Origin of the sequence: Acinetobacter sp. ANC 4169 (assembly GCF_002135355.1) — a bacterium.
Taxonomy (GTDB): Bacteria; Pseudomonadota; Gammaproteobacteria; order Pseudomonadales; family Moraxellaceae; genus Acinetobacter.
Genome location: NZ_NEGE01000008.1, coordinates 115,343 through 159,983, shown reverse-complemented (window position 1 = coordinate 159,983; position 44,641 = coordinate 115,343). Strand labels below are relative to the sequence as shown.

At 40.7% G+C, this 44,641-nt stretch carries 38 protein-coding genes (1 of these 38 only partly in view); 26 read left to right on the top strand and 12 right to left on the bottom strand.

What is annotated here, in order from left to right; translation table 11 throughout:
- Positions 1 to 113: 113 nt before the first annotated feature.
- The 5 genes from B9T26_RS08090 to B9T26_RS08070 form a co-directional block, all read right to left on the bottom strand.
- The gene (locus B9T26_RS08090; RefSeq protein WP_086199200.1) at positions 114 to 1,628 is read right to left on the bottom strand and encodes a TniQ family protein; all 1,515 of its coding nucleotides are present in this window, start codon (positions 1,626 to 1,628) and stop codon (positions 114 to 116) included.
- An 8-nt stretch (positions 1,629 to 1,636) separates the two neighbouring features.
- Positions 1,637 to 2,581, bottom strand: a complete 945-nt coding sequence (locus B9T26_RS08085) for a TniB family NTP-binding protein (protein ID WP_086199199.1) — start codon at positions 2,579 to 2,581, stop codon at positions 1,637 to 1,639.
- Positions 2,568 to 4,448, bottom strand: coding sequence for a Mu transposase C-terminal domain-containing protein (locus tag B9T26_RS08080; RefSeq protein WP_086199198.1), 1,881 nt, complete (start codon positions 4,446 to 4,448; stop codon positions 2,568 to 2,570). The genes B9T26_RS08085 and B9T26_RS08080 overlap by 14 nt, the downstream gene beginning before the upstream one ends.
- Position 4,449: 1 nt before the next feature.
- Positions 4,450 to 5,154 carry a hypothetical protein gene (locus B9T26_RS08075; protein WP_086199197.1) on the bottom strand — a complete coding sequence of 235 codons (705 nt, stop codon included), beginning with the start codon at positions 5,152 to 5,154 and terminating at the stop codon, positions 4,450 to 4,452.
- 239 nt (positions 5,155 to 5,393) lie between these two features.
- On the bottom strand, positions 5,394 to 5,660 hold the full coding sequence (locus B9T26_RS08070; protein WP_054580152.1) for a hypothetical protein: 267 nt from the start codon (positions 5,658 to 5,660) through the stop codon (positions 5,394 to 5,396).
- A gap of 163 nt (positions 5,661 to 5,823) precedes the next feature.
- On the opposite strand from B9T26_RS08070, the gene B9T26_RS08065 reads away from it, so the two are divergent.
- On the top strand, positions 5,824 to 6,666 hold the full coding sequence (locus tag B9T26_RS08065; protein WP_086199196.1) for a hypothetical protein: 843 nt from the start codon (positions 5,824 to 5,826) through the stop codon (positions 6,664 to 6,666).
- A gap of 90 nt (positions 6,667 to 6,756) precedes the next feature.
- Here the strand turns inward: B9T26_RS08065 and B9T26_RS08060 are convergent, their stop codons facing one another.
- Entirely contained in the window at positions 6,757 to 6,999 is a 243-nt protein-coding gene (locus tag B9T26_RS08060) for a transposase (protein WP_086196048.1), read from the bottom strand.
- 117 nt (positions 7,000 to 7,116) lie between these two features.
- On the opposite strand from B9T26_RS08060, the gene B9T26_RS08055 reads away from it, so the two are divergent.
- Both B9T26_RS08055 and B9T26_RS08050 read left to right on the top strand, forming a co-directional pair.
- Complete coding sequence (locus B9T26_RS08055; protein WP_086199195.1) at positions 7,117 to 7,353, top strand: helix-turn-helix domain-containing protein; 237 nt, start codon at positions 7,117 to 7,119, stop codon at positions 7,351 to 7,353.
- A 103-nt stretch (positions 7,354 to 7,456) separates the two neighbouring features.
- Entirely contained in the window at positions 7,457 to 12,376 is a 4,920-nt protein-coding gene (locus B9T26_RS08050) for an NACHT domain-containing protein (protein WP_086199194.1), read from the top strand.
- 217 nt (positions 12,377 to 12,593) lie between these two features.
- On the opposite strand, the gene B9T26_RS08045 is transcribed toward B9T26_RS08050, so the two are convergent.
- Both B9T26_RS08045 and B9T26_RS08040 read right to left on the bottom strand, forming a co-directional pair.
- Complete coding sequence (locus B9T26_RS08045; protein WP_086199193.1) at positions 12,594 to 13,877, bottom strand: ribonucleotide-diphosphate reductase subunit beta; 1,284 nt, start codon at positions 13,875 to 13,877, stop codon at positions 12,594 to 12,596.
- 472 nt (positions 13,878 to 14,349) lie between these two features.
- Positions 14,350 to 17,178, bottom strand: coding sequence for a ribonucleoside-diphosphate reductase subunit alpha (locus B9T26_RS08040; protein WP_086199192.1), 2,829 nt, complete (start codon positions 17,176 to 17,178; stop codon positions 14,350 to 14,352).
- Positions 17,179 to 17,767: 589 nt separating this feature from the next.
- Here B9T26_RS08040 and bfmR point away from each other — a divergent pair.
- Positions 17,768 to 18,481, top strand: coding sequence for a response regulator transcription factor BfmR (gene bfmR, locus B9T26_RS08030; RefSeq protein WP_086174887.1), 714 nt, complete (start codon positions 17,768 to 17,770; stop codon positions 18,479 to 18,481).
- A 31-nt stretch (positions 18,482 to 18,512) separates the two neighbouring features.
- Positions 18,513 to 20,180 carry a sensor histidine kinase BfmS gene (bfmS, locus tag B9T26_RS08025; RefSeq protein ID WP_086199191.1) on the top strand — a complete coding sequence of 556 codons (1,668 nt, stop codon included), beginning with the start codon at positions 18,513 to 18,515 and terminating at the stop codon, positions 20,178 to 20,180.
- Positions 20,181 to 20,231: 51 nt separating this feature from the next.
- Here the strand turns inward: bfmS and B9T26_RS08020 are convergent, their stop codons facing one another.
- On the bottom strand, positions 20,232 to 20,588 hold the full coding sequence (locus B9T26_RS08020; protein ID WP_086199190.1) for a hypothetical protein: 357 nt from the start codon (positions 20,586 to 20,588) through the stop codon (positions 20,232 to 20,234).
- Between the two features lie 570 nt (positions 20,589 to 21,158).
- On the opposite strand from B9T26_RS08020, the gene ndhC reads away from it, so the two are divergent.
- The 16 genes from ndhC to B9T26_RS07940 all read left to right on the top strand — a co-directional run bounded on the left by ndhC (position 21,159) and on the right by B9T26_RS07940 (position 38,166).
- Complete coding sequence (ndhC, locus tag B9T26_RS08015) at positions 21,159 to 21,704, top strand: NADH-quinone oxidoreductase subunit A (protein WP_086199189.1); 546 nt, start codon at positions 21,159 to 21,161, stop codon at positions 21,702 to 21,704.
- Between the two features lie 6 nt (positions 21,705 to 21,710).
- Positions 21,711 to 22,388 (top strand): NuoB/complex I 20 kDa subunit family protein, encoded by a 678-nt coding sequence (locus B9T26_RS08010; protein ID WP_086199188.1) that lies wholly within the window; start codon positions 21,711 to 21,713, stop codon positions 22,386 to 22,388.
- A gap of 88 nt (positions 22,389 to 22,476) precedes the next feature.
- Complete coding sequence (gene nuoC, locus B9T26_RS08005; RefSeq protein ID WP_086199187.1) at positions 22,477 to 24,264, top strand: NADH-quinone oxidoreductase subunit C/D; 1,788 nt, start codon at positions 22,477 to 22,479, stop codon at positions 24,262 to 24,264.
- A gap of 14 nt (positions 24,265 to 24,278) precedes the next feature.
- The gene (gene nuoE, locus B9T26_RS08000) at positions 24,279 to 24,788 is read left to right on the top strand and encodes an NADH-quinone oxidoreductase subunit NuoE (RefSeq protein WP_086174881.1); all 510 of its coding nucleotides are present in this window, start codon (positions 24,279 to 24,281) and stop codon (positions 24,786 to 24,788) included.
- A complete protein-coding gene (nuoF, locus tag B9T26_RS07995; protein ID WP_086199186.1) occupies positions 24,785 to 26,113 on the top strand; it encodes an NADH-quinone oxidoreductase subunit NuoF in 1,329 nt (442 codons plus the stop codon). Before nuoE ends, nuoF begins: the two co-directional genes overlap by 4 nt.
- Positions 26,114 to 26,124: 11 nt before the next feature.
- Positions 26,125 to 28,803 carry an NADH-quinone oxidoreductase subunit NuoG gene (gene nuoG, locus B9T26_RS07990; RefSeq protein ID WP_086199185.1) on the top strand — a complete coding sequence of 893 codons (2,679 nt, stop codon included), beginning with the start codon at positions 26,125 to 26,127 and terminating at the stop codon, positions 28,801 to 28,803.
- Positions 28,804 to 28,806: 3 nt separating this feature from the next.
- Complete coding sequence (gene nuoH, locus B9T26_RS07985) at positions 28,807 to 29,823, top strand: NADH-quinone oxidoreductase subunit NuoH (RefSeq protein WP_086199184.1); 1,017 nt, start codon at positions 28,807 to 28,809, stop codon at positions 29,821 to 29,823.
- 18 nt (positions 29,824 to 29,841) lie between these two features.
- Complete coding sequence (gene nuoI / locus B9T26_RS07980; RefSeq protein ID WP_086174877.1) at positions 29,842 to 30,384, top strand: NADH-quinone oxidoreductase subunit NuoI; 543 nt, start codon at positions 29,842 to 29,844, stop codon at positions 30,382 to 30,384.
- Positions 30,384 to 30,902 (top strand): NADH-quinone oxidoreductase subunit J, encoded by a 519-nt coding sequence (gene nuoJ, locus B9T26_RS07975; protein WP_171262959.1) that lies wholly within the window; start codon positions 30,384 to 30,386, stop codon positions 30,900 to 30,902. Before nuoI ends, nuoJ begins: the two co-directional genes overlap by 1 nt.
- The gene (gene nuoK, locus B9T26_RS07970) at positions 30,902 to 31,210 is read left to right on the top strand and encodes an NADH-quinone oxidoreductase subunit NuoK (RefSeq protein ID WP_004651041.1); all 309 of its coding nucleotides are present in this window, start codon (positions 30,902 to 30,904) and stop codon (positions 31,208 to 31,210) included. Before nuoJ ends, nuoK begins: the two co-directional genes overlap by 1 nt.
- Positions 31,207 to 33,102 (top strand): NADH-quinone oxidoreductase subunit L, encoded by a 1,896-nt coding sequence (nuoL, locus tag B9T26_RS07965; RefSeq protein ID WP_086199182.1) that lies wholly within the window; start codon positions 31,207 to 31,209, stop codon positions 33,100 to 33,102. Before nuoK ends, nuoL begins: the two co-directional genes overlap by 4 nt.
- A gap of 7 nt (positions 33,103 to 33,109) precedes the next feature.
- Entirely contained in the window at positions 33,110 to 34,714 is a 1,605-nt protein-coding gene (gene nuoM, locus B9T26_RS07960; protein ID WP_171262958.1) for an NADH-quinone oxidoreductase subunit M, read from the top strand.
- 3 nt (positions 34,715 to 34,717) lie between these two features.
- Positions 34,718 to 36,211, top strand: coding sequence for an NADH-quinone oxidoreductase subunit NuoN (nuoN, locus tag B9T26_RS07955; protein ID WP_086199180.1), 1,494 nt, complete (start codon positions 34,718 to 34,720; stop codon positions 36,209 to 36,211).
- A gap of 121 nt (positions 36,212 to 36,332) precedes the next feature.
- Positions 36,333 to 36,968, top strand: a complete 636-nt coding sequence (gene upp / locus B9T26_RS07950; protein ID WP_086199179.1) for a uracil phosphoribosyltransferase — start codon at positions 36,333 to 36,335, stop codon at positions 36,966 to 36,968.
- An 85-nt stretch (positions 36,969 to 37,053) separates the two neighbouring features.
- Positions 37,054 to 37,347, top strand: a complete 294-nt coding sequence (locus B9T26_RS07945) for a cold shock domain-containing protein (RefSeq protein WP_086199178.1) — start codon at positions 37,054 to 37,056, stop codon at positions 37,345 to 37,347.
- Between the two features lie 87 nt (positions 37,348 to 37,434).
- A complete protein-coding gene (locus B9T26_RS07940; protein WP_086199177.1) occupies positions 37,435 to 38,166 on the top strand; it encodes a cold shock domain-containing protein in 732 nt (243 codons plus the stop codon).
- Between the two features lie 43 nt (positions 38,167 to 38,209).
- Here B9T26_RS07940 and gigC read toward each other — a convergent pair whose 3' ends face one another.
- Positions 38,210 to 39,097: a LysR family transcriptional regulator GigC gene (gene gigC / locus B9T26_RS07935; RefSeq protein WP_086199176.1), complete on the bottom strand. Its 888-nt coding sequence runs from the start codon at positions 39,095 to 39,097 to the stop codon at positions 38,210 to 38,212.
- 85 nt (positions 39,098 to 39,182) lie between these two features.
- On the opposite strand from gigC, the gene B9T26_RS07930 reads away from it, so the two are divergent.
- Positions 39,183 to 39,944: a ferredoxin--NADP reductase gene (locus tag B9T26_RS07930; protein ID WP_086199175.1), complete on the top strand. Its 762-nt coding sequence runs from the start codon at positions 39,183 to 39,185 to the stop codon at positions 39,942 to 39,944.
- 166 nt (positions 39,945 to 40,110) lie between these two features.
- Here the strand turns inward: B9T26_RS07930 and B9T26_RS07925 are convergent, their stop codons facing one another.
- Positions 40,111 to 40,533, bottom strand: a complete 423-nt coding sequence (locus B9T26_RS07925; protein ID WP_086199203.1) for a hypothetical protein — start codon at positions 40,531 to 40,533, stop codon at positions 40,111 to 40,113.
- Positions 40,534 to 40,998: 465 nt separating this feature from the next.
- On the opposite strand from B9T26_RS07925, the gene B9T26_RS07920 reads away from it, so the two are divergent.
- From B9T26_RS07920 to B9T26_RS15665, 4 genes are all read left to right on the top strand, one after another.
- Positions 40,999 to 41,346, top strand: coding sequence for a hypothetical protein (locus B9T26_RS07920; protein WP_086199174.1), 348 nt, complete (start codon positions 40,999 to 41,001; stop codon positions 41,344 to 41,346).
- 213 nt (positions 41,347 to 41,559) lie between these two features.
- Complete coding sequence (locus B9T26_RS07915) at positions 41,560 to 43,503, top strand: mechanosensitive ion channel (protein ID WP_086199173.1); 1,944 nt, start codon at positions 41,560 to 41,562, stop codon at positions 43,501 to 43,503.
- A gap of 215 nt (positions 43,504 to 43,718) precedes the next feature.
- Positions 43,719 to 43,889, top strand: a complete 171-nt coding sequence (locus B9T26_RS15670) for a hypothetical protein (RefSeq protein WP_086199172.1) — start codon at positions 43,719 to 43,721, stop codon at positions 43,887 to 43,889.
- A 139-nt stretch (positions 43,890 to 44,028) separates the two neighbouring features.
- Positions 44,029 to 44,181, top strand: a complete 153-nt coding sequence (locus B9T26_RS15665) for a hypothetical protein (protein WP_171262957.1) — start codon at positions 44,029 to 44,031, stop codon at positions 44,179 to 44,181.
- Positions 44,182 to 44,196: 15 nt separating this feature from the next.
- Here B9T26_RS15665 and B9T26_RS07905 read toward each other — a convergent pair whose 3' ends face one another.
- Positions 44,197 to 44,641 carry the 3' portion of an NAD(P)/FAD-dependent oxidoreductase gene (locus B9T26_RS07905; protein WP_086199171.1) on the bottom strand. The gene runs 755 nt beyond the window's last position, so 445 of the gene's 1,200 nt are visible here — the last part of the coding sequence; its start codon lies off the right edge, out of view — the gene reads right to left on this strand; it ends in the stop codon at positions 44,197 to 44,199.

Below are 44,641 nucleotides of genomic sequence, written 5' to 3'. Positions count from 1 at the left end.
TCTGGGCGATTGCAGCTACAGACTCGTGTGAGTTTGAAAGTGCATAATCAATTGCTTGCTGTTTAAATTCTGGACTAAAGCGTTTAGCCATTTTTACATCTCCAAAGTTAACGTTACGTTATCTTTAGAGGGACTACATGTCCATTATTTTGGCTAGGATCAGTCTGGGATACATCTTTTAAGGCATTTTTGTGCCTTCCAGAACGAGTTGGATAGCCCTTAATCATGCTTAAATTATCTGGCTTTATATCTTGGACATCAGTCTTTAAAAAAATATTGATTGCAGTTGAATCTATATGTGGGCCATTAGTAGGAGCAATACCTAAAGCCCCTAATTTTTCCACTAGATTAGTTGGAGATACCTCAAGCTGTGTTGCTAATTGACTAACGAGTATGTATTTATCTTTGAATCTATTAACCTTTTCTTTTGAATATTTTTTTAGCGTCTGAGGCTTTTCAGATGTATTCTCTAAGTTGAACCATCCAGTTTTTGCTAGTTTTCTAGCAGTTTCATAATTGATGTCTAAAACCTTAGCAACATCTTTTAATTGAATATTATCATTGTCTGCGGGTGCTTCGATGCTGGTGACTAATACAGATTTAGGCTGAGGATATGCACCAATTAGAAAGCGTTCCACGTCTATGCTAGCAATATTTCCTTTATAGAGTTCTTTCTCGCCAAGGTTTAAATAGTCATTATCTATCAATTTCTCAAGCTCAAAGCGAGAAATATTTAAGATTAGTTTTATTTCATAATTTCTAAGTTCTCTAGAAATACTATTTTGAGTAATTTTATACTCTGATGAATTTTTTTCAGTGATTTCAATATGTTTCTTGAAAAATCTTTCCTGCTTTAGAAAAGGTAATAATTGAATCCGCGGGTGAGAATACTCACTTTTACTATTGATAGTATCACTTAATTTTAATGCTGAAATTTCAGGGGCAGAAAAATATTCATATACTTTAGAAAAAATATTTTCATTTGTGTTGGATCTGTCAGATTTTAAAAAATCATTAAAAGCTTTCCAACATGATGCAAACTCTTTAAACAGCTCCTTTGAACTATGATTAAGAATATCAATAAACCAATAGATACTTTCCATTGATTTTGCTTCCTTTATGGGTGCTTTATCTAATTTAAAACCACAGCTCGAACAATTTCGAACTCCTGTTTTAGGAGTAAGAAGATTCTTACAGTTAGGACAAGAATAAATTAACAAGCAAGAGTGTATTGGGCATGCGTGTACTGGTTTGAGTGTCCATAATTTTCTAAGGTAAGCTTTTTCAGAAAGACAGATAGGGCAGTAGCGTAAAAGTTCAATTTCTACTAATTCATGAGGAACTTCAATTGTTCCAATAATTATTGGAGATCTATAGGTGGGCTTCGATCTTTCAAAAGCTAGAAATTTATAAGAACTATCAAGATTCAATGCTTTTAAGACTAAGGTGAAGCGAGTCATATCAGAAATATGATAATTTAAAGATTGACGGATGATGGATTTGTATTTTTCTTTACCGATCAAATTAAAAATTGAACTGTGTGCATTAAGCTCCGCTGTTCTTAATAAGAAACTTAACGCAGACTCATCCTCATAAGGGATAGCTTGTATTAAAAGAGTATTTTGCATAATTATGTCTAATTCATTAATGAAATGATTTGTGAAATGTTCATTTCGAATGGATTTTTATTTTGCTTGCTGATGTATAGCGTAATGCCTAACTTCCATGCATAACTGAAGTCATGGGGAGTTATGACTTGTCTGTTATCATTTAAAGCATGTGCGATACTTTCCCTGATGAGGCTCATTACATATGAGTGATAGCCTTTCGTAGCTAATTGAATTTGCATGCCTACGAGTTGGCTATCTAGTGCTGGTGAGAAAGTGATATTTTGCTTATTGAGCGTTCTTGAAACTTCAGCGAGAAATGCAAACATGCTCCCGCCATTTGAAGGATCAACAGTTAATGGATTTAGGTAGTAGATGAATGGGAATCTACGTGCAATCTGGCTATCAACTTGAAGTAGTGGGACAAACTCAGGTAAACCAACTAAACAAAAACTAATCCCTGTTCGGTTTACTAGGGTTTTAAGCCAATTTCCTGTAGTCCGATTCATTCTTGTAGATGTCGGTTTACGCTCAAATAAATGGTGGAATTCATCTAAGAATATAAGCTTTGTTTCGCATTGTGCGAGTAAATAAATAAGCCTGCTAGTTAAGTATTCAGTAGTGCCATATCCATTTTCATAAGTAGGATCACCAAGCTCTTTGAGCATCGTTATTGCTAATGATTTAACTGTGGCCGGCGATGGTACTTCTACATAGCATACAGGGATGATGTTTTTCTTATGATCCTTCTCAATTTTTTCTGTATGAGGCATCAGACTCAAGATCGTTTTACAGAGCGTAGTTTTTCCAAGACCTCCTTCAGCAAGAAGCATACTTCCAACAGGTTCACTAAATGAGATACTTCTTTTTACACAATCTTGTATACCTGTGAAAGCGGTCATGAATTCATTAGAAGTAATAACAATATTGTTAATAGATCGAATTTGTTCAAAACGATTCTCAAATTTTTCCATGTTTAAAAACCTCCAATGAACCAAATTGATTAATTGGTGTAGGTATATTTATTGTGGAAACAGCTTGTTCAGCAATATCCTTGTCTTTTGAGAATAGTTGTTCTTCGATCCTCTGTAGCTGCTTGGGAAGCTCAAGAGTAAGTGGTTTCAATCTTGGCTTGCGTCTCACAAGATTAGTTTGAATCTCATGCATAAGTTTATACAGATAATATAAATCGGACATCGAACCAATTTTTTGTTTATCAGATCGAGATTGGATTTTCTTTAGTTTTTGAACTTCAAGATGGGTTACTCGTGTTAATCCAAATGTATAGTCTTGATTGGTTGAATCTGCTTGAATGATTACATCTTTATTGTTGGGATCAATGATAAAAACTTCATTTAAATTTAAATCATCTATAAGCACGGTAACTTTTTTTATGCCTTTAGCTTGTAGTGTAGTTAGAGCATGTGAAAAATAACTAATACCGTCTACACGTACTTGACCGTGATTAATGCTTCTTTCAATAGGCCTACGGCATAAAATTTTTGCATCTATATCTGTAAGAAAACTCGGTCGTATATCTTCAATGGCATCTTGCCACATGATGATAGGTGAACGCCCTGTCGTGTGATGGATAGATCGGTGATAAACCTGATGAATCCACGTATCTATATATTGTTTTAATTGTTCTAAAGTTAATTGTGCAATTTTACTTGAATTGTATTCACCTCTATTCGTTGGATTAGAAAAAGTTGTTCCCGGTAGTTTTTGTATAATCCCATGTGTGAGCGTACTAAAAAAACGTTCAATATGAGGTTTGTTATTAGGTGTACCTACTTGTGAAGGAGTCAAAGTAATTTTCAGCTGTTCACACACTCGTTCGAGAGCATTGTTTTTAAACTCCACACCATTATCTGGAATGACGATACTTGGGATTCCTCCTGGTAACTTTTGGTTTGGTCGAGTAATCATGTCTTTGATAACTTCTAATGTAGTTGCAGCACTAGGGGGGTACATATTGATATAAGTGCCAACAATGGCTCTAGAGTAGATGTCAATTGCACATGCGAGAAATGGTCGACCTAAGGCAAGTTTCGTCTTCGGATCAATCACGATTAGATCTAAATAGTGTGTATCAATTTCGACCATATAAAGAGCGAATCGACTAATGATACTTTTGCCAGCAGCTTGAAATTTTTTCTTCGCTATTCGGGACCCTTTTTTCATTTTAAATTCAATATAAGGATCCAATTTTTTGATATGTCGCTGGATACTACGAAGTGTTGGTAACTGTTCTAATGGGATGCCTTGTTCCATGAATCGACCAAGCATATAGGCTTGTACGTCTTTACCACTTCTGTATTCAGGCTTTAAATAGACTTCATTAATTGCTTGATTTAGAATTTGATAAATTTCAGGAGAGAATCGTAAACTGCGATTACCTGAATATTTATTTTGCAAGCACAGTTTATTCTGAGAAGAACTTTTATATTTATTAATCCATCTTGCCACAGTACGGCACGAAGGTGGGTTAAGGTCATTAATATCGGAAGCTATTTGGGGGATTAATTCGGAAAGCAGATTAATACTTGTAGGGTGCTCCAATAGTTGTAATGCATTGACAACATAGCGCTCTTTGCGATGAAGTTCTAAACTGTATTTTGGGTTGATTATGAGTTTCTCAGGTGCAAATACACATAAAATTTCACCTAATTTATAGCGACTTTCGAATTCGTTGGGTGTTATTGAAAATGACTTTCCACCAGCTATAGCAGCATACCGAATAGCATTATAGGTTATAGATCCGATTTCAAAAATATAGTCGGGATGTGCTTTAAAATAAAAACGAAAACCAGGTTGAGGTATAAAAAGAGAGTTTTCCATATTAATAAACCTTTCGACTATTCATATTTTCTGAGCGGAGCTTAATTTTTTTATGAAAAAATAAATAATCAGCTAGTTCTTGTTTAAGACCTATTGATTCAAGTGTTTTGTAGACTTGCTGTGAGGTATCAAATTCTTCGAAATTTAAGTGACGTAAGGCGTAATTGATTTCGAGGGTATTCCAATTGAATCTATGTCCTCTTTGATACCAGTAAAGTAGCTGCGAAATTTCTGATTCACTTGGTAAGTCTATGTGATCTATTAGCTTAAAAGTAATATCAATCGAGTGGAGTAGATCAGATAGTATTGCAAAGCGATTTAAATCATCTGTTGATAGTGATGCGATGGATGGTTTTACTTCATGAACCTCATAACTCCCTTTTTTTGTTTTAACTAAAAAATCTGGAAAACAATATTGTTCATTAATAAGTAAAATTTTTAATGCTTGTGAGCGATAATTTATGATGTTGGGATCTTGTTCTAAATGTATCGCATGTGCCAGTTCAAGACGGCTTTCTAGTGGTATTGCACCACAACACTTTTGACTAGGGAATAGGGAAGTTCGACGGCCAAAAGCCCCTTGATAGATTTTACGTTGCCCGTGAAGTGTGGCTGCTACATTTGCTGTTGATTCAAAGGCAATCCTGATTTGTTCAAGGATATTTATTTGAATATCAGTTTTTGAAAAAACTGTTTTATAAGACATATCTGTTTATCCAGAAGTAATCCTATTCTCAATAGATATTTGAGAATGAGTTAATCTGTACTATTACAATTGAATAGCACTTACTTGACTGGTGACGATATAGAGAAGATACTATGATTCTCAGGTCTTTATATGCTTCTATATAAAGTCACAAACGGATCCTTTTGGGGTCCGTTTTTTATTGATTTTTGGTTTAGTTTTTCATAATGACTCCATAATAATTTTTGAAGAATGAGAATTTAGTGGTTATGGTTCGGATCTAAAGATGAGTTTCTTTGGTTTGCTAGCCATGTAGCAACATCTTTTACTAACGCATATTTTCCACGACGATTTGGGAACGTGAAAATAGGAATAGGAACAGTTTTACGTGTTAATGCTTGACGAAAAGCATCTGTGGTTTTGTAACCTAAAGCAATTCTTAGAGCATCATCAGCTATTAGTGGGCCGTAACGGTCAAATAGCTCTTTTTCTATTGTTGTTGCATCAACTATTAAATGGTTTTGCATAGGGCTTCTTGTATTATCCTGTCACAACAGAAGCATATATCTTTTAAAAAAAGTTTTGTAGAAAGTAAAATTAGCTCAATTTTTTACTCTATACAAATTTCTAATTTATTGTTTTTAAATTAGAAATAATTATAAATAGGGTTTTTTTTGAGACTGACTAAAAATGCAAAATACACAAATGGAAAAAAGAAGTGAGTTAGATATCATTCGAGTTTCATTATGGTATTGGTATATCAGGGTCAATTTATCTAAAAATTCAGATTATCAAATTGAAAAAGTAATTGAGCCAGATGCTTTTAATAAAAATAAGCATGGTGATGCTTATCATAATAATAAATGGCGAGGTTATCGCTTAGGTAAACATACTCCAAGTCCTATACTTATAGGCCAAGCAGAATCTCATGTACAAGGCAGCTCTATGCTTCTTAAACATACTCTTTGGCAAGTCATGAATAACTCCATTAGTATTGATTCGCTGTTAAATGATGAGCTTAGAAATCTATCGTGGGAAGTCCAACGTATTCTTTATAAAGCTAACAAATACGATTGTGGGAGTTTATTAGTCACGAACCTATCTAAAAGAAAATTACGCCAGCTAGAGTGTTTAGCTGGATTGGATGCATTGGCAGCACAGATAATTTTTTTTAAATTAGCTGTTAAAAGAGAAGAGGATACTTCTGTATTAAGTCAGTCTATTTATAGGACTTTACTTATTATGTGTACTGAACTTCCATTTTTTAATTATCGTGAGCACTTTATTTCATTAATTAATTCGAACGTCTTCTCTTTAGTTAGCTCAACAGAGAAAGTATTGGGTAAAAATTTTGTGGATAGTTTTTCGAAAAATGTCAGAATTTTGATAAATCTGCTGTTATCAATGGAAGATAAGGGGAAAGTAGGTATTACAAGAAAGGAAAGTGTTAGAGCATTATCAAATTTATTGCATGAAGCACAAGTTCTAAATCTATTGGATGGGGGTAACGTTCTGAAAAAAGATGCTATGTGAACTGCATCGAATGCAAATTATCTTTGAAATTTACATTCGAAATTTTTAATGGGAGCTATTGGATCGTAAAGAATAGGTGGGTTAAAAGCTCTACATTTCTAGACGCTTAGATAGTTTTTCTTCCGCATACATTTGCTTTAGAGCTAAATTTTCTTGTTCCAATTTATCTAATCGAATCAGTATTTGCTCATTAATATCTATGTAACTTGCTTTCCAACGATAGAAAGTAGCCACACTGATTTTGTATTCTTGGCAAATTTGTTCGATAGTTGCACCTGCTAAATGCTTTTTAACAATGCCGTTGATTTGAGCTACAGAAAATTTTTGCTTCACAGTGAATTCCTAAACTACTATTCATTAAATTTCCAAACGAAAAATTTCCATAAACAGATAGGGTTAATTTGAAATATCCTATTTTGGGATATTTTTAATTGTAACTGATATTGAGCCATGCGCTCAATACACGATCCTAGGTATCAAGACCTAATTAAGAAACTTATAGAACTGCGTGAGTCTAAAAATGTGACTCAGGTTGAGCTTGCCCAGCGTTTGGGTAAGCCTCAGTCTTATGTGTCTAAAGTTGAAATTCTAGAAAGACGTTTAGATATGATTGAGTTAATGGATTGGCTAGCAGCTATAGATAAAGATTTAATAAAATTTCTAAATGAAATTAAAGATAAACTTTAATCTAAATATTTTGTTGAATTCATATGAAATAGCTTTTTAAATTAATAAGTTAATTTTTTATTAGTATATAATTAATACAATTTTTCATTATATCTAATAAAGCATGAATTTTGATCAAGAATTATTTTGTCTCCCTCAAGGTGAACCACCTTTACCTCCAATAGATACCTTAGAACAAACATTGCCATTTGATAAATTAGAATGGGAAAATTTTGAGAAATTAATTGCTAGGATAGTGAGTCAAGAGTTTGCTATTACAGATACTTATCTTTATGGAGTAAGGGGGCAAGACCAAAGTGGCTTAGACATCTTAGCAAATATAAAGACAACAGAAAAAAAAGCATGTTTCCAATGTAAAAGAGTTAAAACTTTTAATGCTTTAGATATCAAAACTGCCGTAAATAAATTTTTAAAAGGTAAATGGGCTCAACAAACACAAATATTTGTTTTATGTATAACGATCCCGATGAACAATACCCAACAAGTTGATGAAATTGACAATCAAAAGAAGATTCTAAGACAGAAAGGTATAGATTTCATAGTATGGGATGCTACAGAAACAGGTCAATTATCACTGAAATTGAAAAGCTTACCAGAGATAGTTGATGATTTTTTTGGTAGAGAATGGGTAAAACGATTCAATGGATTTGAGAAAGCAGAAGCTCTTGGGGAAAGGGTAAATGGATATGAAGTCAATCATTTGCGTGATCGACTATTTAAGTTTTACTCAACCTTATTCGCTAGGCATGATCCAGGGTTAAGTACTAGTAATAGGAATCATGCTATTGATTTAAGATCTAGATATATCCCTTCTGATATCAGTGAACATATTGAAAGAAAAAAAAATTATCAATTCAATTTAGAGGCTGTGCAACAAGATAATCGCAATACTATTAATGATGATCAGAGGGATAAAGAGCACAGTTATAATAAGCAGAGTATTCAAGAGTATGAATCTACATTGCCCGTATTAGAGTGGTTAGGTAATCAAGAGAACAGCATAGTAGTAGGTGAGCCAGGATTAGGGAAAAGTGTTCTTTTAAGGTTTTTAGCACTTTCAATTATAAAACCACTAGAAAATAGATATTTATTTAATGATTTATTTTTTCACTCTTGTATTCCTATTTGGATCTCATTTTCAGGGTTTACAGCTTCGATTCAGAAATGTAATTCTTTAAATGTAGAAGACTTTTTGAAAGATTGGTTACATCAGTATGGTTTTAGTGATATCTATTCACTGTTTTCGAAAGCAATAAAATCTGGAAAGTTGCTGATTTTATTGGATGGTCTTGATGAGGCAGCAAATGAAAATTTAGGTCGTCAAGCTATAGATCGTGTAATCACATTCATTGAGTCAAATAGTGCAAGAATAATTTGTACTAGTAGACCTAAAGGTTTCCAATTGCTTTCACTACCAGAAACATGGAAAGTAGGAAAGTTACAGTACCTCAATGATGAAAAAATATTAGGACTGGCTCGTAATTGGTTTCGTTTAATTGAGTTTCAAGAGGTTGTAGATAATGAAGGTATAGCCTTTCAATTAGATGCTCGATCACGATCTTTTTTGGCAACCATTCAATCTAATCAAAAAACATATGAGTTATCTAAAACACCATTAATTTGCCAAGCTTTAATAGAGCTATTTCATCATAGGCATACGCTTCCTGAAGTAAGAGTAAAAGTTTACCAGCAAATAATAGATTTACTGTTGACAAGGCATCCAAAAGCTAGGGTACACGCAGGAGGTGGGATAGTTACAGATGATAGTTTATTTATTCGGCAACATGATATTTTTAATTTGCTTATAAAGTTGGCTTGGCGATTACAAATAGCAGAATTACACGCATCAACATTGTCAAGAAAAGATTGTAAAAAAATCTGTGAGGAGTATTTTTCGGATGATGATGAAGGTTTAGGGGAAAGTGTAACGGTTGCTAAACAACATGCAGAAAAAATGGTTGATCTTTTAATCGATCATTATGCAATTTTAGTCGAAAGGAGCCCAAATCAGTTAAATTTTGTGCATCTCAGTTTGCAAGAGTATTTATCAGCAGAGCAGATTATTAGATTCGATGAAAACAGGCAACTTTCTTGGTTGAAAGATAATTGGATTAAATCTAATTGGCGAGAAACTTTGCTAAGTTGGTTTGGAGTGCTTGAATCTTTGGGCAGGAAGGATTTGGTTTCATCGGCTATTTCCATCCTTGCTAAACAAGGAGAAAAGGGGGAGTGGCAAAGAATACAGTCTGTGATATTGCAAACAGAATTAGCAACTTCCGATTTGGGAGTAAAAATTAGAGAAGCTCGTGAAATTGTACAACTAGCTATAAATGAGATAAAAACTACACCATATCCTGAGTATAGAGTTAATCTTAGTAAGAGTATTGCACGAGGAGCTCTTGGTTCAAAAGTATCATCAGAGTGTATAGCAATTATATCTAAATGGAGTTGTGCCCACTCACCTTACCGTAGAAGAGGTGTTCTGCGTGAATTAAAACAATGGGAACCTAGTGAAGATCTATTTATTGCTCTCCATGACGCAATTTATGATGAAGATTTTGATTGTGCGAAAGAAGCAGCGATAAGTTTCGCTACCGTTTTTGCAGATGATGAAAGATGCATTGATATTTTAAAAAACATGGCTACTAACAGTATAAATCCTCAACTAAGAGCTGTGTCTATTTTTGCATTGAATATTAATAATGCATGGGGAGAGATTGCACTAGAGGTTGCCAACTATAATTCCATATCAAATGATATCCACGTTATAAGAGCTGTAATTTATACAAAGATTCAAAGAAAGTCGCATAATGATGATGACTTAAATTTACTTCTAGATTTATTAGTAGGTGACAAGGCTTCACTGGGAATTTTTTATAAACAAGAAATGATGGAATTGTTCTGTCAAGGCTGGCCTAAGCATCTAATGCTTAAAGAAAAGTTCCTAGGTTTTTGTCGTAGTGAACGATTTTATGAACATGACTTTTTCCTTGAATATCTTGTTCGTCAGTATCCAAATTCTGACGAAGTTGCTCAAATTCTTAAAAAGGATTTAGAACTCAATGGAATTATGATATTAACTTCGGGCAGAGAAACTTTAACATATTGGCTAGCTGAGAATTTTTCTGGAAACTCTATAGTACAAAATGCATTAGCCGTAGCTTTAGACAAAGAAAAAGATAAATTTCATTATTTTTGGCATTCATATGTGAACATATTTAGCCTGATAAATAATGATAAGACAAAAAAGTTTCTAATAGAATCTTATATTAAAGAAAAAAACTGTCAGGATCGGTATTGGATTGCTAATACTCTGTTAAATGGCTGGAGTGGTGATAAAAGTGTTAATGAAGTGCTGCAAGAATGGATTAATAGTGACGATGAAGAAATAGCGGCACCACTCGCTACATGGTCTCGAGATTTCATTGAAGATAATGAACAAAGAAGATTATGGTTATTAAGAATGGCGAAGGCAATTACTAAGACAAACTACGCCACACCACTTTTCGAATTGTTAAAAGAATTTCCTGATATAGATACTAAGACTGAGGTTGTTAAGTATCTGGACTATGATCGAATCTGGTATTACATAAGATTATCATTAAAAACTAAACTTATTTCAGTATATCCCAATGAAATAGATTTCTTGAAATATATTGATGAAATTCTAATGAATGATGAAGCTAGCCAAGAGTCATTGGTTACTTCCTTTGAAAGTAATCCCAATATTCGCTCTAAATTATTGAAAGTAGTCACATCTTCAGCTACAGATGTAAGAATGACTTTTGCTTCTATGGCTCATAGTAGAGCTGACAATTTAAATATAGTGAAACAGTTATTACCTGAACCACTACTTGAATATAATGGATCTATCCGAACTAAAAAGCTTATGGCATATGCTCAAGCAGTTAGATATAGTCCAAGCGATATACCACATTGGAAAGAATTATTTTTAAGTGAATTGGATGCGGTTGGCCCACATTACGAGCAATGCAGAAGATCAGGATTGGTTGGACTGCTGGAGTTAGAAGCTTATCCTGAAATCATAAATTTTTTTAATAGCGATAAAGCAAAAGGTCTTAGCTCTGATAATTTTTATATGCTGGATTATTTAAACAATGATAATTTAGCTATTTCAGAATTCATAAAAAAAATAGATGAATTGCATCATTACTTTAAATTGTCTGATACCAATAGTGATATTGATCTGAAGGTTGGAGAGTTTATTAAACAAGGCTATGAGAGTGATTTAGAGAGAACCCAATTAGGAAAGAGCTTATTAAAAAAATATTATAATGGTTTATCCGAAAATAAGACTATCCAAGAGGTTTTAGGCTTAGCTAAACAAAATGGTTTTACAAGTCAGATAAAGTTGATGCTACTCCAAAAAATTAGTCTTACGCCAAAGTATGGGCTTGCTTGGATTAATGAACAAAATACGATAGCTAAGTTGTTGGTGGAAAATTACTCTTGGGAAGAAGTCTCAGAAAATTTTGGTCAATATTTAGGCCAACCTGAAGGAATAATTTGTTCTCTAGAGTCTGGAGTTCTTGGTTGGTTTGCCGTTGGGTGGTTAGACTCGCCTTTTGCAAATTGGGTTAGATGTCAGTCACAAGCTAATATTCAAGCATTTACAATGACAAATAAAATACTAGCCTCTATTGTGTTGGAAGATAATCAACTTCTGGAAAAAACTGTATTGGAATTAGCTAATCAGAATTTTGTAGATTGGGAGCATTATAGTTTTTTACGTGAGGCTTTAATTAAATGGGCACAGTCACATATTGCCTTGCCAATTATATTGGAATGGCTGAAATCATCCAATTATTATTTGTTTTCCTTAGCTCTCTCTTTGATTAAAGAAGTAACTGATATAAATATCGATTATGATCAAATGGTAGATTCATTTAATGATCTTATTAAGATTGAAAAAAAATCTGTATTTGATTGTAGTAGTGTGATGGACTATCAGCAATCTAGTTTAATGACTCAACTGTTTTCTAAGATTACTCTAGCTTGCTAAATTACTGATGGTGCGCGTTAGTTTAAGTTTAACCTGATAGTTTTAATAAAATATTGTTAATAATCAGGTTAGTTGGTTTTGAGACAATAAATTTAATGTAACCTCAAAAAAACCGCCATTTATAATGGCGGTTTTTTTATGACAAACTATGCGTCGTCTTATGACAAACTATGTGTCGTAATTGACAAACAATGTGTCGCGTGACGGTTAGTAAAAATTACCAGCTTAACGCGCCACCAGTTTGGTAATCCGTCACACGCGTTTCAAAGAAGTTTTTCTCTTTACGCAAGTCCATCATTTCCGACATCCACTGGAATGGGTTATTCACACCAGCAAACTGTTCAGGCAAGCCAAGTTGCGCTAAACGACGGTTTGCAATGAACTTCAAGTATTCTTCCATCATTGCCGCATTCATGCCGAGTACGCCACGTGGCATAGTGTCACGTGCGTATTCGATTTCAAGCATGGTGCCTTCAAGAATCATCTGGATGATTTCTTCCTGGAATTCTGTAGTCCAAAGATTCGGGTTTTCAATCTTGATCTGGTTAATCATGTCGATACCGAAGTTCAGGTGCATAGACTCATCACGTAAGATGTACTGGAATTGCTCGGCAACACCATTCATTTTGTTACGACGGCCCATAGACAAAATCTGGCTGAAACCACAGTAGAAGAAAATACCTTCAAGAACACAGTAGAACGCGATCAGGTTACGAAGCAAAATCTGGTCGTTTTCAGGTGTACCAGTTTTGAAAGTAGGATCACTTAAAGACTGGGTATATTTCAGGCCCCAGGCTGCTTTACGCGCCACTGACGGAACTTCACGGTACATGTTGAAGACTTCGCCTTCATCCATACCTAAAGATTCGATACAGTATTGGTAAGCATGCGTATGAATCGCTTCTTCGAATGCTTGACGCAAGATGTACTGACGGCATTCAGGGTTGGTGATGTGACGGTAAATCGCCAATACCAGGTTGTTTGCAACCAATGAATCGGCAGTCGAGAAGAAACCAAGCGAACGCATGACAATAGTACGCTCATCTTCGGTTAAGCCATTTTCAGACTTCCAAAGTGCGATGTCGTGGTTCATGTTGACTTCTTGCGGCATCCAGTGGTTAGCACAACCGTCCAGATACTTCTGCCATGCCCATTCGTATTTGAATGGAACCAGCTGGTTCAAGTCGGCACGACAGTTGATCATCGCCTTGTCGTCAACCTGTACACGCTGAGCGCCCATTTCAAGCTCTTCCAAGCCTGGGGCAACGTCAAGTTGATCTAGGGAAGCAGATGCTCTTGCCAACGAATCGGTTGGATTTGATCCTCGGTTTTGAGTGGCTCTAAGGGGTTGTGCAGTTGCCACATCCGACGGTGCGTTGTGTGCATCAGATACCACCTGTGAATGAGCCGTTTTTTTCGGTTCGACGGGCGCAGACTGGTGTTCAGGTGCAGCCGGTTTCTGTGAATCATCTTCGAAATCGTCCCAACTTAGGATAGACATATCAATTCTCTCTTCGATGCTTATATCTTTTATTAGACATCCAGCAACGCTGAGATGTCCTACTATACGCTCAATTTGTGTAAGCAAAATCAAGTTTTGTCGATCACTGCTCTAAACTTGTACGGTAGAGCAAATATCCCCACTACTTATTTTGATTACGCATCTTCTTACCCTGTTTTACCCAGAAGTAAGCAATGGGTACATAAAAGGTAAGAACAAAGGAAACAACCAATACCGCAAGTCCTAACATGTAGTTGTGAGTCATATGGAGCATGGTAATTTCCTTTATTTTTTTCTAGTTTCTTTTAAATCCTCCCCAAACCCCTTCTTTCTTGCGCTTCACTTTCAAAGCAGTGCTTGAAAGTTTGCTCAGGAGGAGCTTCCATCAACCTATTTAGATTTTTGGAAGTCCCCCCTTTGGAAAAGGTGAGAAGCGCTGCTTCGCAAGGGGGAGGATTTAAAGCCAGTCAGCTTACTGACAAGCTTCACAATCAGGGTTGTCAATTGAACATGCCATTGGTACTGGAGCGGCTTGAGCAAAATCTTCTTCAGCAGGCGCTTCAGCTTTTACTTCAGGCGCTATCGCAACAGTTACAGGGGCTGCAACAGTTGCAGGTTTAACTGCATTCAATGCGCCCGTGTTAATCGTAGATTTCTCTGCAGAAGTCGCACCCAATGCACGGAGGTAATAAGTCGTTTTAAGACCACGTAACCAAGCCATTTTATACGTCAGGTCAAGTTTCTTGCCGTTTGCACCAGAGATGTAAAGGTTCAATGACTGAGCCTGGTCAATCCATTTTTGACGACGTGATGCAGCATCCACAATCCAGCGTGGCTCAACTTCAAACGCAGTCGCGAAGATTGCTTTAAGCTCTTCAGGAATACGCGAAATCTTTTGAACAGAACCTTCGAAGTGTTTCAGGTCGTTTACCATCACAGCATCCCAAAGACCGCGATCTTTCAACGCACGTACCAGGTACGGGTTGATCACTGTGAATTCACCAGAAAGGTTGGATTTCACATACAAGTTTTGGAAGGTTGGTTCGATAGACTGAGAAACACCACAGATGTTCGAAATGGTCGCAGTCGGTGCAATCGCCATCACGTTCGAGTTACGCATACCGTCTTTTTGAACTTTGGCACGCAAAGTGTCCCAGTCCAAACGTTGTGTACGGTCTACTTCGAACATGCGTTCTGGACGTGATTTGGCAACGATGTCTAAAGAATCGATTGGCAAGATACCTTGATCCCAAAGTGATCCTTTAAATGTTTCGTAAGTACCACGTTCAATTGCCAGGTCGCTAGAAGTCTGGATTGCGTAGTAGCTGATCACTTCCATAGATTCGTCAGCGAAATCTACCGCTTCATCAGAACCGTAAGCCAGTTTCATCTCATATAAAGCATCCTGGAAGCCCATGATACCCATACCAACCGGACGGTGTTTCAAGTTCGAGTTGCGTGCTTGCGGAACAGCGTAGTAGTTGATGTCGATGACGTTATCAAGCATACGAACAGCAGTTTTCACTGTACGAGCTAATTTTTCGCGATCTAACACACCACCTTGAACATGTTGTACCAGATTGATCGAACCTAAGTTACATACCGCGATTTCGTCTTGGTTTGTATTCAAAGTAATTTCTGTACACAAGTTAGATGAGTGAACTACGCCCACGTGTTGTTGCGGTGAACGCAAGTTACAAACGTCTTTGAATGTGATCCAAGGGTGACCAGTTTCAAACAGCATAGAAAGCATTTTGCGCCATAAATCTTTGGCACGAACTTTCTTGTGCAGCATGTCAGTTTCTTTGGCAATGCTTTCATAGTAAGCATAACGTTCAGCAAATGCTTCACCAGTTAAATCGTGAAGATCCGGTGTTTCAGATGGGGTGAACAATGTCCATTCAGCATCTTCAAATACACGTTGCATGAACAAGTCTGGAACCCAGTTTGCAGTGTTCATGTCGTGGGTACGGCGCCGGTCATCACCGGTGTTCTTACGAAGCTCTAAGAATTCTTCGATGTCCAGGTGCCAGGTTTCAAGGTATGCACATACTGCACCTTTACGTTTACCACCTTGGTTTACCGCAACAGCTGTATCGTTGGCTACTTTAAGGAATGGAACCACACCTTGAGACTTACCGTTGGTACCTTTGATGTATGAGTTCAAGGCACGAACTGGTGTCCAGTCATTGCCTAAACCGCCTGCCCATTTAGACAACATTGCATTATCACGCATTGCGCCATAGATGTTGTAAAGGTCATCGGCAATCGTGGTTAAGTAACAGCTCGACAACTGTGGACGTAAAGTACCAGAGTTGAATAGGGTAGGCGTAGATGCCATGTAATCGAAGCTAGATAACAAGTTATAGAATTCGATTGCACGTTCTTCACGGTTGTCTTCGTTAAGCGCTAAGCCCATTGAAACACGCATGAAGAATAGTTGCGGTAATTCGAAACGCACGCCATCTGAGTGGATGAAGTAACGGTCAAATAAGGTTTGCAGACCTAGGTATGTAAACTGGTTAGAGCGTTCTGGCTGAATCGCTGCTGCCAGTTTTGCAAGATCAAACTCAAGAAGATCTGCAGATAACAGGTCCAGCTCGATCCCTTTCTTCAAGAAGGTTTCTAAAGCATCGGCTTCATTGGTATCTGTAGACAGACCCAAGAACTCAAGACCAGTCGTCACCAGATTGTCACGAAGTAAACGTGCAGTCACATAGGTATAGTTAGGTTCTTGTTCAATACGGGTACGTGTCGCCATCATCATGGTTGTTGAGATGTCAGACTCTTTTACGCCGTTGTACAAGTTTTTCACCGTCTCATCGACAATTGCTTGTACATCAATGCCTTCAAGGCCTTCAGCAGCTTTTGCCACATGCGCTTCTAATGCACCCAGGTCAAGCGGTTTATGTTGACCGTTTGCAGTAATCACTTGCAAGGTTGGGTGATGATGAGCGCCAGTTTGTTTGCGTGCTTCAGAGCGTTGCTCGCGGTAGATGACATACGCACGTGCAACTTTTTGTTCACCTGTACGCATGAGCGCCAGTTCAACTTGGTCTTGAATTTCTTCAATATGAATCGTGCCGCCTGACGGTAAACGACGGTTAAACGTGTTCATCACCATTTCGGTCAGCTGCTCGATACGGTCATGAATACGGCTTGAATCAGCGCTTTGCTGGCCTTCTACAGCCAAAAAAGCTTTACCTATCGCTACAGAAATTTTTTCTGCGTCAAAAGTGGCAACATCACCGGTGCGTTTAATCACCTGAAGTTGACCAGGAGTTGAAGTGATTACGCTCATTGTGGCATAGCTCCATTGTCATCTATTGTTTTATATGTGTGACCATTTGAACTGGATGATATTTCATCTCAGTATTTGATGATTAAACACAAGAACTAGTGGTTTAAAATCGGAATAAGCACAAGATACGGGAAAATTCAGGGTAGATCAATATTGACATTTCGTTAAAATTTTTGATTGAACTCTGCAATGATCCTTTGCAAAAACATCCCTATTTTTATGTTTCTTGTAGAAGCCTTATCAGACAAGGGCATAGCATATCAAAGCTAAAAAAATGTGCTTATAGATAACATTGTGGATAACTTAAAAGAAATCGGCTAACTAGTCAGAAACTGTGCAAACAGCAGGGTGGATCAAAAAATAGACATTTTGTAACTTAATATTTCTGTAAATTTCCAGAAAATCACTAAAATATGAAAAATCCAATAAATTCAATGTTTAAAAAAAATATAACAAAATGCTACTTTGATGTATCAGTTTGGTGAACGGTATCTTGTTTACAATGTAAACGTGTGTATATTGCTGAATATATTAAAGCGTATCCAATGGATTTTTAAGGATACCTTAATCCAATATAAAGGGGCATTTTATGAGCCAAGAAGAAAAGTTACCTAAAATTTTAATTGTTGAAGACGATGAACGTCTTGCACGTTTGACTCAAGAATACCTTATCCGTAATGGGTTAGAGGTTGGGGTAGAGCCTGACGGTAATCGTGCAATCCGCCGTATCATTGCTGAACAACCGGATCTGGTGGTGCTTGATGTGATGTTGCCGGGTGCAGATGGTTTGACCATTTGTCGTGAAGTGCGTCCACATTATCATCAGCCGATTTTAATGTTGACTGCACGTACTGAAGACATGGATCAGGTTTTGGGTCTGGAAATGGGGGCGGATGACTACGTTGCCAAACCCGTTCAACCGCGTGTATTGCTTGCCCGTATCCGTGCCTTGCTGCGCCGTACCGACAAGGCGCCTGAAGATGAAGTGGCTCAACGCATCGAATTTGACGACCTGGTGATTGATAACGGTGGTCGTTCGGTGACCTTGAATGGCGATTTGGTTGACTTTACCAGCGCTGAATATGACCTGTTATGGCTGTTGGCTTCAAATGCCGGCCGTATCCTGTCTCGTGAAGATATTTTTGAGCGTCTGCGCGGCATTGAATATGATGGCCAGGACCGTTCAATCGATGTACGTATTTCACGTATCCGTCCAAAAATTGGCGATGATCCTGAAAATCCAAAACGTATTAAGACTGTACGTAGTAAAGGTTATCTGTTCGTTAAAGAAACCGGTCTTTAAGCGCTACCCGCTAATTTTATAGGACAGCTTCGTGTTTAAACACAGTATATTCTTGCGCATTTATGCCGGGTTAGTGATTTTAGTGGCCTTGGTGGCTTTATTTGGCTACCTGCTGGTCCAAATTATCAATTACCAGCGTGCGCAAGAATATCGTGAATCTTTAACCGATGGCATTTCTTATATCATTAGCGAGGGTATTGCCCGACAGCCGAATGAGCAACAAAAGCGGGACTGGATTTCTGATGCTTCAGATTTGCTTGAGCTGCCCATTTATTATGTCGATGCCAACAAGGTCGATTTATCCCGCGCCGAACAAAGACGGGTCGAGGAGCGTAAAGCGGCAGTTCGTTATGATGCAGAAAACTCGATTGCCTATATTATTATTGGTATGAAGGATGATCCCAAGCATTTACTTTATGTAAAAGTAGATAAAATTGGGGAACGTCAAATGAAGGCGTTGCCTATTTTTATTCTGGATTATCTGGTGTATTACCCTGGGCAGGAAAAAGAATATCTTGCCAAAATTCAAGCGAATTTCTCTTATCCGATTGCGATTGAAAAAGTTCAAAATCTTCCGCTCGATTCAGAGCAAATTGGCCGACTTCGACTAGATCACAGTATTATTTTATACCGTGATAATGCCTCGGTGCGCGGTACCACTATCTCGATTGTTTCACCGATGCCAAGTTCACCTTCAGAGGTGCTGGTTTTGGGTCCGGTACCCTTATTTAACTGGATGCCTTTCCAGTTGGCTGCAGGCATTACCTTGCTAAGCTTGTTTGTATTGAGTCTTGGGGTATATGGTTTGCTGGTGCCTATGCAGCGCCGCTTACGCGAAGTAAATTATGCACTGCATCGTATGAAATCGGGTGACATGACCTTGCGTTTGCCGGTCGATGGTACCGATGAAATGGCCAGTCTGGCGACCAATTACAACAGCATGTCTGATCACATTCAGCGCCTGATTGAGGCGCAGCGTGAGCTGATGCGTGCAGTTTCGCATGAGCTGCGGACACCTGTGGCGCGTATTCGTTTTGGTATGGAAATGCTGGCGGAAGAGGAAGATTACGACTATCGCTTGCAGCAGGTCGAAATGATTGATAAGGATATTGAGGCACTGAATACCTTGATCGATGAAATCATGACTTATGCAAAACTGGAGCAGGGCACGCCTTCTTTAGATTTTGAAAAAATTATTCTGTTTGAAGTGTTGGATCAGGTGGTTATTGAAACCGAAGCCTTGAAGACTCAAAAAGAAATTGAACTGAAAGCGCCGCCTATTACTGTAGTGGTGGATGCTGAACGTCGCTACTTGCATCGGGTGGTGCAGAATCTGGTCGGTAATGCAGTTCGCTACTGTGACCATAAGGTGATTGTCAGTGGCGGAATTAATGACGAAGGCCTGGCTTATGTTCAAGTAGAGGATGACGGGGCAGGTGTGCCGGAAGAAGAGCGTCAGCGCATTTTTGAAGCTTTCGCGCGTCTGGATGATAGTCGTACCCGTGCTTCTGGAGGCTATGGTTTAGGTTTATCCATTGTGAGTCGTATTGCCTACTGGTTTGGCGGTAAGATAGACGTCGATCAAAGTCCGGTTTTGGGCGGTGCACGCTTTACTATGTGCTGGCCTGTGCAGCGCTTTAACAAATCCAAAAAGAAAACCAATCTTATAAAAGATGGCATCTTGAATACAGAATTTTAAATGAATAAGTAAAGAAGAAAAAAGCACCGAATCTGGTGCTTTTTTTAGGCTTTATTCATGACTGGTCGCATCTGGTTTTATCAGACTTTTCCCCTGTTTTAGACTGGCGAGAGCCTCTGCATTAAAGTCCAGCAGCAAAGAATTATTTTTAGGATCAATCGCATAATGGCTAATCAGTTTCTGGTCACCATTTAAAGTTTCAATCTTGTATTCATCAGCAACATTTAAAATGGCTTCTAGATTGGTGGTGGTTGAAGCAAAGTCCTGACGGAAAAGATCATAAATATCACGCAGGTCAAAAATCGCATCCTGAGCATCTGGATGTTTCTCAATGTATCTTTCTACGTGGTGCACTAACAGTTGTGCAAAAAAGAAATATTCAGATTCATGGGCATATTTTAATGTCATTATTGTTTCTCCTGTCTATTCGCTTTTTAAGTTTTAAATACAAATATCACAAACTGTTAAACGCATGTCAAAGTGTTGCAAAAAAGCCACAAGAATTAAGAAGATTATGCATAAAATTTCGGGTAGCTTATAAAACGAATCAGAGCGGTTTATTTTCAATAAAGTGGCGATGAAGAATAAATTTTAATCAGTACCTGCAGCTCTTATCATTTTTTAAATAAATACCCAAAATAAATTAAACTTTAAAATTGATAGGATATTCAGCAATAACTGCACTTTTGATTTGAAAAATAAATGAGCAAGATTTCCTCATAAAATCTTAATGTGAGAAAATTTAATAAAAATAACTATTTTTATTTAATAAAACGATTAAGGTTGTGTGTAAGGGAATAAATGCAAATTAAAAGCTGAAATGCCGAAAAAATCATCCAAAAGACTAAGGCTTATAAGCTAGCAAGTGAAATCATAAATCAGGTACAATTGGCGGGATTAATTTTGTGTTTGGTGTATTTGAAGGCCAATACATACATTCTTTGTTAATAAATTAGGCCTGCCAGGAGTTATCCCCGCATGAGTGCCATTACTCCATACGATTGGGCAATTATTGCCTTCGTGATCGGCGTTACATTTCTTTGTGTCTTTATGCTCACAGTTCCTTTACTCCTTGGGGGTAAATCATGGGGCCGTGCAAAGCAAGAGCAATTTGAGTCAGGTGTGGTAGGTGCTGGTGGAGCACGTATCCGCTTGTCTGCAAAGTTCTACTTGGTTGCTATTTTCTTTGTGGTATTTGACCTGGAAGCACTGTATCTCTACGCATGGGCTACATCAGTTCGTGAAGTAGGTTGGTTCGGTTTTACCACTGTTGTCATTTTTGTGGTCGATTTATTGATTGCTTTGATTTATGCCATTGCTGTAGGGGCATTAAACTGGGCACCAACCGATCGTCTCAAAGCAGCAGTGATGAAATCGAAAGTGGGTTCACCGAATATGAACCTTGCCGACATTACGCGCTTTAATTCTATTGAAGAGTTGGTTGTTGACCCTACAGGTCAAATTCCAGCTCAATCATCTGGTCGTGTGAAAAAATCTGCGACTACATCATCTAGTAAGGAGTAACTCGGGATGAAATATACATTAACCCGTGCGAATCCGGATGCTGATCAATATCCACTTCAAGAGCGTCAAATCGTTACCGATCCGCTTGAAGAAGAAGTGAATAAAAATGTGTTCATGACTCGTTTAGAGGATGTAATGCATACAGCTGTAAACTGGGGCCGTAAAAACTCTGTATGGCCTTTTAACTTTGGTACATCATGCTGTTACGTAGAATATGCAACCACCTTGACCGGTGTGCATGATATGTCACGTTTCGGTGCCGAGGTTATTCGTGCTTCACCTCGTCAGGCTGACTTAATGATCGTTGCAGGAACCTGCTTCGTGAAAATGGCACCTGTAATCCAGCGTCTATATGAGCAAATGTTAGAGCCTAAATGGGTGATTTCAATGGGTGCTTGTGCAAACTCTGGCGGTATGTACGACATCTATTCAGTGGTGCAAGGTGTGGATAAAATCATCCCTGTCGATGTGTACATCCCGGGTTGCCCGCCACGTCCTGAAGCATTGCTGCAAGCATTAATGTTGTTACAAGACCAAATTCAATTAGAGCGCCGTCCGCTTTCAGCGGTCATTGGTGATGATCTTCAGCCAGTATATAAGCCAAAGATGCAGCCAGAACGTGACCGTAAGAATGCTGAACGTATTGCAGTGAAAAACTTACGCTCTATGGATGAAATTAAATAATCTGAGCGACAAAATATTGATGCACCCGGTCTGGGTGTAATTGTCGTTTAAGGTTGACTGAATTTGTATTAAATAGGAAGCCAAGCCAATGGCTGAAACTGACATTGCTATGCCAGAATCAACTCCAGTTGATTCACGCCCAGCATTTGCAATTATAGAAGAGCTCAAAACCAAATTTGGTGAGAACTTCTTTGTGCAAACGACTTTTGAAGACTTTCCAACAGTCTGGGTTGAGCGCGCACGTGTACAAGAAGTTTTAATGTTCTTGCGCAAGGTGTCACGTCCATACGTGATGCTGTTCGACTTGTCTGCGGTAGATGAACGCTTGCGTACTCACCGTGACGGTTTGCCTGCGTCAGACTTCACTGTGTTCTATCACTTGTTGTCGCTAGAGCGTAATACTGACATTCGTATTAAAGTTGCGTTGAATGAGAGTGATCTCAACATTCCGACAGCAACCAACATCTGGCCAAATGCCAACTGGTACGAACGTGAAGCTTACGACATGTTTGGTATCAACTTCGAAGGGCATCCAATGCTCCGTCGTATCTTGTTGCCGACATACTGGGAAGGTCACCCGCTACGTAAAGAATATTCTGCACGTGCTACTGAATATACCCCGTATATGCAGAACCAGGCGAAGCAGGATTTCGAACAGGAACACTTGCGTTTCGTTCCTGAAGACTGGGGTCTAAAACGCGGTAATGCCGACGAAGACTTCATGTTCCTGAACTTGGGTCCTAACCATCCATCTGCGCACGGTGCGTTCCGTGTGATCTTGCAGCTGGACGGTGAAGAAGTAAAAGACTGTGTGCCTGATATCGGTTATCACCACCGTGGTGTGGAAAAGATGGCTGAACGTCAAACCTGGCATTCATTCATCCCGTATACAGACCGTGTCGACTACCTGGGTGGTTGTGCGCAAAACATGCCTTATGTGATGGGCGTGGAGCAATTGGCAGGCATCACTGTTCCTGACCGTGCTCAATGTATCCGTGTCATGATGTCTGAATTGTTCCGTATCAATAACCACTTGTTATATATCGGTACTGCAATTCAGGATGCCGGCGGTATGACGCCTGTGTTCTACATGTTCGCTGACCGTCAAAAAATCTATGACGCTATTGAGGCGATCACTGGTTACCGTATGCACCCGGCATGGTTCCGTATTGGCGGTACTGCACATGACTTGCCAAATGGTTGGGATAAGCTAATCCGCGAAATCCTTGATTGGATGCCGAGTCGTTTAAATGAATACTACACAGCTGCGCTGAAAAACTCAGTGTTCATTGGCCGTACACGTAATGTTGCTCAATACGATGCAAAATCTGCATTGGCTTGGGGGGTAACCGGTACTGGTCTACGTGCAACAGGTATTGATTTCGACGTGCGTAAATACCGTCCTTATAGCGGCTATGAAAACTACGATTTCGACGTACCGGTTGAATACGAGGGCGATGCTTACGCGCGTGTGATCGTTCACTTCCGTGAAATCGAACAGTCACTGAAAATCATTAAACAGTGCTTAGACAACATGCCTTCTGGTGCGTACAAAGCAGACCATCCACTGGCTGTTCCACCACCAAAAGACAAGACATTGCAAGATATTGAAACCTTGATTACGCACTTCTTGAGCGTGTCATGGGGTCCTGTAATGCCTGCAGGTGAAGCATCTGTGATGGCGGAAGTGGTAAAAGGTGCATCTAACTACTACTTGACTTCAGACAAGTCAACCATGAGTTACCGTACCCGTATCCGTACACCAACTTTCACGCACTTACAGCAAATGCCTTCTGTGATTAATGGCAGTCTTGTATCTGACTTAATCATTTATTTAGCGACAATTGACGTCGTAATGGCTGACGTGGATCGCTAAGGGGTAAACGCATTATGATGATTTTGACTGATAAAAAGCCACGTGTGAATGTTGAAGGGATTCTAACTTCGGAAGAAATCCACGAAATTGAACATCACATTGGTCACTATCCGTACCCACGTGCTGCATGTTTAGATGCGCTGAAGTGTGTACAACGCCGTAACGGCTGGGTAGATGACGCACAAATGAATGCAATTGCTCAGCTTTTGAGTATGAGTGTTGCAGATCTTGAAGGGGTTGCGACTTTCTATAACCGTATTTACCGTCAACCGGTTGGTCGTCACGTAATTTTATTATGTGATTCAATCGCATGTTTCTTGATGGGTGCGGAAACTTTGGCAGAAGCCTTCCAGCGTGAATTGGGTATTCAATTTGGTCAAACCACCGCTGACGGTCGTTTTACTTTATTGCCAATTTGCTGTTTGGGTAATTGTGACAAAGGTCCAACCCTGATGATTGATCAAGACACGCACGGTTTGGTTGAAGTGACTTCAATTAAACAGTTATTGGAGAAGTATGTATGAATACTGAACCAAAACCAATTTATGGCGACGGTAACCCGGAAACTCACCCATTAACATGGCGTTTGAGTAAACAGGAACACGTTCGTAGTGCAGATGACTACGAAACACTTGAAGGTTATGCCGGCTTCAAAAAAGCCATTGGCATGCAACCGAAAGAAGTTCTTGAAGTCATTAAAGCTGCAACGGTAAAAGGCCGTGGTGGTGCAGGTTTCCCGGCAGGGATTAAATGGTCACTCATGGCGCCAAATGATGGTGGTCCTCGCTACCTGATCTGTAATGCCGATGAAATGGAACCAGGTACTTTCAAAGACCGCTTGTTGATGGAAAAACTTCCGCATCAATTGATCGAAGGTATGCTGATTGCAGGCTATACGCTAGAAGCAACTCAGGGTTATATCTTCATCCGTGGTGAGTACATCGAAGCTGCTGGCTACTTAAATGAAGCATTAGAGCAAATCCGTGCCAAAGGTTACTTGGGTGAAAACATCTTGGGTTCTGGTTGGAATTTCGATTTACATGTGCATACCGGTGCGGGTCGTTATATCTGTGGTGAAGAAACCGCATTGATTAACTCGCTTGAAGGTCGCCGTGCCAACCCACGTACCAAACCACCATTCCCGCAAGTTGCAGGTGCTTGGGGTCGTCCTACGATTGTCAACAACGTAGAGACCTACAACAACTTACCGGCAATCATGCTACGTGGTCCTGAATGGTATATCGGCTTATCTGCGGGTAAATCGAAAGATCCAGGTACCAAAATTTACGGTGCATCAGGCAAAGTGAAATTCCCTGGTCTTTGGGAGCTTCCATTTGGTACGACTGCGCGTGAAGTGATTGAAGATCACGCTGGTGGTATGCGCGACGGCTTAAAGCTTAAAGCCTGGTTACCAGGTGGCGCATCAACTGACTTCCTGGCAGCAGAGCATATCGACTTGCCAATGGATGCGGAAAGCATCATGAAAGCAGGTTCACGTTTAGGTACCTGTTTGCTGATGGTGGTTGATGAAACCCAATGTATGGTTTCAGCAACGCGTAACCTTGAAGAATTCTTTGCGCGTGAATCATGTGGCTTCTGTACGCCTTGCCGTGATGGCCTACCTTGGGCGGTTAAAGCGCTGAAAGCACTTGAAGACGGTACAGGCAAGAAAGAAGATATCGATCACTTACAAGAACTGACTCGTAAGCTTTGGATTGGTAAAACTTTCTGTGCTCATGCTCCAGGTGCTATGGAACCGCTTATGGGCGCACTCAAACATTTCCGTGGCGAATTTGAAGCGAAGGTAGTCAATGCCGCAGCTCAAACCAGCAACGTAGAACAAGCTTAAGGAATTCGACTATGGCTACAATTCATGTCGATGGCAAATCGTATGAAGTCAACGGCTCGGAAAACTTGCTACAAGCATGTTTGAGTCTTGGCATTGATATCCCATACTTTTGTTGGCATCCATCCTTAGGTTCTGTCGGCTCTTGCCGTCAGTGTGCCGTGACTCAATACGCGAATCCGGAAGATACCCGTGGTCGTTTGGTCATGTCATGTATGACACCTGCTTCTGACAATACCTATATCTCAATTGAAGATAACGAAGCGAAAAACTTCCGTGCTTCAATTGTAGAATTCTTGATGACGAATCACCCACACGACTGTCCAGTGTGTGAAGAAGGTGGTCACTGTCATTTGCAAGATATGACTGTGATGACACAGCATGATCGTCGTCGCTACCGTTTCACCAAACGTACTCATTACAACCAGGAGCTAGGCTCATTCATTTCACACGAAATGAACCGTTGTATTGCTTGCTACCGTTGTGTGCGTTACTACAAAGATTATGCAGGTGGTACAGACTTTGGTGTCTATGCAAGTGCATCACGAGTTTACTTTGGTCGTCCAGAATCAGGTACTTTAGAGTCTGAATTCTCTGGTAACTTGACTGAAGTATGTCCTACAGGTGTATTTACCGACAAAACTCACTCTGAACGCTATAACCGTAAGTGGGACATGCAGTATGCGCCAAGCGTATGCCAAGGCTGTTCTTCAGGTTGTAACATCTCTCCGGGTGAGCGTTATGGCGAACTTCGCCGCGTAGAAAACCGTTTCAATGGTGACGTTAACCAATATTTCCTTTGCGACAAAGGTCGTTTTGGTACAGGTTATGTGAACCGTGCAGACCGTCCACGTCAACCACAATTGCGTGATGGTGCCAACGTAACGACTATTTCAGTTGATCAGGCATTAGATACCGTGATTGCAAATATCCAGAGCAAAAAAGTTCTAGGTATTGGTTCACCACGTGCATCGCTTGAAACTAACTTCGCGCTTCGCGAACTTGTTGGTCAAGACAACTACTCAACCGGTATGTCGCAAAAAGAGCAAAGCCTGGTTGAACTTGCAGCTTCTATCATGCAAACCGAGGGTGTCTATAACCCGACCATGCGTGAAATCGAAAGCTATGATGCAGTGCTCATCTTAGGTGAAGACTTAACCCAAACTGCGCCACGTATGGCATTGTCTGTTCGTCAGGCTGCGAAAAACAAAGCCAAAGAAATGGCTGCAGAGCGCCGTACCCAAGAATGGTTGGCTGAACCGGTACAACGTATTGGTCAAGATGAAAAATCTCCAATCTTCATTCTTGCTGCTACACAAACACGTTTAGCTGACGTTGCAACAGGTGAAGTGGTTGCTTCTCCAAACGATATTGCACGTTTAGGCTTTGCGGTTGCTGCTGGTGTTAAAGGCGAAAGCATTCTTGGTTTAGATGACGATGCTAAAGCGTTTGCACAAACCATCGCGGATACCTTAAAAGCTGCGAAGAAACCATTGATCATCTCTGGTACAAGCTTGCAAGATGCTGCAATCATGGAAGCTGCTGCACAAGTGGCTCAGAACCTTGGTAATGCAGGCTTAACATTGACAGTTCCTGAAGTGAACTCAATGGGCTTGGCAATCTTCGGTGGTCAAAGCTTAGAACAAGCTTTCGCTCAAGATTACGACACTGTTGTAATTGTTGAAAATGACCTTTACCGTCGTTTACCAGCTGCACAAGTGAATGCTGCACTTTCAGGCAAAGAAGTGATTGTTCTAGATCACTCTGAAACTGAAACAGTGAAGAAAGCGGATATTGTGCTTTCAGCTGCCAGCTTCGCGGAAGGTGATGGTACTGTGGTATCGCAAGAAGGCCGTGCACAACGTTTCTACCAAGTGTATGACCCAAGCTACTACAAACCTGAACTTGCGATCAAAGAATCATGGCGCTGGTTACATGCCATTGAAACTGGCGTGAAAGGCAAAGCGATTTCTTGGACATTGCTTGACGATGTTATTGAATCCGTAGTGAAAAATGTTCCTGCACTTGAAGCAATTCAAGATGTAGCGCCAGATGCGGGTTACCGTATCCATGGCTTGAAGATTGCGCGTGAACCACGTCGTTACTCAGGTCGTACTGCAATGCGTGCACCACTTTCAGTGCATGAGCCTAAACAGCCGATCGACGTCGATTCTGCATTAACATTCTCTATGGAAGGTTATGTGGGTAATGAAACCCCATCTTCACTGGTTCCGTTCGCATGGTCTGCAGGCTGGAACTCTCCACAAGCCTGGAACAAATTCCAGGATAACGTGGGTGGTCACTTAAAAGGCGGTGATTCAGGTATTCGTTTATTCGATCGTTTGGCTAAACGTCCTGTACGTACATTCGTTGCTCCAGCACCAGTACTGGTAAATGCTGAAAGCTTCCGTTTAGTGCCGATGCATCACATTTTTGGTTCTGGTGAATTCACTGTGAAAACACCTGCAATGGAATCGCGTATTCCTGAAGCAGTATTTGCAGTGGGTGAACAGGATGCTGCGCGTCTAAACGTTCAAGATGGTCAAAAAATTACTGTGAAAGCAGGCGAGGCAACCATTAGCCTTCCAGTTCAAGTGATCGAATATTTACCTACGGGTTATATCGGTTATCCAATTGGTCTTGCACCAACGGTTTCACTTGCAGAACCTGTCTCAGTCGCGGTAGGAGTGTAATTCATGAATCAAGAAATTATACGTCAAACACCGCTATGGGCTGAGAACTGGCCAATCGCTTATTCTGTGGTTCAAGCGATTGTGATCTTGCTTGTAGTGGTGCTTGTCGCTGCGTTGATGTCATTCATCGAACGTCGTTTACTTGCGTTATGGCAAGACCGTTACGGTCCAAACCGTGTTGGTCCCGGGGGGATGTTCCAGATCGTTGCCGACATGCTGAAAATCATGTTCAAGGAAGACTGGACACCTAAGTTTGCCGACAAACTGACTTTCCGTTTAGCACCAGCAGTTGCGATGGCGACTGCAGTGCTTTCATTCATGGTGATTCCTGTAAGTCCAACAATGGGCGTAGCAGACATGAGTATCGGCCTGTTGTTCTTTATGGCAATGGCAGGTATTGCAGTCTATGCAGTGTTGTTCGGTGGCTGGTCTTCAAATAACAAATATGCGTTATTGGGTGGTCTACGTTCTGCGGCTCAAACCATTTCTTATGAAGTGTTCTTGGGTATCTCGCTGATGGGTGTGGTGGCAATTGCCGGTTCATTCAACATGCGTGAAATTGTTGAAGCACAACGCGATGTTTGGTTTGTGATTCCACAATTCTTAGGTTTCTTGATCTTTATTGTTGCAGGTGTTGCTGTAACTCACCGTCATCCATTTGACCAACCGGAAGCTGAACAAGAATTGGCTGAAGGTTATCACGTCGAATACGGCGGTATGAAATGGGGTATGTTCTTCGTTGCAGAATATGTAAACGTGGTTCTTATTTCAGCATTAATCGTCACTTTATTCTTTGGCGGTTGGTTAGCACCATTTAACCTAGAAATTCCATTTATTCCACCAGTATTCTGGTTCATTATCAAAACAGCATTCTTTGTGATGATGTTTGTCTTGGCACGTGGTTCATTAATGCGTCCACGTTATGACCAAGTGATGAACTTTGGTTGGAAGATTTGTTTGCCATTGGCGTTGGTCAACTTGTTGGTGACTGGTGCTGTGATTCTGATGAATCAGGCCTAGGACAGCAGGGAGTACAAAATGTATAAAATTCTAGCTGGATTCGGGTCAATCGTACGTTCACTGTGGATGGTCTTCAGCCACGTGACACGTAAACGTGACACTATTCTTTATCCAGAAGTACCGGGTGAACAAATTGTTCCGCCACGTTTTCGTGGTCGTATTGTCTTGACACGTGACCCGGATGGCGAAGAGCGCTGTGTTGCTTGTAACCTATGTGCGGTGGCTTGTCCGGTGGGCTGTATTTCACTACAAAAAGCAGAAAAAGAAGATGGTCGTTGGTATCCGGAGTTTTTCCGGATCAACTTCTCTCGTTGTATTTTCTGCGGTATGTGTGAAGAAGCATGTCCAACGACTGCAATTCAAATGACACCAGACTTCGAGTTAAGTGAATACGTTCGTCAAGACTTGGTTTACGAGAAAGAGAACTTGCTCATTTCAGGTCCTGGTAAATATCCGGACTACAACTTCTACCGTGTAACCGGTATGGCAGTTACAGGTAAAGACAAAGGTCAGGCACAACGTGAAAGTGCACCTGTTGACGTACGGAGCTTATTACCATGATGTGGCCATTTTATTTGATGGCACTCGTGGCCATTGTATCTACGGTTCGTGTTGTCACTAACGCGAATCCTGTACATGCTTTATTAAGCCTGATCGTGTCATTGCTTGCAGTTGCAGGCATGTTCATGATCGTGGGCGCGCCATTTGCCGGTGCGCTTGAAATTATTGTTTATGCTGGCGCAATCATGGTGTTGTTCGTGTTTGTGGTGATGATGCTGAATCTTGGTCAACATACGGTTGAACAGGAACGTAAATGGCTGACGTCATCTGCATGGGCATATCCAGCATTGATGAGTTTCCTGATGGGCTTGGCGCTTGTCTGGATGCTTGGTTCAGATTACACAACCGCAGGTCCTGTGATGGGCACTCAAGTTGTGGGACCTAAAGCTGTAGGTACAGCGCTCTTTACTCACTACTTACTATTGGTAGAAGTTGCCGCAATGTTATTGCTTGCAGCCCTCGTTGCAGCATTCCACTTAGGTAAACGTGAACCAAGTGCAAAAGAGGAAAAAGAATAATGGGCAACATTCCTTTAGAACATGGTTTGATCGTTGCAACCATTCTTTTTGCACTGGGTTTTTACGGTGTAATGGTACGACGCAACCTATTATTTATGTTGATGAGCCTTGAAATCATGATGAACGCAGCTGCGCTTGCGTTCGTTTTGGCGGGTAGTGCATGGTTACAGCCAGATGGACAGATTATGTTTATCCTGATTTTAACTCTTGCTGCTGCAGAGGCTTGTATTGGTCTTGCGATCGTCCTTCAGTTCTACCATCGCTTCCATCATTTGGATGTGGATGCTGCTAGTGAGATGCGCGGATGAGTTATTTATATTTAACAGTATTATTTCCGCTCATTGGTTTTGTCCTCTTAGCGGCGGGGCGTAACAAGCTTCCTGAAAATGTAGCAGCCATCATTGGTGTCGGTTCAGTCGGTTTATCTGCTTTATTTGCACTGATTGCTGGCATGGGCTTTGTAAGCAATGGTTCAGTGGCCCAAGTTCAACATCTTTGGACTTGGTTCAATGTTGGTGGTTTTGCACCGGGCATGAGCCTGCATTTAGATGGCTTGTCTTTACTCATGACCGGTATGATCACCGGTGTGGGTTTCTTGATTCACATCTTTGCATCATGGTACATGCGCGGTGAAGAAGACTTCGCGCGCTTCTTCTCTTATTTCAACCTGTTCGTAGCAAGCATGTTGCTGCTCGTTCTTGGCGATAACCTGGCGTTATTGTTCTTGGGTTGGGAAGGCGTAGGTCTGTGTTCTTACCTGTTGATTGGTTACTACTACCAAAACCCTGAAAATGGTTTTGCAGCAATCAAGGCATTTACCGTAACCCGTATTGGTGACGTATTCTTGCTGATTGCATTGTTCTTGCTTTACCAACAGTTTGGTACTTTGCATATTGGAACAATCGTTGCCAATGCACCTCAAGTTCTAGCTGGTGACCATTCACTTGCGATCTGGACATCATTAATGTTGTTCTTGGGTGCTGCCGGTAAATCTGCGCAAATTCCATTACAAACATGGTTGGCCGATGCGATGGCAGGTCCTACACCTGTTTCTGCATTGATCCATGCTGCAACAATGGTAACAGCAGGTGTTTATCTGTGCTGCCGTATGTTCTCCGTGCTTGAAATGACACCAGAAGTGATGATGTTTATCTCGATCACTGGTGCGGTAACATTGATTGTTGCTGGTTTTGCTGCATTGGTTCAAACCGACATCAAACGTATTCTGGCTTACTCAACCATGAGTCAGCTCGGTTATATGTTCATGGCTGTAGGTGCTGAAGCATACCAGGCTGGTCTGTTCCACATGCTTTCACACGCATTCTTCAAGGCATTATTATTCTTGTCTTCGGGTGCGGTGATTCTGGCTTACCACCACGAACAAAACATTTTCAAAATGGGTGGCTTGTTCAAACATAACAAATTCCTGTTTGCCTGCTTCGCGATTGGTGGCGGTGCGTTGGCTGCAATTCCATTCTTGACCATCGGCTTCTTCTCTAAAGATGCCATCCTTGGTGCAGTTTGGGCTCAAAGCCATATTGCAAATCTTCCTGTATATAACTGCTTGTACTGGACAGGTGTGGCGGGTGCATTCTTAACTTCAATTTATACATTCCGTTTAATCTGGGTTGTATTCTTTGGCAAAGAAAACACACCGTATCACGAAATCAAAGGCGCAACTTATTGGGCTCCGTTGGGTATCTTGGCGGTACTTTCAACTGGTCTGGCTTACTTCTTGAAAGCACCAGTAGAAGCTGCATTAACCAAAGCCAATATTCCAGCATTTGTGATTCCTGAAGCGCTTGAAGCAGGTGTACACGGTGCCGAATATACAGCTGTAGGTATCGCACTTGCCGGCCTGGTGGTGGGTATTGTGTTATTTGCCTTTGCTTATAATACAGTGAAAGCTTTTGCCCGTACTTCATTCGGTGCTGGTCTTGCTAATATCTGCCGTAATGCACTTGGTTTTGATGCGTTGTATAACATCGTATTTGTGAAACCATATTTGCTGATTGCGAAAATTTTAGGTCGTGATCCGATTGATGGTTTGTGGTTAGTGCTTCCTGCCATTGTGAAAGGTGGTCATAGCTTCACCAGCTCGCGTCAAACAGGTTCATTGCGTGAATACGCATCAAGTATGTCACTCGGTGTAGTGGTATTGCTGATGATCCTGATCGTGATTCAGGTAGTGGGGAAATAAGATGGAAATCACAAACAACTGGATTTTACCCGCGCTGATCCTCGTACCGTTCATTGCAGGTTTTATTTGCTGGTTAGTTGACAAGTTCAACGACAAATTACCACGTTACATTGCGCTATTCGGTATGCTCATTACTTTGGGCCTAACCGTTGCGCTTTGGAATTCGGGTACTTATAACTACGAACTCGGCGCAAAAGTTCCAACTTGGGCTGCCGAATTCATGTTGCCTTGGATTTCAACTCTCGGCATTAACATTCACCTTGCGGTGGATGGTCTTTCACTTCTTATGGTTGGCTTGACTGCATTACTTGGTGTACTTGCAGTAGGCTGTTCATGGGGTGAGATTCAAAAGAATGTTGGTTTCTTCCATCTTAACCTTTTATGGTCTTTGGGTGGGGTAATCGGTGTATTCCTGGCGATTGACCTGTTCCTGTTCTTCTTCTTCTGGGAGATGATGCTTGTACCAATCTACTTCCTGATTGCGTTATGGGGTCATAAAGGTGCGGACAACAAATCACGTGTTTATGCTGCAACCAAATTCTTCATCTATACCCAGGTAGCAGGTTTGATCATGCTCATTGGTATTCTAGGCCTTGTGGTTTATGGATACATGATGACTGGCATGATTGGATTCGATTACAACTACCTGTTAGGTGTGGCGAATACACTTGATGCACAATTGCCATCAGTGGCTTATGCCTTGATGATCTGTATGTTCATTGGTTTCGCTGTAAAACTTCCAGTGTTCCCATTGCATGGCTGGTTACCAGATGCGCATGCTCAAGCACCGACAGCAGGTTCTGTCGACTTGGCAGGTATCTTGATTAAGACAGCTGCATACGGTCTGCTTCGTTTTGTTATTCCGTTCTTCCCGGCAGCTTCTGCACAGTTTGCAGACATCGCGATCATCTTCGGTTTAATTGGTGTGTTCTACGGCGCTTGGTGTGCTTTCCAACAAACCGATATGAAACGTTTGCTTGCGTATACATCTATTTCGCACATGGGCTTTGTATTACTTGCGCTTTACGCCGGTAATATTCTGACTTTCCAAGGCTTAATGATCATGATGCTGGCACATGGTATTTCATCTGCTGCATTGTTCATTATGTGTGGTCAAGTGTATGAGCGTTTACATACACGTGATTTACGTTTAATGGGCGGTATGCGTGGTCAGTTCCAATACCTTTCATTCTTCTTGATGTTCTTTGTTGCTGCACTTGTCGGTATTCCAGGTCTAGGTAACTTTATTGGTGAATTCCTGATTTTGATGGGTTCATTCGGTAAATTCCCAACCTTTACTATTTTGGCAGCAATCAGCTTGGTGTTGGCCGGTCTTTACGGTTTGATCCTGATTCACAAAGCATTGTTTGGTACGCCAAATGAAGAGCAAAAACAACATAATACAAACCCATTGAAAGACTTGAATGCGCGTGAAATTGTTATTTTGTTAGTGTGTGCTTTTGGTCTACTATGGCTCGGTATCTACCCACAAAGCTTCCTTGATATTTCAAATTCAAGCATGGCGTGGTTAGCAAACAGCTATATCCCAGTTCAAGAAGTTGTCGATGCGACTCAACAAGTCGTATCTCAACAAAATGTGGAGATCCAATAAGCCATGAACTTCACAATGTCATTTTCTGAGCTTATGCCATTAGCTCCTGTGATGATCGTGGCTTTAACTGCGATCGTAGTGATGCTTCTTATTGCAATTAAGCGTAACCATAATTTAATTGCAACTGCATCTGTAGTCGGTTTAAACCTTGCTGCAGCATACGTCCTGATTGCGATGTTCGGTGGTGCTTTTGCACCGTCGAACGTGATGGGCATGTTTATGGTTGATCCATTTACCTTGCTTTATCAATTGGTGATTCTGGTTGCTGCACTGGCTTGCTGTACCTTGTCACATGCTTATATTGAAAGCTATAAAGATAACCGTGAAGAACTTTACATCTTGATGCTGTGTTCGGTAGCGGGTGCAATGCTGATGGTTGCAAGCTCTCACTATGCAGCGTTCTTCATTAGCCTTGAGTTGATGTCGATTCCTGTATACGGCCTGTTGGCTTATACACATCAGCGTTCGCAATCTTTAGAAGCGGGTATTAAATATCTTGTACTTTCAGCAACGGCTTCTGCAATGTTGTTGATGGGTATGGCATATATTTATGCATATACCGGTTCGTTATCTTTCTATGACAACGTTCAGGCATTGATGCAAGCTATCAAGCAGCCAATGGTGATTTTAGGTCTAGGCTTAATTGTCTTTGCCGTTGCATTTAAATTGTCTCTTGCTCCATTCCACAAATGGACACCAGACGTTTATGCAGGTGCACCAGCACCAATCGCTACATTCCTGGCAACTGTTGCCAAGGTAGCGACGATTGGCTTGTTCGTACGTTATTTACTTAGTTCAGGTGCAATCCTGGTAGAGTCAATCGTAACCATCATCACGATTATTGCGGTGCTTTCTATCCTGGTGGGTAACTTCCTTGCGGTACGTCAAGTGAACTTGAAACGTATTCTGGGTTATTCTTCAATTGCACACTTCGGTTATTTGTTGATTGGTTTAATCAGCATGACTTATGCAAGCCTGGGTAACGTGTCTGTATACGTAATCACTTATGTGTTGACGACTATCGGTGCCTTTGGTGCTGTAGCATTAATGTCAAGTCCGTTCAACAATACTGATGAAGCACAAAGCCTTGCAGATTACCGTGGCTTGTTCTGGCGTCGTCCAGTATTGACTGCGACCTTGACTGTGATGATGTTGTCTCTTGCAGGTATTCCATTGACTGCGGGCTTCATTGGTAAGTTCCTGGTGGTAATGGCTGCAGTAACAACTCAGCACTGGTTCCTTGCTGCAATGATCATTGTCGGTTCTGGTATCGGTTTGTACTACTACCTGCGTGTGATGGTGGTGATGTACATGACTCCGCCGGATACTCCACGTATTGATGCCGACAAACATTGGGGTCAAAAAGTGGGTGGTATTATGGTGCTGGCTGCGGCACTTGCTGTATTGGTTATTGGTGTTTACCCAGATCCAATCATTAAGTTAGCGCTTCAAGCCGAGATTTTATCTCCATTGCATTTCATGCTCTCACAACAGTAATCTAAAAAAACTATAAGTTTTTAGCAAAAAGCCTCCTAACTAAGGAGGCTTTTTGTTTATAAGAAATATAAAAAACATTTATAATAGTCGAAATTTTATCTCATCTTTTAGGTGTTCTCCCGTGGCTATTCATGAAATCCGTCATCCCCTTATTCGACATAAACTTGGTTTGCTACGCCGTGCAGACATTAGTACAAAAAACTTCCGCGAACTTGCTCAAGAAGTCACCATGCTTCTCACTTATGAAGCAACCAAAGACTTACCGATGTGTGATCATGAAATTGATGGCTGGAATGGCAAAGTTACAGTAGACCGTATTGCGGGTAAAAAAATTACAGTTGTGCCAATTTTACGTGCTGGTATCGGTATGTTAGATGGCTTCTTGAACCTGATTCCAAGTGCCAAAGTATCGGTACTGGGTCTTGAGCGTGATGAAGAAACCTTGCAGGCACGTACTTACTATAAAAAACTGGTACCAGACGTACAAAACCGTTTGGCGATGATCATTGACCCAATGTTGGCCACCGGTTCTTCATTGGTTGCAGCTATTGATGTATTAAAAGCCAGCGGCTGTAAAGATATCCGCGTGATGGTTCTGGTTGCTGCGCCAGAAGGGATTAAGAAAGTAGAAGAAAAACATCCGGATGTGACTATTTTTACAGCATCTATTGATGATGGTTTAAATGAAAATGGTTATATCGTTCCGGGTCTTGGCGATGCAGGCGATAAAATCTTTGGTTCAGTTCAAAAAGACTAATTTTTGATAGAACCAAAAAAAGAGGCTGATACAGCCTCTTTTTTATATACTGTAGATATGGATTTTTAGAATAGGATAGAAAAACATGAAAGATGAATTGTATCAGGGCAAAGTAAAGCAATACGACGCTGCAAAAGGGTTCGGTTTTATTGGGTCAGAAGAAGGTGACGTATTCTTCCATATTTCAGATTTCCCAGCTGCTGATGGTGAACCGAAACGTAACGAACGCGTGAAGTTCCATGTTGTTCAAAATGGCGATAAATATAAAGCTGTTAAAATTGAGCGTGTCGAAGACAATTCTGCGAAAGCAAAAAAATCCAAGGTTGCTGCACACAACCAATCGATTACATCAGCTTTGCTGTCTAACTTTAAGCGCTGATCATTGCAAATGATCTGAATGGAAAAGAGACTTTTTAGTCTCTTTTTTATTATAATAAGAAAAAATATAAATGAAAAAGAGTGTTTTATGTTTATTCAGGGGAAAGTCAAAACCTATAACACTGCGCGTGGTTTTGGATTTATAGCAGTGGAGGGAGATGTGAAAGACGTGTTCTTTCACATTCAAGATGTACCAAATAGCAGTATCGAACCTAAAGTCGGTGAGAACTTAAAATTTATCATTGCTGAAGATGACGGTAAATTCAAAGCCGATCGTATTGTGCGATTGGACATACAATCTGCTTCAATAGATAGCATAGCCGCCAAACCATCGGGCAACAAAAAATCGGCTGCTTCGCCACGTTATCATAAAGGTGGACACGCAGGCAAAATCTTGACTGGTATTGCATTGATCATCATGGCGGTGGGAGCTGTGATGGGCTATGGAAAATATCAGGATTATCGCACTGCAGAGCAGCAGAAAGCACAACAGTTGATCATAGAGCAACAGCGTATTGTGTCAGAACAGCGAGAAGCGCTGGGCGATTTACCCGAAGCGGTTCTGTCGGAACAAGGGCAGCGTAATTTAGCGGCTGACACTTACAATACCAATAAACCGCGCTCAGAAAAAATCAGTGCCAGTATTGACCAGCAAAATGGTATTAAGCTAGCAACAACCCAATTTAAATGTGATGAGCGGCAGCATTGCAGTCAAATGAATTCAAGAGCAGAAGCAGTTTGGTATGTGCAAAACTGTCCTAATCATAAAATGGACGGAGATGGGGATGGCATACCTTGCGAAAACGATTCACGTTGGTAAAAAAAAAAGCGCCATTGCGGCGCTTTTTTTATTGAGGGGAAGATTATTTATCTTCACAGAATTTCATAAAGGCTTTTAAACCCGGGCCCTGATATTTTTGACGATGCACCAGCATAAATAAAGGACGGGTCAGTTGCCAGAACGGAGTTTCTAAAATGACCAACTGACCTTTTTCAAGTAAAGGTTCAATAGCGAGTTTAGAAATACAGGACATTCCAATGCCGCCAGCCACAATTTTCAGAATCGCTTCATTATGACCCAGAGTTAAACGGATATTGGCATCCGGTAAATCTTTAAGAATTGCATTATCAAAGACTTCACGGGTACCTGAGCCCTCTTCACGTAAAATCCACTCTACACCTACTGCCTCGAAGTCCGCAGAGGTTAATGGACGTCCAAGTTGCGCCAGCGGATGATTTGGTGCACAACACACTGCAAGCTCATCGTCACGCCAGTGGATACACTGTAATTGGGGCAGATGACATGAACCTTCAATTAGGGCCAAATCAAGCTGGAACTGATTTACGGCTTCAATCATCTGGCGGGTATTACCCACTTGCAGCTGCAAATGTGCTTGCGGCTGGATCTGTAGAAAGTCTGCCATCAGGTCGGGCATCAGATAATCACTAATGGTTAAGGTTGCCCCCAAACGCAGGTCAATACTTTGCAATTCACCTTTAGCAGCCTGTTCAAAAGCGTCGCAACGACCTAAAATTTCCAGCGCTTGCGGAAGTAAAAAACGGCCTAAATCATTGAGTTGTAGACGTTTACCGAGACGGTCAAACAGTGGAGCACCCAAGCCATCTTCCAAGTCTGCTAAAGCCATACTTGCAGCACTTTGCGTGAGCTTGACGGCATCACTGGCCTTGGTTACTGTGCCTTCTTGTGCGACTGCTACAAAAACAGCCAACTGGCGTAAAGTCATGCGCATGAATAGAGCCTTAACATTTAAAAAATATTAATAAATTATGTGGTCATGCTACCATGAGCACAGTCTTTCATGCCACGTTGAAATCATGTCAATTGAAAAATTTAGCTTAGAAAAAGTTTTATCTGTACACCGTTGGACCAATAATTTATTCAGTTTTACCATGACACGTCCTGCGCATTTCAAATTTACCGCAGGGCAATTTGCACGTATTGGCTTAAAAGTGGGTGATGAGCTGGTGGTTCGGGCTTATTCTGTAGTGTCATCACCGTTTGATGAAACGCTGGAATTTTTCTCAATTGTGGTGCCAGAAGGCGCTTTTACCTCGAATTTGCAACATCTCAAAGTCGGTGATGAGCTGTACTTGGAAAAAATTCCCTATGGCTTTTTAACCCTGGCACGTTATCAACTGCCTTTGCCGCAGGATTTATGGCTATTGGCTACAGGTACAGGCTTGGCCCCGTTTATTTCCATGCTACAAGACTTTGAAACCTGGTCTAAATATAAAAATATCCACTTGGTCTATAGTGTAAGAACAGAATCTGAACTGGCTTATGTAGAGCGTATTCAGGAAATTGCAGAAACATTTGGTGAAGGGCATAGCGGCTTTCAATTCGTACCGATTATCACCCGAGATCCCAATGCAGCGTTACATGACCGCTTGCCGGTGCTGATTGAAAATGGGGAATTAGAAAAAGCAGTCGGCTTACAATTTAATGTTGAAACTAGTCACGTAATGTTGTGTGGTAATCCGCAAATGGTGGAAGATACCAAAGAAGCATTGAAAGCACGTGGTCTGAAGATGAACCGTCGTGGTGAAGGCAATATTGCAGTAGAGAATTATTGGTAAGTACCTTCAGTACTCCTCCCTTTAAAAAAAGGAGGTTGGGAGGGATTAAAATTATAAAATTCTTCTCGAATCTTTGAATCCTCCCCAAACCCCTCCTTTAATAAAGGAGGGGCTTTTTACAGATACAAAAAAACCTCCACATTGGAGGTTTTTTATTGTTCATCTTTTAATGCACAAACATATCAATATATTCACGAATTTCTTGAATGGCCGTTTCTACATCGCTGGTCAGCCAGGTCGGTTCAAATACGCCCGCATAATGCTCCAGACGGTCTTGTGGAACCACCAGACGGATCGGACATTCTTCTTCCAGCAAGCGCCAAGGAATAATCGGCACTTCATTGTCTAAAAAAGGCGCAATATTACGAATGTCGATCACCATGGCATTGATGCATTCAGGAAAAGGCATCACTGAAAATTCTTCGGTACGACGGCGGAAATATTCCAGATCACCCCATTTAAGTATGTAACTTGGTTTATTAAATTCAATAATACCAATCAGATGTTCATCACGTGTGTAATGCAAGCCACATTGATGGGTGACATCAGTGTCCAGATCAAGCGTTACAGATTGCTGACGATACGCCATAAAATTAAGCAGCATGAAAAACAAGGTGCGTAATTATAGCTCATTTTGGATTTTTCAGCACCTCAAGCAGACATCATCTTGTTAAACTGACCACGATTAAAAGACCGTTAATTTACTTATTTTAAAACTGTAACTTAAATTACTTTTTCGGGTTTTTTAAAATTTACCGGGACTTAAATGACCTAACAATTCATTATGCCTAATATAAAAAAAGTGTAATAGAAAATCCCTTAGACCGTCATGAAAACAGTAATAGCAGTAATTAAATGAGCTCTGGAATGAGTTAAAATCAAATGGCTAAACTGTTTTTAGTGCTAAAACGATTTAAAAGGCTATTTTCGCCATCCACTGTTTTTTAAGTAAAATTTACATGTATTCACCATGTCACTATGCTTTTATACATAACCCATCAGCAGATATTGTTAATATAAAAATACGGAAACTAGATAAAAAGAGGGGAAAAACATGACACATGATTTTAACAAACCACCTCATGTTACTAGCGCAGAAGAAAAATCTCAAAAGAAACGTTTGCCAGTTTATATTTTAGTTCTTGTGGGTGTGTTCTTCATTGCCGTACTGGTTTACATGTTTGCGGATAATAAACCCACCGCAGAGGATGCACCTCCAGGACATCCTGAACCTACTGCCCAACCTGCAACGCCAAATAATACGACCACTACGGGTACTGCAACGGCAAACGATGAAGCCGTTGCTACCGATGCGGATACTGTAGCAGAAGCCGGTGAAAAAAGTGCAATAGGAGAGGCTGCCGATAATGTTGGTGTAGGTACGAGTAACAAGAATCAATAGTGATTCAAACATTATTTTAAAGCCCTAATCTGTGAGGATTAGGGCTTTTGTGCATTCTAATGTGCGCTTTTGTTGTATTTATGCTGGTTCGTGTTGAATAAAAAATCATCGAAATTTAATGTGTTTTTAATGCCCTCATTTCAGGTTGAGCACACTCTAAATAACCCCCGATTCATCAGAACATCAATAAGTAATAACAAGAGGAATAACCGTATGAATGAATATTTTTCTGGAGGCCCTAGAGGCGGTGAATTCGATGCCATGTATTACTGGAATCAATTTCATCCCATTTTAGCTGCCGTCGCTATTTTATTGATAGGCTGGATTCTGGCTCTGATTATTGCAGCAGGCATTAAAAAAGTTTTAGAAAAACTGGAAACCAACCGCCGACTTTCCGGAGCCACCGGACACCATTCCAATGTTGAAAATATTGTCTCCCGGATTGTGTTTTGGGTGGTCATGATCATTGCGATCATTGGTGCTTTAAATGTACTGAACCTCACTGGTGTGAGTGGGCCGTTTAGCAACATGCTACAACAGATCCTGTTGTTTATCCCTCAACTGATTGCAGCAATAGCTGTTGGCTTTGTGGGCTGGATTGTCGCAAATCTGGTCAAGATGGGATTGCAAAAACTGCTCCACCGTACTCAGCTGGATGAAAAACTCAGTGCGGATGTGGGGGTAAGCCCAATTAGCCAGAATATTAGTGATATTGTCTACTGGCTGATTTTATTACTGTTCTTGCCTATTGTACTGGCTATTCTGGGTTTGAACGGATTATTGTTCCCTGTACAGAACATGGTGAATGAAGTTGTTTCATTCTTGCCGAATATCTTCATTGCCGGTGTAATTGTATTTGTTGGCTATATTCTGGCAAAAATCGTGCGCGGTATAGTTGAAGGCCTGGTTCGCAGTCTGAACCTGCAACAGCAGGCACAAAAAATCGGGATGTTTAAAAATTCCAATTTGCCCCAAGTACTCGGTTCATTCATCTTCGCAGTCATCATCATTACCGCTTTAATCATTGCATTCGAAGCTTTGGGTATTGCGGCAATTTCGCAGCCAGCCACAGCCATGCTGTATGAAATCATGAACGCCATTCCGCATATTATTGCAGCTGGCTTGATCCTGATTCTTGCTTATGTGGTTTCCCGTTTCGTTGCCAGTCTGGTGGTCGATGTCGTTTCTGGAACCGGGGTAGATGAAATTCCGGCCAAAATGGATGCACAGCGCTTCCTGGGTGAAACCAAGGTTTCTACAATTATTGGTTACCTGATTGTGTTCTTTACCATGCTGTTTGCAGTATCTGAAGCTGCAAACCGATTAGGTTTTGAACAAATCAGCGCACTAATTTCGATGTTTATCCAGTTTGGTGCCAATATTCTATTGGGTGCAGTCATTCTGATGATCGGCTTCTGGCTGGCCAATCTGGTGGCACAAGTGATTGGACGGGGCGAATACAACAGTTCACGCTGGCTGGCCAATCTGGTTCGTATCTTAATTATGGGTCTGGTAATTGCCATGGGCTTGCGTGCAATGGGTATTGCCGACTCCATTGTTAATCTGGCCTTTGGTCTAACACTGGGCGCGGTTGCCGTTGCCTTTGCTTTAGCCTTTGGTCTGGGTGGACGTCAGCCTGCAGAACAGGTGCTGAATGACTTAATTGATAAATGCAAAAAAGATGCGAAGGAACCTAATCCTTTGCATACGGAAAATTCGGATCGAATCACTTCAGAGCAGGATTCAAACTCAGTCTCTGCCCATGCTGCACAAGCATTTACTGCACATGGCACATCAGGGGAAAATACAGGTTCCGATCCTTCAGTAGATAAATCTTCTGAACTGGAAATGGATGGAGGAGCACCCGTAACTTCTGGTTCTAACAAACCAGTAGCGGCGAGTCCACACCCAATCTCAGATCAGAAAGAAACGCTCATTCCTGATTTATCCAATGCAACTCCTGCTTCATTAACTACGGCACCGCAAGATGCACAAAAACCGGATCCAGATCAGAGTGTTCCTGATTCCATCCGCGTTGATCCAAAACATCCGCCAGTAAATAATCCTTTTGGATCTACTGGTGAAAAAGAATCCGATGTCGATATCAATAATGACAAAGGTCAAAATAATTCTGGCTCCAGCGATGATAAAAAATAATCGCTAGAATCAGAAAATCAGCCACATGAGCACAAGCAAAGCGCAGCTTTGTTTGTGCACAAGGGAGGAGCATATTTTTTTGTTGCTCCTCATTATGAAGCAGTCAGTTAGCAGGACTAAATTTTCAATTTAGAGCCTGATATCAGTTAAAAAATATACAGCGTTGCAACTATAAAAAAATTATTAACAGATCCTAATCCATACAGGAGATTTAAATGAGTAAAAGAGAACCGAACAAGTTTCTTGCACCAATTGTGATTGCAGGCATTACGGCGGGATTCTTTATTAGTGCCTATAAATTTGTATTTGCCAAATCTAAAGCTGAGCCTCAAGAGAGAAGCCAAGAATATCAAGGAAATTTAGCTGAAAATTCAGATGAAAAATAATCAATAAATGCTCGATTGTTGGCATGTATTATGCTAAATATAATTGCAATATTTATAGAATATAAAGACTTAGTTTTAATATTTTGGAAATATTCATCATTCTATACTAGGACGTATAAATAATTATTGAGGGGAAATTATGATGTTAGTTAAGAAGTTTTTTGATTTATTTGGTCAAACATTCCAACAAGACTGCCAACATACACAAGCAGTTGCAAAGATGAATCAAGCAATTGTGCGTATGCAGCAGAAACAGAATATTGAAATTTTACGTACCGATTATTTAGAATAATTCAGTGCGAATGAATTAAACATATTGCGATGCGGCATGTGCAGACGCCCATGCCCATTGAAAATTAAAACCACCTAAATGACCAGACACGTCCAGCACTTCACCGACAAAGTACAAGCCTTGCTGCTTCTTGCTTTCCATTGTTTTGGATGAAACTTCTGTGGTATCGACACCACCCAAAGTCACTTCTGCAGTACGGTAGCCTTCAGTGCCTGAAGGTTTCACTTCAAACTGATGCAGACGCTTGGCAATCTGTTCTAACTTTTCATCACTTAAATTACCAATTGCCATATCGGCAGACTCTGTCCAGATTAAATTTTGCAGTTCCAGCACCACACTTTTAGGCAGATGCTCATTTAACAAGGTACGCAGTAATACTTTAGGCTGGCTGGCTTTTTTGGTTTTAAAGAAATCCACCAGATCCAGGTAAGGCAGGAAGTTGATATGAAAGCTTTGACCA

Excerpts from the sequence above, each read along its gene's own strand:
- nuoF (WP_086199186.1), top strand. The coding sequence starts at position 24,785 with ATGAATACTGAACCAAAACCAATTTATGGCGACGGTAACCCGGAAACT.
- B9T26_RS15670 (WP_086199172.1), top strand. The coding sequence starts at position 43,719 with ATGAGTAAAAGAGAACCGAACAAGTTTCTTGCACCAATTGTGATTGCA.
- B9T26_RS08065 (WP_086199196.1), top strand. The coding sequence starts at position 5,824 with ATGCAAAATACACAAATGGAAAAAAGAAGTGAGTTAGATATCATTCGA.
- B9T26_RS07940 (WP_086199177.1), top strand. The coding sequence starts at position 37,435 with ATGTTTATTCAGGGGAAAGTCAAAACCTATAACACTGCGCGTGGTTTT.
- B9T26_RS15665 (WP_171262957.1), top strand. The coding sequence starts at position 44,029 with ATGATGTTAGTTAAGAAGTTTTTTGATTTATTTGGTCAAACATTCCAA.
- B9T26_RS08055 (WP_086199195.1), top strand. The coding sequence starts at position 7,117 with ATGCGCTCAATACACGATCCTAGGTATCAAGACCTAATTAAGAAACTT.
- B9T26_RS08070 (WP_054580152.1), bottom strand. The coding sequence starts at position 5,660 with ATGCAAAACCATTTAATAGTTGATGCAACAACAATAGAAAAAGAGCTA.
- B9T26_RS08090 (WP_086199200.1), bottom strand. The coding sequence starts at position 1,628 with ATGCAAAATACTCTTTTAATACAAGCTATCCCTTATGAGGATGAGTCT.
- B9T26_RS08050 (WP_086199194.1), top strand. The coding sequence starts at position 7,457 with ATGAATTTTGATCAAGAATTATTTTGTCTCCCTCAAGGTGAACCACCT.
- gigC (WP_086199176.1), bottom strand. The coding sequence starts at position 39,097 with ATGCGCATGACTTTACGCCAGTTGGCTGTTTTTGTAGCAGTCGCACAA.
- nuoE (WP_086174881.1), top strand. The coding sequence starts at position 24,279 with ATGATGATTTTGACTGATAAAAAGCCACGTGTGAATGTTGAAGGGATT.
- B9T26_RS07915 (WP_086199173.1), top strand. The coding sequence starts at position 41,560 with ATGAATGAATATTTTTCTGGAGGCCCTAGAGGCGGTGAATTCGATGCC.
- B9T26_RS08080 (WP_086199198.1), bottom strand. The coding sequence starts at position 4,448 with ATGGAAAACTCTCTTTTTATACCTCAACCTGGTTTTCGTTTTTATTTT.
- B9T26_RS08020 (WP_086199190.1), bottom strand. The coding sequence starts at position 20,588 with ATGACATTAAAATATGCCCATGAATCTGAATATTTCTTTTTTGCACAA.
- nuoL (WP_086199182.1), top strand. The coding sequence starts at position 31,207 with ATGAGTTATTTATATTTAACAGTATTATTTCCGCTCATTGGTTTTGTC.
- B9T26_RS08075 (WP_086199197.1), bottom strand. The coding sequence starts at position 5,154 with ATGTCTTATAAAACAGTTTTTTCAAAAACTGATATTCAAATAAATATC.
- B9T26_RS07945 (WP_086199178.1), top strand. The coding sequence starts at position 37,054 with ATGAAAGATGAATTGTATCAGGGCAAAGTAAAGCAATACGACGCTGCA.
- ndhC (WP_086199189.1), top strand. The coding sequence starts at position 21,159 with ATGAGTGCCATTACTCCATACGATTGGGCAATTATTGCCTTCGTGATC.
- nuoC (WP_086199187.1), top strand. The coding sequence starts at position 22,477 with ATGGCTGAAACTGACATTGCTATGCCAGAATCAACTCCAGTTGATTCA.
- B9T26_RS08045 (WP_086199193.1), bottom strand. The coding sequence starts at position 13,877 with ATGTCTATCCTAAGTTGGGACGATTTCGAAGATGATTCACAGAAACCG.
- nuoH (WP_086199184.1), top strand. The coding sequence starts at position 28,807 with ATGAATCAAGAAATTATACGTCAAACACCGCTATGGGCTGAGAACTGG.
- nuoJ (WP_171262959.1), top strand. The coding sequence starts at position 30,384 with ATGTGGCCATTTTATTTGATGGCACTCGTGGCCATTGTATCTACGGTT.
- B9T26_RS08085 (WP_086199199.1), bottom strand. The coding sequence starts at position 2,581 with ATGGAAAAATTTGAGAATCGTTTTGAACAAATTCGATCTATTAACAAT.
- nuoG (WP_086199185.1), top strand. The coding sequence starts at position 26,125 with ATGGCTACAATTCATGTCGATGGCAAATCGTATGAAGTCAACGGCTCG.
- bfmR (WP_086174887.1), top strand. The coding sequence starts at position 17,768 with ATGAGCCAAGAAGAAAAGTTACCTAAAATTTTAATTGTTGAAGACGAT.
- B9T26_RS07920 (WP_086199174.1), top strand. The coding sequence starts at position 40,999 with ATGACACATGATTTTAACAAACCACCTCATGTTACTAGCGCAGAAGAA.
- nuoN (WP_086199180.1), top strand. The coding sequence starts at position 34,718 with ATGAACTTCACAATGTCATTTTCTGAGCTTATGCCATTAGCTCCTGTG.
- nuoK (WP_004651041.1), top strand. The coding sequence starts at position 30,902 with ATGGGCAACATTCCTTTAGAACATGGTTTGATCGTTGCAACCATTCTT.
- B9T26_RS08010 (WP_086199188.1), top strand. The coding sequence starts at position 21,711 with ATGAAATATACATTAACCCGTGCGAATCCGGATGCTGATCAATATCCA.
- B9T26_RS08040 (WP_086199192.1), bottom strand. The coding sequence starts at position 17,178 with ATGAGCGTAATCACTTCAACTCCTGGTCAACTTCAGGTGATTAAACGC.
- nuoI (WP_086174877.1), top strand. The coding sequence starts at position 29,842 with ATGTATAAAATTCTAGCTGGATTCGGGTCAATCGTACGTTCACTGTGG.
- B9T26_RS07930 (WP_086199175.1), top strand. The coding sequence starts at position 39,183 with ATGTCAATTGAAAAATTTAGCTTAGAAAAAGTTTTATCTGTACACCGT.
- B9T26_RS07925 (WP_086199203.1), bottom strand. The coding sequence starts at position 40,533 with ATGGCGTATCGTCAGCAATCTGTAACGCTTGATCTGGACACTGATGTC.